Annotated in this window: 60 protein-coding genes and 1 pseudogene (1 of these 61 running past the window's edge); 21 read left to right on the plus strand and 40 right to left on the minus strand. The window is 70.9% G+C overall.

Going from position 1 to position 54,874, the window contains the following annotated elements; translation table 11 throughout:
- The 24 genes and pseudogenes from rplQ to rplV form a co-directional block, all read right to left on the minus strand.
- Positions 1-245, minus strand: the start of a protein-coding gene (gene rplQ / locus WMF34_RS40295; RefSeq protein ID WP_012240544.1) for a 50S ribosomal protein L17. Its footprint begins 274 nt before the window's first position; the window shows 245 of its 519 coding nt (coding positions 1-245); it begins with the start codon at positions 243-245; its stop codon lies beyond the left edge, outside the window.
- 20 nt (positions 246-265) lie between these two features.
- Positions 266-1,306: a DNA-directed RNA polymerase subunit alpha gene (locus WMF34_RS40300; protein ID WP_012240545.1), complete on the minus strand. Its 1,041-nt coding sequence runs from the start codon at positions 1,304-1,306 to the stop codon at positions 266-268.
- 208 nt (positions 1,307-1,514) lie between these two features.
- On the minus strand, positions 1,515-2,144 hold the full coding sequence (gene rpsD / locus WMF34_RS40305) for a 30S ribosomal protein S4 (protein WP_012240546.1): 630 nt from the start codon (positions 2,142-2,144) through the stop codon (positions 1,515-1,517).
- An 11-nt stretch (positions 2,145-2,155) separates the two neighbouring features.
- Positions 2,156-2,566, minus strand: coding sequence for a 30S ribosomal protein S11 (gene rpsK, locus WMF34_RS40310; protein ID WP_012240547.1), 411 nt, complete (start codon positions 2,564-2,566; stop codon positions 2,156-2,158).
- A gap of 20 nt (positions 2,567-2,586) precedes the next feature.
- Positions 2,587-2,967, minus strand: coding sequence for a 30S ribosomal protein S13 (rpsM, locus tag WMF34_RS40315; protein WP_012240548.1), 381 nt, complete (start codon positions 2,965-2,967; stop codon positions 2,587-2,589).
- 43 nt (positions 2,968-3,010) lie between these two features.
- Positions 3,011-3,127 carry a 50S ribosomal protein L36 gene (gene rpmJ, locus WMF34_RS40320; RefSeq protein WP_012240549.1) on the minus strand — a complete coding sequence of 39 codons (117 nt, stop codon included), beginning with the start codon at positions 3,125-3,127 and terminating at the stop codon, positions 3,011-3,013.
- A 31-nt stretch (positions 3,128-3,158) separates the two neighbouring features.
- Positions 3,159-3,410 carry a translation initiation factor IF-1 gene (infA, locus tag WMF34_RS40325; RefSeq protein ID WP_012240550.1) on the minus strand — a complete coding sequence of 84 codons (252 nt, stop codon included), beginning with the start codon at positions 3,408-3,410 and terminating at the stop codon, positions 3,159-3,161.
- Positions 3,407-4,054: an adenylate kinase gene (locus WMF34_RS40330; protein ID WP_012240551.1), complete on the minus strand. Its 648-nt coding sequence runs from the start codon at positions 4,052-4,054 to the stop codon at positions 3,407-3,409. The genes infA and WMF34_RS40330 overlap by 4 nt, the downstream gene beginning before the upstream one ends.
- 10 nt (positions 4,055-4,064) lie before the next feature.
- Complete coding sequence (gene secY, locus WMF34_RS40335; RefSeq protein ID WP_012240552.1) at positions 4,065-5,393, minus strand: preprotein translocase subunit SecY; 1,329 nt, start codon at positions 5,391-5,393, stop codon at positions 4,065-4,067.
- Between the two features lie 44 nt (positions 5,394-5,437).
- On the minus strand, positions 5,438-5,929 hold the full coding sequence (gene rplO / locus WMF34_RS40340; protein ID WP_012240553.1) for a 50S ribosomal protein L15: 492 nt from the start codon (positions 5,927-5,929) through the stop codon (positions 5,438-5,440).
- Between the two features lie 50 nt (positions 5,930-5,979).
- Positions 5,980-6,183, minus strand: a complete 204-nt coding sequence (gene rpmD / locus WMF34_RS40345; RefSeq protein WP_012240554.1) for a 50S ribosomal protein L30 — start codon at positions 6,181-6,183, stop codon at positions 5,980-5,982.
- A gap of 131 nt (positions 6,184-6,314) precedes the next feature.
- Positions 6,315-6,794 (minus strand): annotated as a pseudogene (gene rpsE / locus WMF34_RS40350) (30S ribosomal protein S5); the annotation flags it as partial.
- A 79-nt stretch (positions 6,795-6,873) separates the two neighbouring features.
- Entirely contained in the window at positions 6,874-7,233 is a 360-nt protein-coding gene (rplR, locus tag WMF34_RS40355) for a 50S ribosomal protein L18 (protein ID WP_012240556.1), read from the minus strand.
- Between the two features lie 47 nt (positions 7,234-7,280).
- Positions 7,281-7,898 carry a 50S ribosomal protein L6 gene (rplF, locus tag WMF34_RS40360; protein ID WP_012240557.1) on the minus strand — a complete coding sequence of 206 codons (618 nt, stop codon included), beginning with the start codon at positions 7,896-7,898 and terminating at the stop codon, positions 7,281-7,283.
- Positions 7,898-8,293, minus strand: coding sequence for a 30S ribosomal protein S8 (gene rpsH, locus WMF34_RS40365; RefSeq protein ID WP_012240558.1), 396 nt, complete (start codon positions 8,291-8,293; stop codon positions 7,898-7,900). The genes rplF and rpsH overlap by 1 nt, the downstream gene beginning before the upstream one ends.
- A 4-nt stretch (positions 8,294-8,297) precedes the next feature.
- Positions 8,298-8,483 carry a type Z 30S ribosomal protein S14 gene (locus WMF34_RS40370; RefSeq protein ID WP_012240559.1) on the minus strand — a complete coding sequence of 62 codons (186 nt, stop codon included), beginning with the start codon at positions 8,481-8,483 and terminating at the stop codon, positions 8,298-8,300.
- Positions 8,484-8,493: 10 nt separating this feature from the next.
- A complete protein-coding gene (gene rplE / locus WMF34_RS40375) occupies positions 8,494-9,225 on the minus strand; it encodes a 50S ribosomal protein L5 (protein ID WP_012240560.1) in 732 nt (243 codons plus the stop codon).
- Between the two features lie 2 nt (positions 9,226-9,227).
- The gene (rplX, locus tag WMF34_RS40380) at positions 9,228-9,545 is read right to left on the minus strand and encodes a 50S ribosomal protein L24 (protein ID WP_012240561.1); all 318 of its coding nucleotides are present in this window, start codon (positions 9,543-9,545) and stop codon (positions 9,228-9,230) included.
- The gene (gene rplN / locus WMF34_RS40385; RefSeq protein WP_012240562.1) at positions 9,545-9,913 is read right to left on the minus strand and encodes a 50S ribosomal protein L14; all 369 of its coding nucleotides are present in this window, start codon (positions 9,911-9,913) and stop codon (positions 9,545-9,547) included. Before rplN ends, rplX begins: the two co-directional genes overlap by 1 nt.
- Positions 9,914-9,917: 4 nt before the next feature.
- A complete protein-coding gene (rpsQ, locus tag WMF34_RS40390; RefSeq protein WP_044970145.1) occupies positions 9,918-10,217 on the minus strand; it encodes a 30S ribosomal protein S17 in 300 nt (99 codons plus the stop codon).
- A gap of 53 nt (positions 10,218-10,270) precedes the next feature.
- Positions 10,271-10,474, minus strand: coding sequence for a 50S ribosomal protein L29 (gene rpmC, locus WMF34_RS40395; protein ID WP_012240564.1), 204 nt, complete (start codon positions 10,472-10,474; stop codon positions 10,271-10,273).
- An 8-nt stretch (positions 10,475-10,482) separates the two neighbouring features.
- Positions 10,483-10,896 carry a 50S ribosomal protein L16 gene (gene rplP / locus WMF34_RS40400; RefSeq protein WP_012240565.1) on the minus strand — a complete coding sequence of 138 codons (414 nt, stop codon included), beginning with the start codon at positions 10,894-10,896 and terminating at the stop codon, positions 10,483-10,485.
- Positions 10,897-10,908: 12 nt separating this feature from the next.
- Positions 10,909-11,601 carry a 30S ribosomal protein S3 gene (gene rpsC / locus WMF34_RS40405; protein WP_012240566.1) on the minus strand — a complete coding sequence of 231 codons (693 nt, stop codon included), beginning with the start codon at positions 11,599-11,601 and terminating at the stop codon, positions 10,909-10,911.
- Positions 11,602-11,618: 17 nt separating this feature from the next.
- The gene (gene rplV, locus WMF34_RS40410) at positions 11,619-11,957 is read right to left on the minus strand and encodes a 50S ribosomal protein L22 (protein WP_012240567.1); all 339 of its coding nucleotides are present in this window, start codon (positions 11,955-11,957) and stop codon (positions 11,619-11,621) included.
- A gap of 630 nt (positions 11,958-12,587) precedes the next feature.
- Between rplV and WMF34_RS40415 the strand changes: the two genes are divergently transcribed.
- The 3 genes from WMF34_RS40415 (at position 12,588) to WMF34_RS40425 (ending at position 16,186) form a co-directional block, all read left to right on the plus strand.
- Positions 12,588-13,316, plus strand: a complete 729-nt coding sequence (locus tag WMF34_RS40415; RefSeq protein ID WP_012240568.1) for a hypothetical protein — start codon at positions 12,588-12,590, stop codon at positions 13,314-13,316.
- A 322-nt stretch (positions 13,317-13,638) separates the two neighbouring features.
- Positions 13,639-14,532, plus strand: coding sequence for an SUMF1/EgtB/PvdO family nonheme iron enzyme (locus WMF34_RS40420; RefSeq protein WP_437991131.1), 894 nt, complete (start codon positions 13,639-13,641; stop codon positions 14,530-14,532).
- Positions 14,533-14,758: 226 nt separating this feature from the next.
- Positions 14,759-16,186 carry a hypothetical protein gene (locus tag WMF34_RS40425; protein ID WP_012240570.1) on the plus strand — a complete coding sequence of 476 codons (1,428 nt, stop codon included), beginning with the start codon at positions 14,759-14,761 and terminating at the stop codon, positions 16,184-16,186.
- Positions 16,187-16,278: 92 nt separating this feature from the next.
- Here WMF34_RS40425 and WMF34_RS40430 read toward each other — a convergent pair whose 3' ends face one another.
- Positions 16,279-16,854 (minus strand): hypothetical protein, encoded by a 576-nt coding sequence (locus WMF34_RS40430; protein ID WP_012240571.1) that lies wholly within the window; start codon positions 16,852-16,854, stop codon positions 16,279-16,281.
- A gap of 1,259 nt (positions 16,855-18,113) precedes the next feature.
- On the opposite strand from WMF34_RS40430, the gene WMF34_RS40435 reads away from it, so the two are divergent.
- Positions 18,114-18,779, plus strand: coding sequence for a class I SAM-dependent methyltransferase (locus tag WMF34_RS40435; protein ID WP_012240572.1), 666 nt, complete (start codon positions 18,114-18,116; stop codon positions 18,777-18,779).
- An 89-nt stretch (positions 18,780-18,868) separates the two neighbouring features.
- Positions 18,869-19,492 carry a hypothetical protein gene (locus tag WMF34_RS40440; protein ID WP_437991132.1) on the plus strand — a complete coding sequence of 208 codons (624 nt, stop codon included), beginning with the start codon at positions 18,869-18,871 and terminating at the stop codon, positions 19,490-19,492.
- 55 nt (positions 19,493-19,547) lie between these two features.
- Here the strand turns inward: WMF34_RS40440 and WMF34_RS40445 are convergent, their stop codons facing one another.
- The gene (locus WMF34_RS40445; RefSeq protein WP_437991133.1) at positions 19,548-20,660 is read right to left on the minus strand and encodes a PhoH family protein; all 1,113 of its coding nucleotides are present in this window, start codon (positions 20,658-20,660) and stop codon (positions 19,548-19,550) included.
- 491 nt (positions 20,661-21,151) lie between these two features.
- On the opposite strand from WMF34_RS40445, the gene WMF34_RS40450 reads away from it, so the two are divergent.
- The 4 genes from WMF34_RS40450 (at position 21,152) to WMF34_RS40465 (ending at position 25,325) form a co-directional block, all read left to right on the plus strand.
- Positions 21,152-22,633, plus strand: coding sequence for a porin (locus tag WMF34_RS40450; RefSeq protein ID WP_437991134.1), 1,482 nt, complete (start codon positions 21,152-21,154; stop codon positions 22,631-22,633).
- Positions 22,634-22,817: 184 nt separating this feature from the next.
- Positions 22,818-24,101: a penicillin-binding transpeptidase domain-containing protein gene (locus WMF34_RS40455; protein WP_437991135.1), complete on the plus strand. Its 1,284-nt coding sequence runs from the start codon at positions 22,818-22,820 to the stop codon at positions 24,099-24,101.
- Positions 24,102-24,579: 478 nt separating this feature from the next.
- Positions 24,580-24,831 (plus strand): hypothetical protein, encoded by a 252-nt coding sequence (locus tag WMF34_RS40460; protein WP_129354294.1) that lies wholly within the window; start codon positions 24,580-24,582, stop codon positions 24,829-24,831.
- Between the two features lie 314 nt (positions 24,832-25,145).
- Complete coding sequence (locus WMF34_RS40465) at positions 25,146-25,325, plus strand: hypothetical protein (protein ID WP_044967002.1); 180 nt, start codon at positions 25,146-25,148, stop codon at positions 25,323-25,325.
- 160 nt (positions 25,326-25,485) lie between these two features.
- Here WMF34_RS40465 and WMF34_RS40470 read toward each other — a convergent pair whose 3' ends face one another.
- The 4 genes from WMF34_RS40470 to WMF34_RS40485 all read right to left on the minus strand — a co-directional run bounded on the left by WMF34_RS40470 (position 25,486) and on the right by WMF34_RS40485 (position 31,136).
- Entirely contained in the window at positions 25,486-26,007 is a 522-nt protein-coding gene (locus tag WMF34_RS40470; protein WP_012240577.1) for a hypothetical protein, read from the minus strand.
- 59 nt (positions 26,008-26,066) lie between these two features.
- Positions 26,067-29,117, minus strand: coding sequence for a BamA/TamA family outer membrane protein (locus WMF34_RS40475; protein ID WP_437991136.1), 3,051 nt, complete (start codon positions 29,115-29,117; stop codon positions 26,067-26,069).
- A gap of 24 nt (positions 29,118-29,141) precedes the next feature.
- A complete protein-coding gene (locus WMF34_RS40480; RefSeq protein WP_162144042.1) occupies positions 29,142-30,083 on the minus strand; it encodes a hypothetical protein in 942 nt (313 codons plus the stop codon).
- A 204-nt stretch (positions 30,084-30,287) separates the two neighbouring features.
- Positions 30,288-31,136: a methionyl-tRNA formyltransferase gene (locus WMF34_RS40485; RefSeq protein ID WP_231864507.1), complete on the minus strand. Its 849-nt coding sequence runs from the start codon at positions 31,134-31,136 to the stop codon at positions 30,288-30,290.
- A 104-nt stretch (positions 31,137-31,240) separates the two neighbouring features.
- Between WMF34_RS40485 and WMF34_RS40490 the strand changes: the two genes are divergently transcribed.
- From WMF34_RS40490 to WMF34_RS40530, 9 genes are all read left to right on the plus strand, one after another.
- Positions 31,241-32,059, plus strand: a complete 819-nt coding sequence (locus WMF34_RS40490) for a cell division ATP-binding protein FtsE (RefSeq protein WP_012240581.1) — start codon at positions 31,241-31,243, stop codon at positions 32,057-32,059.
- 41 nt (positions 32,060-32,100) lie between these two features.
- The gene (locus tag WMF34_RS40495) at positions 32,101-32,994 is read left to right on the plus strand and encodes a cell division protein FtsX (protein WP_012240582.1); all 894 of its coding nucleotides are present in this window, start codon (positions 32,101-32,103) and stop codon (positions 32,992-32,994) included.
- Positions 32,991-34,007 (plus strand): murein hydrolase activator EnvC family protein, encoded by a 1,017-nt coding sequence (locus WMF34_RS40500; RefSeq protein ID WP_437991137.1) that lies wholly within the window; start codon positions 32,991-32,993, stop codon positions 34,005-34,007. Before WMF34_RS40495 ends, WMF34_RS40500 begins: the two co-directional genes overlap by 4 nt.
- A 70-nt stretch (positions 34,008-34,077) precedes the next feature.
- Entirely contained in the window at positions 34,078-34,851 is a 774-nt protein-coding gene (gene rph / locus WMF34_RS40505; RefSeq protein ID WP_437991138.1) for a ribonuclease PH, read from the plus strand.
- Entirely contained in the window at positions 34,848-35,471 is a 624-nt protein-coding gene (gene rdgB, locus WMF34_RS40510) for an RdgB/HAM1 family non-canonical purine NTP pyrophosphatase (RefSeq protein WP_012240585.1), read from the plus strand. Before rph ends, rdgB begins: the two co-directional genes overlap by 4 nt.
- Positions 35,472-35,613: 142 nt before the next feature.
- Positions 35,614-35,982 carry an AtpZ/AtpI family protein gene (locus WMF34_RS40515; protein WP_012240586.1) on the plus strand — a complete coding sequence of 123 codons (369 nt, stop codon included), beginning with the start codon at positions 35,614-35,616 and terminating at the stop codon, positions 35,980-35,982.
- A complete protein-coding gene (locus WMF34_RS40520; protein WP_012240587.1) occupies positions 35,972-36,436 on the plus strand; it encodes an ATP synthase subunit I in 465 nt (154 codons plus the stop codon). Before WMF34_RS40515 ends, WMF34_RS40520 begins: the two co-directional genes overlap by 11 nt.
- 201 nt (positions 36,437-36,637) lie before the next feature.
- Positions 36,638-37,405 carry a F0F1 ATP synthase subunit A gene (gene atpB / locus WMF34_RS40525; protein WP_012240588.1) on the plus strand — a complete coding sequence of 256 codons (768 nt, stop codon included), beginning with the start codon at positions 36,638-36,640 and terminating at the stop codon, positions 37,403-37,405.
- 290 nt (positions 37,406-37,695) lie between these two features.
- On the plus strand, positions 37,696-38,034 hold the full coding sequence (locus WMF34_RS40530) for an ATP synthase F0 subunit C (protein WP_012240589.1): 339 nt from the start codon (positions 37,696-37,698) through the stop codon (positions 38,032-38,034).
- 90 nt (positions 38,035-38,124) lie between these two features.
- Here WMF34_RS40530 and WMF34_RS40535 read toward each other — a convergent pair whose 3' ends face one another.
- From WMF34_RS40535 to WMF34_RS40545, 3 genes are all read right to left on the minus strand, one after another.
- The gene (locus WMF34_RS40535; RefSeq protein ID WP_437991139.1) at positions 38,125-39,483 is read right to left on the minus strand and encodes a L,D-transpeptidase; all 1,359 of its coding nucleotides are present in this window, start codon (positions 39,481-39,483) and stop codon (positions 38,125-38,127) included.
- 72 nt (positions 39,484-39,555) lie between these two features.
- Entirely contained in the window at positions 39,556-40,701 is a 1,146-nt protein-coding gene (locus WMF34_RS40540) for an FHA domain-containing protein (protein ID WP_437991140.1), read from the minus strand.
- A gap of 118 nt (positions 40,702-40,819) precedes the next feature.
- On the minus strand, positions 40,820-42,433 hold the full coding sequence (locus tag WMF34_RS40545; protein ID WP_012240592.1) for a hypothetical protein: 1,614 nt from the start codon (positions 42,431-42,433) through the stop codon (positions 40,820-40,822).
- 360 nt (positions 42,434-42,793) lie between these two features.
- On the opposite strand from WMF34_RS40545, the gene WMF34_RS40550 reads away from it, so the two are divergent.
- Together WMF34_RS40550 and WMF34_RS40555 are read left to right on the plus strand one after the other, a co-directional pair.
- Positions 42,794-46,216 (plus strand): DNA translocase FtsK 4TM domain-containing protein, encoded by a 3,423-nt coding sequence (locus tag WMF34_RS40550; RefSeq protein ID WP_437991141.1) that lies wholly within the window; start codon positions 42,794-42,796, stop codon positions 46,214-46,216.
- Between the two features lie 181 nt (positions 46,217-46,397).
- Positions 46,398-46,625 (plus strand): hypothetical protein, encoded by a 228-nt coding sequence (locus WMF34_RS40555; protein WP_162144043.1) that lies wholly within the window; start codon positions 46,398-46,400, stop codon positions 46,623-46,625.
- Between the two features lie 301 nt (positions 46,626-46,926).
- On the opposite strand, the gene WMF34_RS40560 is transcribed toward WMF34_RS40555, so the two are convergent.
- From WMF34_RS40560 to WMF34_RS40570, 3 genes are all read right to left on the minus strand, one after another.
- Positions 46,927-47,286 (minus strand): hypothetical protein, encoded by a 360-nt coding sequence (locus WMF34_RS40560; RefSeq protein ID WP_044967007.1) that lies wholly within the window; start codon positions 47,284-47,286, stop codon positions 46,927-46,929.
- A 249-nt stretch (positions 47,287-47,535) separates the two neighbouring features.
- Complete coding sequence (locus WMF34_RS40565) at positions 47,536-47,757, minus strand: hypothetical protein (protein WP_437991142.1); 222 nt, start codon at positions 47,755-47,757, stop codon at positions 47,536-47,538.
- Positions 47,758-48,552: 795 nt separating this feature from the next.
- Positions 48,553-49,176, minus strand: coding sequence for a hypothetical protein (locus WMF34_RS40570; RefSeq protein WP_437991143.1), 624 nt, complete (start codon positions 49,174-49,176; stop codon positions 48,553-48,555).
- A gap of 199 nt (positions 49,177-49,375) precedes the next feature.
- Between WMF34_RS40570 and WMF34_RS40575 the strand changes: the two genes are divergently transcribed.
- A complete protein-coding gene (locus WMF34_RS40575; RefSeq protein WP_437991144.1) occupies positions 49,376-51,016 on the plus strand; it encodes a hypothetical protein in 1,641 nt (546 codons plus the stop codon).
- Positions 51,017-51,099: 83 nt separating this feature from the next.
- On the opposite strand, the gene WMF34_RS40580 is transcribed toward WMF34_RS40575, so the two are convergent.
- The 4 genes from WMF34_RS40580 to WMF34_RS40595 all read right to left on the minus strand — a co-directional run bounded on the left by WMF34_RS40580 (position 51,100) and on the right by WMF34_RS40595 (position 54,818).
- Entirely contained in the window at positions 51,100-51,819 is a 720-nt protein-coding gene (locus WMF34_RS40580) for a hypothetical protein (protein ID WP_157907258.1), read from the minus strand.
- Positions 51,820-51,936: 117 nt separating this feature from the next.
- Positions 51,937-52,941 carry a hypothetical protein gene (locus WMF34_RS40585; RefSeq protein WP_231864508.1) on the minus strand — a complete coding sequence of 335 codons (1,005 nt, stop codon included), beginning with the start codon at positions 52,939-52,941 and terminating at the stop codon, positions 51,937-51,939.
- Positions 52,942-52,951: 10 nt separating this feature from the next.
- On the minus strand, positions 52,952-54,055 hold the full coding sequence (locus tag WMF34_RS40590) for a M50 family metallopeptidase (protein ID WP_012240598.1): 1,104 nt from the start codon (positions 54,053-54,055) through the stop codon (positions 52,952-52,954).
- 196 nt (positions 54,056-54,251) lie between these two features.
- Positions 54,252-54,818 carry a hypothetical protein gene (locus WMF34_RS40595; RefSeq protein ID WP_157907259.1) on the minus strand — a complete coding sequence of 189 codons (567 nt, stop codon included), beginning with the start codon at positions 54,816-54,818 and terminating at the stop codon, positions 54,252-54,254.
- Between the last annotated feature and the right edge of the window lie 56 nt (positions 54,819-54,874).

The raw sequence follows: 54,874 nt of genomic DNA on the forward strand, positions 1-54,874 counted from the left end.
CGCTCGGCGTGGAGCCGGCGCGCTCTGTCGCCGGGGCTGAGCTCCCCGTGCGCGGTGTACGCGACCTTACCGAGCCGCGTCGCCTTGGTGATGAGCCGCTCGGCCACGCGCCGCAGCTCCTTCGCCTTGGCGTCGGTCGTCTCGATCCGCTCGTGGGTGATCAGGTTCGCCGTCAGGTTGCGAAGCATCGCCCTGCGGCTGGAGGTATCCCGACCAAACTGCCTGCCCGCTTTCTTGTGACGCATGACGTTCCCTCAGTACCGACTCACGCCTGCGCCTGCTGCGCCTTCCAGCGCTCGAGGAGCTGCGGCCAGTTGTCGATCTTCATCCCGAGCGAGAGCCCCATGTTCGCGAGGATCTCTTTGATTTCCTTCAGCGACTTGCGACCGAAGTTCTTGGTCTTGAGCATGTCCTGCTCGGTCCGCTGCACGAGCTCGCCGATGAGCGTGATGTTCGCGTTCTGCAAGCAGTTCGCGGAGCGGACGCTCAGCTCGAGCTCCTCGACGGAGCGGAACAGGTTCTCGTTGAGCGGCTCGTCGTCGCTCATCACCGCCTGGTAGCTCGTCTCCTCGCTCTCCTCGAAGTTGACCCAGATGGAGAGCTGCTCCTTGAGGATCTTCGCGGCGAAGGCGACCGCGTCCGCCGGCGAGACGGACCCGTTGGTCCAGACCTCGAGCGTGAGCTTGTCGTAATCGGTCACCTGCCCGACGCGGGCGTTCTGCACGGTGTAGTTCACCTTGCGGATCGGCGAGAACAGCGCGTCGATCGGGATCGTCCCGATCGGCATGGTCGGCGTCTTGTTGCGCTCGGCGGGCACGTAGCCGCGGCCCACGTTGACCGTGAGCTCCATCGAGAGCGGGCCCTTCTTGTCGAGCACGGCGATGAGGTGGTCGGGGTTGAGCACCGACAGCCCCTCGACCAGCTGGATGTCGCGCGCGTACACGGGCCCGGGCCCCTCGCGATCGATGCGCACCGAGTACGTCTTCGGGGTGGCCGCCTTGAAGACGACCTCCTTCACGTTGAGGATGATGTCGCTGACGTCCTCGACCACGTCCGGCACGGTGGTGAACTCGTGCAGCGCGCCCTCGATGCGGATGGCCGTCGCGGCCGCCCCCTGGAGGGAGGAGAGCAGCACGCGGCGCAGCGAGTTGCCGATCGTGATCCCGAAGCCGCGCTCCAGGGGCTCACACGTGAACTTGGCGTAGAACTGGGTCCCGCTCTCCGCGTCGATCGAGATGCCCTTGGGCCGGATCAGATCGCGCCAGTTACGGGCGATCATCGTGAGGTTCGGGTTGTTCATCGTCATGGCGATCTCCTTCCTTCATGAGGTTTGCGCGGAGGTCTCACGCCGCGGCCGCACTCGACCGATCGGCGCCGCCTCCTGCCCGCATCCTAGGCTCCATGCCCCCGCGCGCGAGCGCGGGACGGCGGCGCCGAGGGGAGCCCGCGGCGAGCGAGCGCACCCTGCAAGGTGCGCTCGCGACGCCGCCCTCCTCCGCGCCGCCCTCGCGCGATCAGCGCGAGTAGTACTCGACGACGAGCTGCTCGCGGATCTCCGGCTCGTTGAGATCCTCGCGGATCGGCGCGCCCTTGATCGCGCCGGTGAACGCCGCGCGGTCCACGTCGATCCAGCTCGCGACCGGGCGCTTGTCCGCGCCGCCGATGGAGGCGAGGACGCTCTTGAACTTGCGCGCCCCCTCGGTGAGCTCGACCCGATCACCCGCCCGAACGACGTAGCTCGGGATGTCCAGCCGCTTGCCGTTCACGTGCACGTGCCCGTGCCGGACGAGCTGGCGCGCCTCGGCGCGGGACGAGCCGAAGCCCATCCGGTGCACCACGTTGTCGAGCCGCCGCTCCAGCAGCCCGAGCATCTCCTCGCCCGTCCGGCCCTTGCGCCGGTTGGCCTCCTGGAAATACCCGCTGAACTGCCGCTCGAGCACGCCGTAGATGCGACGCACCTTTTGCTTCTCGCGCAGGCGCACCGCGTACTCGCTCAGCTTGATGCGCCCCTGGCCGTGCTGGCCGGGGGGATACGGGCGCCGCGTGTACGCGCACTTCTCGGAGTAGCACCGCTCGCCCTTGAGGTAGAGCTTCATCCCCTCGCGGCGGCAGAGCTTGCAGACCGGACCAATGTAGCGAGCCATCGTGAATTACCTCAAACCCTGCGCCGCTTGGGCGGCCGGCAACCGTTGTGGGGGATCGGCGTGACGTCGCGGATCAGCGTCACCTTGAAGCCAGCGGTCTGGAGCGCGCGGAGCGCGCTCTCGCGCCCGGCCCCCGGCCCCTTCACGAACACGGCGACCGAACGCATCCCGTGCTCCTGCGCCCGGCGCGCCGCCTCTTCCGCCGCGAGCTGCGCGGCGAACGGCGTCGACTTGCGCGATCCCTTGAAGCCGCGAGCGCCAGCGGACGACCACGCAATCGCGTTGCCGTTGATGTCCGTGATCGTCACGACCGTGTTGTTGAAGGTCGACTGAATGTGCGCGATGCCCGCGGAGACATTCTTCTTGACCTTCTTCTTCTGCTTGGCCTTCGTGGTAGTGGCAGCCGTCTTCGCTTGCGCCATGGCGTCCTAATCCCCGCTCGTCACTTGGTCGCGGCAGGACGCCGCTGCAACATGCCCTTGCGCGGTCCCTTCCGGGTGCGCGCGTTCGTATGCGTCCTCTGCCCGTTCGCCGGGAGCCCGCGCCGGTGGCGGAGCCCCCGGTAGCAGCCGAGGTCCATGAGCCGCTTGATGTTGAGCTGCACCTCGCGCCGGAGGTCGCCCTCGACCTTGTACTCGGCGTCCAGGAGGTCGCGGATCGCCTTCACCTCAGCATCGCTGAGCTCCTCGACCCGCTTGTTCTGCGGAATGTTGGTCTTCTCGCAGATTTGCAAGGCGAGAGTCCGCCCGATGCCGAACAGGTACGGCAGGGCGTAGGCGACATGCTTCCGACGCGGGAGATCGACACCAGCGATACGAGCCATGGTTACTCCAAACCGAAACGGGGGCGGGCTTCCGCCGAAAGAGCTAGTTCCCCTGGCGCTGCTTGTGGCGGGGGTTCTCGCAGATGATCCGAACGACACCACGCCGCCGGACCACCTTGCACTTGTCGCAAATCTTCTTGACGCTCGGGCGCACCTTCACGGGGAGCCTCCAGATTCCTCAAAAAACTACGTTACTTATGCCGGTACGTGATCCGGCCTCGGCTCGGGTCGTACGGCGAGACCTCGACGGTCACGCGGTCGCCCGGCAGGATCTTGATGTAGTACTGCCGCATCCGGCCGCTGATGGTCGCGAGGACGCCGAGGCCGTTGTCCGCCTTCACGCGAAACATGGCGTTCGGCAGGGCCTCCTGAACCACGCCGTCGAACTCGAGCTTGTCGCCCTTCGGTTCCTTCGGCGGTCTGGTCTGATTCTTACGCCTCATTCTCCACCCGAGCCCGGCCGGCCAATGGCCGACAGCACCCTGTGCGTCACTTCTTCAGGCTTCCCGACGCCATCGACGCGATGCAGCAGCTTCTTCTGCTCGTAGAACGGAAGAAGGGCGGCCGTCATCGCCTCGTAGGCGTCGAGACGCTTTGCAACAGCCTCGGGCCGATCATCGGCCCGATGCTCTAGCTCCGCACCGGGGGGCGGCGGATTATAGACGAGATGATATATCTGTCCACTGCGTTTGTCGGTTCGGCGATGGATCAGCCGTTCCTCGAGCAGGGGACGCGCCACGTCCAGCTGGATCACCGCATCAATCCGCTTGCCGCCCTGGTTGGCGCTGGCCAGCAGCTCGTCGAGCGCGTCCGCCTGGGGCACAGTCCTGGGAAATCCGTCCAGCAGGAAGCCGTTGCTGCAGTCGGGCTCGACCGTCCTGCGCGCGATGAGGCCGATGACGGCCTCATCCGGCAGGAGTCCGCCAGAGTCCATGATGTCCAGATAGCGCTTCTCCAGGGTCCCCGACCGCTTTGCCTCGCGCAGCATGTCGCCGGTCGAGATTTGCGGGATGCCGAAGCGCGCGCACAGCAGCTTCGCCTGCGTACCCTTCCCAGCTCCAGGAGGCCCCACCAGAACCAAGATCATTTGCCCTCCATCACGCTTCCGGGAGCCTGCGGCCCCGGATGCGGGTGGCACCGGGGCCCGTCAGCCCCTCGTAGCTCCGCGTGATCAGGTGCGCCTCCAGCTGGTTCACGGTGTCGAGCGCGACGCCGACGACGATCATGAGCGACGTGCCTCCGAAGCCGAAGGGGACGCGCAGCAGGTTGCCGACGATCGAGGGCACCACGCACACCGCGGCGACATAGAGCGCGCCGCCCACGGTGATCCGCTGGATCACGCGGTGAATGTAGTCCGCCGTCTGCTTGCCTGGCCTGATCCCGGGGATGTTTGCCTGTTGCTTCTTCAGGTTCTCCGCGACGTCCACCGGCTGGAACGTGACGTTCGTGTAGAAGAAGCAGAAGAAGATGATGAGCAGCGCGTAGCCGGTGTTGAAGACCCAGTCCCCCCGGTTGATGATCGCCTGAATCTGCTCGGCCCCGGGGACGTTCATGTTCGCGAGCGTCTGCGGGAACATCAGCAGCGACGACGCGAAGATGGGGGGAATGGTCCCGGACGTGTTCACCTTCAGCGGCAGGTGCGCCGTCTGCCCGCCGTAGACGCGGCGACCGACCTGGCGCCGCGAGTACACGATCGGGATCTGACGCCTGCCGTTCTCGAAGAACGCGATGACGGCGATGACGAACACGATGAACGCGACGATCGCGGCCATCGTCAGGGGCTGGAGATCGCCCGCGTTCTGGGCGAAGTAGTTGCCGATCTCCTCCGGGATGCGCGTGACGATGCTCGCGAAGATCAGGAGCGAGACGCCGTTCGAGACGCCGCGCTCCGTGATCTGCTCGCCGATCCACATCAGGAACGCGGTCCCGGTCGTCAGCGTGATGACCGTCATCAGCTGAAAGCCGATGCCGGGGTGGTTCACGATCCCGGCCCCGGTCTCGCTGCTCGACAGGCCCTCGAGCATCTTCGCGATCGAGAAGGCCTGGAACAGCGAGAGCGCGACCGTGCCGTACCGCGTGTACTGATCGATCCGCCGGCGACCCTGCTCGCCCTCTTTCCGCAGCTCGTCGATGGGCTTGTAGACCATGCCCATGAGCTGCATGATGATCGAGGCCGAGATGTACGGCATGATCCCGAGCGCGAAGATCGACAGGTTCTCGAGCGCGCCGCCCGAGAACATGTTGAAGAAGCTCAGGAGCCCGCCGGACTGCTTCGCGACGTACTGCCGCATCGCGTTCCGGTCGACGCCGGGCGTCGTCACGAAGACGCCGACCCGGTAGACCGCGAGCATCACCAGGGTGAAGATCACGCGTCGCCTGAGCTCGGGGATCTTGTGGAAGTTGGTGATTCCCGCGAGGCTGGCCATAGGCGATCCTGGACTCCGGCTTGGTGGGTGCGCGTGCGCGCTGACTACGAGGACGAGGAGTCCGTCGAGTTGCCCTGGGGTGCAGGCGCCGCGAGCACGACCGCCTTGCCCCCCGCCTTCTCGATCTTCTCGACCGCTCCCTTGGAGAAGCGGTGCGCCGTCACCGTGAGCTTCTTCGTGAGCTCACCATCGCCGAGGATCTTCAGCACGTCGAACCGCCCCTGCACGAGGCGGCGCTCGTGGAGCGCGATCAGATCGACCTGGGCGCCATCGTCGAACGCCTCGAGGTCGCCGACGTTGACGTTGACGACGATGTCCGCGAGCGGGTTGCGGAAGCCACGCTTCGGGAGGCGACGCTGGATCGGCGTCTGCCCGCCCTGAAAGTGCTTCTTGTTGATGTTGCCGCCGGCCCGCGCCTTCTGCCCTTTTTGTCCGCGGCCAGACGTCTTGCCGACGCCCGACCCCACGCCACGGCCAACGCGGAGCCTCTTGGTTACGGCGCCCTCAGGGGCTTGGAGCTTAGAAAGAATGTCCATGTTTCACACTTCCGTACGCGGCGACTCCGCTGGAATGACGATCTCGCTTCTCAGGCCTTCGACGAGGTCGCTCCGTCGGCGACCTCCTCGACCTCGACGAGGTGGAGGACCTTCTTCACCATGCCACGGAACGAGGGCGTGTTCGCGACGACCACCTCGGACCCCGGCCCACGCAGGCCGAGCCCCTTGATGATCTTGCGGGTGTGCTCGACCTGGCCGATGTTGCTGGCCTTCTGACGTACCCGGAGCTTCACTGCGAGCCTCCTTCACCGCCGCCGCTCGGTGCACCACCGCCGCCCGGCTTCCCGGGGGGCGGCGCCACGCTCGCGCGCCGTCGACCCGCGGTGTTCGTGCTGCCGCGGCGCTGGTAGTCGAGCGAGTCGAGCTGCATCGACCGCTTGCCGGCGACGCTCTCCGGGCTCTTGAGCCCACGGAGCGCCGCGACGGTCGCGTGCACGACGTTGTGCGGGTTGCTCGTGCCGAGCGACTTCGACAGCACGTCGTGGATCCCCGCCGACTCGACGACGGCGCGCACCGCGCCGCCGGCGATGACGCCCGTCCCAGGGCTGGCCGGCTTCAGCAGGACCTTGCCCGCCCCGACGTGGCCGAACGAGTCGTGCGGGATGGTCACGCCGTCCAGGGGAATGCGGAACAGGTTCTTGCGAGCCTGATCGTTCCCCTTGCGGATGGCCTCCGGCACCTCGTTGGCCTTGCCCAGGCCGATGCCCACGTGCCCCGCTTCGTCGCCCACCACGACCAGCGCCGAGAAGCTGAAGCGCCGGCCGCCCTTGACGACCTTGGCGACGCGGTTGATGTGGATGACTCGCTCTTTCAGCTTCTCTTCGTCGACATGATCGAACGCCATAACCGTCCTCTATCACGTTCTCCGCCGCGGCAGTTGACCGCGCCCGCCGCCCTCACCATCAGGGCAGCGGCTATGGGAGTCAGAAATCGAGACCTGCCTCGCGCGCCGCCTGGGCGAGGGCGCTGACGCGCCCATGATACAGATAGCCGTTGCGGTCGAAGACGACCTTGTCGATCTGCCTCTCCTTGCAGATCCTCGCGATCAGAGCCCCGACCTTCTTCGCCGCCTCGACCTTGTTGTCCTCGTCGAGGGAGCCCTTGAGGTCCTTCGACAGCGTCGAAGCGTGGGCGAGGGTCTTGCCGCTCACGTCGTCGATGACCTGCGCGTAAATGTGCTTCGAGCTGCGGAAGACGCTGAGGCGCGGGCGCTCCGGCGTCCCCTCGACCTTCTTGCGGATGCGGAGCTTCCGGCGCTCCCGACCGACGATTTTCATGCCCATGACCGTCTCGTCCCTCGGTGCAGCGGCGAACACGCCGCCGCTCGCCTTTACTTCTTGCCGCCCTTGCCGGCCTTGCCAGCCTTCTCCCGCACGCGCTCGCCGCGGTAACGGACGCCCTTGCCGCCGTACGGCTCCGGCGGCCTGAAGCCACGGATCGTCGCGGCCGTCTGCCCGATGAGCTCCTTGTCCGCGCCCGTCAGGACCAGGACGGTGCCCTTCGAGTCCGCCGGGATCGTCGCCGTGAGCCCCGTGGGCACCGGGAAGGTCACCGGGTGGGAGAAGCCGAGGGCGAAGTTCAGCGTCGTGCCCTTGAGCTCGACGCGATAGCCGGTCCCCTTGAGCTCGAGCGTCCGCTCGTAGCCCTCGGCGACGCCCTTCACCATCGCGGCCACGAGCGCCCGCGTGAGGCCCTGGAGGCGCGACGCGTCGCGCCCCGGCGCCACCGAGCTCACGTGCAGCTTGCTGCCCTCGAGCTTGATGTCCACCTTGTCGGTGATCGCGCGCGAGAGCTGGCCCTTCGGGCCCTTGACGTCGATCTTCCGGCCGTTGACGGTCGCGGTGACCCCCTTCGGCAGGTCGATCGGGCGCTTGCCAACGCGCGACGTCTTCGGAGCGAGCCGGCTGTCACCGTTCGCGGGCTGGGCTGCGTTCGCCTGAGCTTCCATCACCACACCTCGCAGATCAGCTCGCCACCCATCTTGAGGCGGCGCGCATCCCTGTCGCTCATGAGCCCGCGGGACGTGCTCAGGATCGAGATCCCGAGCCCGCTGAACACGCGCGGGATCCTGTCGTGACGCACGTACACGCGGCGCCCGGGGCGGGAGACGCGGCGCACGCCGTCGATCGCGCTCTGTCGATCGCGCCCGTACTTGAGCACGATCGTGAGCTTCTTGGGACCCTCGCCCTCGGTCTCGCGCACGTCGGCGATGAAGCCCTCGGACTTGAGGATCTCCGCGACCGCGGCCTTGATGCGGCTCGCGGGGACCTCGGTCCTGTCGTGCCGCGCGAGCGCCGCGTTGCGAATGCGGGTCAGCATGTCGGCGATGGGATCGGTCATCATAGAATCACCAGCTGGCCTTGATCACACCAGGGAGCTCACCACGGAGCGCGAACAACCGAAGGCAGACGCGGCAGAGCTCGAAGTCGCGGTAGTAAGCGCGCGCGCGCCCGCACACCTTGCAACGGTTCTTGTGCCGCGTAGAAAACTTCGGCGGACGGTTCAGCTTCGCAAACTCTTTTGCACGGGCCATCGAAAATCCCTCAATGCCGGAACGGGATGCCAAGCTCGGTCAGGAGCGCGCGTCCTTCTTCGTCCGTCTTCGCCGTCGTCACGAACGAGATGTTGAGCCCCTTCACGACATCGATCTTGTCGTAGTCGATCTCGGGGAAGATGATCTGCTCGCGCAGGCCCATCGTGAAGTTGCCCTTGCCGTCGAACCCCTTCGGGCTCACGCCCTTGAAGTCGCGAACGCGCGGGAGGGAGAACGCGATCAGGCGATCCACGAACTCCCACATCCGCTCGGCACGCAGGGTCACCATCACACCGATGGGCAGGTTCTCGCGCAGCTTGAACGTCGCGATCGACTTCCGGGCCCGGGTCACCACCGGCTTCTGGCCGGAGATCGCCCGCATGTCCTCGACGGCGGAGTCGATGATCTTCGGGTTCTGCACCGCGGCGCCGAGCCCCATGTTGATGACCACCTTCTGCAGGCGGGGCACCATCATCGGGTTCTTGTAGCCGAACTTCTTCGCGAGCGCGGCCGTCACGCTCTTCCTGTAGTGCGTGCGGAGCCGCGGCGCGTAGTTCGGGTCGCGCGGGCGCTCCTCGACCGGCCCGGACGCCTCGGCCTCGGCGCCCTTGGCCTTCGCGCCCTTGGCTTCCTTGCTCTTGGCGGGCGCCTGCGGCTTGGCCTGCTGCGGCTTGGGCTTGTCCTTGTCCTTGCCCTTGCCGGCGTCCTTGGCCGCCTTGTCCTTGTCCTTCTTGTCCGCCATGGCTAGCCCACACCGATCGCGCTGCCGCTCTTGCCGACGCGCGTCTTCTTGCCGTCCTCACCGACGCGGACCTTCACGCGCGTCGGCTTGCCCGTCGCCGGATCGACCGGCATGACCTTCGAGGCGTGAATCGGCGCCTCCTTGGTGATCTTCCCGCCCTCCTGATTGCGCGGCGTGGGCCGCTGGTGGCGGGTCACCGTGTTCAGGCCTTCCACGACCACGCGATCCTCGTCAGCGAGGATCTTGGTGATCCGGCCCTGCTTCCCCTCCTCCTTGCCGCTGATGACCTGCACGAGGTCACCGACCCTGAGGCGCTTCATCAGAGGACCTCCGGAGCGAGAGAGATGATCTTCATGAACTTCTTCGCGCGGAGCTCACGAGCGACCGGCCCGAAGATACGGGTACCGATCGGCTCCTTCTCCTTGTTGATGAGGACCGCGCTGTTCCCGTCGAACTTGATGTAGCTGCCGTCCGAGCGCTGGTACTCCCGGGCGGTGCGGACGACGACGGCGCGCGCCGTCTCGCCCTTCTTCACCTTGGTGCCCGGCAACGCCTCCTTGATCGAGACGACGATGACGTCGCCGAGGGCGGCGTACTTGCGGCGCGAGCCGCCGAGCACCTTGATGCACTTCACGATTCGGGCGCCGGAGTTGTCCGCGACCTCGAGATGCGTCGACACCTGGATCATGGCGCTACTCCTCCACCGGGCGGGCAACGAGCTTGGTCACGAGCCACCGCTTGTCGCGGGAGATCGGCCTGTGCTCCGTGATCTCGACGCGATCGCCGACCTTGTACTGGTTCGTCTCGTCGTGCGCCTTGTAGCGCTCCCGCTGACGGACGTACTTCTTGTACACAGGGTCGAGCGCGTTCCGGATGACCTCGACGGTGACCGTCTTGTTCATCTTGTTGCTGGTCACCTTGCCGACCAGCTTGCGCCGGAAGCCGTGCGCCTTCGCCTCGGTCTCGGCCTGCGCAGGCGCCGCGGCTGCCAGCTCGGGCGCCGCAGCGGCCGGCTGCTGGATCTCTGCCTTCTTCTTCGCCATGGCTACGCCTTCTCCTCGGCACGCGCGCGCTGCGTGAGGATCGTCTTCACCCGCGCGAGATCCCGCTTCGCCTTGCGGATCGTCGCCGTGTCGTTCAGCCGGTTCGTGAAATTCTTGAACCGCGCCTCGAACAGGCCCGCCGCCAGAGACTTCTCGAGCTCGCGCAGGTGCTCGGTGGTGCGTTCACGCAAATCCTTCGCCTTCATCGCCTACCTCACGTCAGCCCGCGGGCGAGGAACTTGCACTGCATCGGGAGCTTGTGCGACGCGAGGCGGAACGCCTCCTTCGCAGTCTCCTCGCTCACGCCGCTGATCTCGTACATCACGCGGCCCGGCTGCACGAGCGCGCACCACTCCTCGGGCGCGCCCTTGCCCCCACCCATGCGGACCTCGAGCGGCTTCTTCGTCACCGGGCGGTCCGGGAAGATGCGGATCCAGAGCTTGCCCGCGCGCTTCACGTGCCGCTGGATCGCCATACGAGCCGCCTCGATCTGCCGCGAGGTCACGCGGGCAGGCTCGACGCACTGGAGCGCAAAGTCGCCGAAGGAGACGTCGCTGCCCGTCATGGCGAGGCCGCGGTTGTTCCCCTTCTGCATCTTGCGGAACTTGGTTCGCTTCGGAGACAGCATTCTGCAATCCCTCTACTGGATCCGGCGCGCCTTACGCTGCAGGACCTCGCCCTTGAACATCCAGACCTTCACGCCGATGATGCCGACCTTCGTCCGCGCCTCGGCCAGGCCGAACTCGATGTCGGCGCGGAGCGTGTGCAGCGGCACCCGGCCCTCGCGGTAGGTCTCGACGCGGCTCATCTCGCTGCCACCGAGCCTGCCGGCGCAGCGCACGCGGATGCCCTTCGCGCCGAACTTCATCGCGGTGGAGACCGCCTTCTTCATCGCCCGGCGGAACGCGATCCGGCGCTCGAGCTGCGTCGCGATGTTCTCGGCGACGAGCTGCGCGTTGGTCTCGGCCTTCCGGACCTCCTGCACGTCGATGAACACCTCGTTGTCGGTGAACGACGACACGCCGGGGAAGAGCGTCTCACCCTTGGACGCGGTGCCGACGTTCCCGCTCTTCAGCGTCTCGATGCCCTTGCCGCCCTTGCCGATCACCATGCCGGGGCGGGCGGTGAAGACGATCACCTTCGCGCGGTTGGCGGCGCGCTCGATCTCCACGCCGGCGATGTTGGCGTTGTAGAGGTACTGCTTGATCGCGCGCTTGATGCGGATGTCCTGGTGGAGCCACTTCTGATACGCAGCGCCGTCCTCGTACCACTTGCTGCTCCACGTCTTGATGACACCGACGCGGAAGCCATACGGATGGGTCTTCTGTCCCATATCGGCAGGTCCTCTACTTACTTTCTCTCGTCGACTTCGATGACGATGTGCGACACGCCCTTGGTGATCCGGGTCGCACGGCCCATCGCGCGCGGCCGCCAGCGGCGGTTGAACTTGTTCGGCCCCTTGTCGACGGTGGCCTTGCTGATGAAGAGCGCGTCGATGTCGGCGCCCGCCTGCTGGGCGTTCGCGACCGCGCTCTCGATGATCTTCCGCAGGACGGGGGCTCCGCTCTTCTGCGTGAACGAGAGCAGCTGGATCGCCTCGTCCGCGTCGCGACCTCGAACGAGATCGGCGATCATGCGAGCCTTGCGCGGGGCGATCCGCGAAAACATCGCACTGGCTTTGCTTACCATTCGAGACACCTCGCGACACCGGCGGGCGGAGTTACTCCGTACCGGGTTTCGGTTCGCTGCGAACCGGTTGCACCGTCGTACGCTTCCGGTCCCAGCCCGACGTCCATCGACGTGGGCCCCCTTCGCGTCACCGGGGGGGTTCCCACGGCGGCCGAAGGGGCGGAGCTGGGATCGAAGCGCCGTTACGGCTCTTCTACTGGGAGACCGGGAGGACACCCGATCGCCCGGGAAAACGGAGCGCGGTGATTACCAGCGGGAGGGGCGGTACGCAAGGGCGATCCTTCCGCTCCCTTTCAGTTTGTTTCACGCGTCCCCGCGGGCTGAGCAGCTTTTCAGATCCTCCTGAACGGACGTCGGGAGGCTCCAGGCACGCCGAGCCTGGTGCCCGGGCAGGCGGACGGACGAACGTGAGGTTGAAATCTGTTCTTGACACGGACGAAATGCAACTGAAACAAGCTGTCGACGGCGGCCTGAGCCGGCGACGGCGGAGGTGCACCCCCGGGGCGCCGGCGTCGGACGGCTGGACCAGGCCGAAGAGCAGGATTGCGAGGGGAATAGGGGAGCCCCAGGTTCAGTCGAACGCACCAGGCCGTGGAACTCTTCCCTGACATTGTAGGAGGCAACGTGACCATGCTTGCTCGCCATCGCCATTCTTTCCTCGCGCTTACCTTCATCTTGCCCGCCATCTACACGGGCTGCGTCGTGACCACGGCGGACACCGACAACGACGTGGACCAGACGGTCGGCCCCGGCGTCACCCACGGGTCCACGACCAGCGGCGGCCAGGGCGGCGACGGCGGCCAGGGCGGCGACGGTGGCGCCGGCGGCGACGGCGGCCAGGGCGGCGCCGGCGGCGATGGCGGCCAGGGCGGCGACGGAGGCAGCGACGCCTGCATCGAGGCGTCGGACGGCGACCTCACGGTCGCGGCCTGTGACGAGCTCAACATCTCGCCTGCGCAGGGGGCGACGAGCCAGTGCGGCGCGACCCGCGACGAGGACCCGATCGGCTACGGGCTCTGCAAGCACGGCTTCGCCATCTTCTCCCCGGGTCACGCCGCGGACCTCGTGGACTGCCTGAGCGACATCGGCGTGGAGCGGGCGTGCGACGTGGATCCCGTTCAAGCGTGCATGAACCGCACGTACGCCAACGCGTGCCCGCACCAGGCCGACGAGATCTGCGACACCATCTCCGACTTCTGCGACGCCGGCACGTTCGACCCCGCCAAGTGCGCGGCTCAGATGAACCCCCTCAACCGAGATGCAGCGGACGATCTCGTCGCGTGCATGAACGACAACCCGAATGTCTCCTGCCAGGAGGCATACGACACGTGCTACGCGGAGATCATGGCCTTCGAGTGACCAGGCCGCCGCCACGGGGGCACGGCCTGCGCGCCCACCGTGCGCGCTCTGCTCTCGCCGTTCTTTTCCCCTGGCATTCGACGCACACCAGATGACCTCTGGGCCTCTCACCAGCTCACACCCACCTTAGCGCCCCGGCGCGCGCACCCTCTCATGTAGGCCCGTTCGGGGAGCCCCCGAGCGCGGTATTCGGTTGCAAAAAAGATCGCGGGAAGGGATCCTCGGCTCCTCCGTGGCCAAGGACTCCTCCCGCCCGCGCCTGGCAGCCCCCGTTCCGCGATCGCCGGGGGCGCGTCCATTCCGCGGTGGAGCGCTGCTCGGCGTGCTCGTCGCGTCGGCCTGTGCTCCCGGGTCGACGACAGCGGAGCAGATCACGCCGCGCCTGATGGTGCGCGCCTCGCTCGATGGGACCGCCGCCGTCCCGACGGAACGGCGCATCAAGGCCAAGGAGAGCGCGCTCGCAGCCGTCAAGGACAGCGCAACGCTCGCGTCGGGGATGGAGTCCGAGATCGGCGCCGTCCCGATGTCCTCCCCGACGGCCAGCGCGCGCTGCCCCGCGGAGATGGCCCTCGTCGACGATCGCGTGTGCGTCGACCGCTGGGAGGGCGCGCTGGTCGAGGTGACGCCCAGCGGTGAGCGCCCCTGGTCGCCCTACGATCCGATTGACGGGAACGAGCGCCGCGTCCGCGCCGTGTCCTGGCAGGGGGTCATGCCCCAAGGCTACATCAGCGGGCGGCAGGCCAAGCTGGCGTGCGCGGCATCGGGCAAGCGCCTGTGCACCTCGGAGGAGTGGGTGAGCGCCTGCCGAGGGCCGGACGACACGACGTTCCCCTACGGCGCGCTCCGCCAGCAGGGCGTGTGCAACGATGACGAGCGGCGGGTTCACCCCGTCGCCGAGATCGCGGCGCTGCTCGACATCAAGCCCGAGGAGCGCTGGACGACGGCGATGAACAACCCGCTCATCAACCAGCTGTCCCAGGCGCTGCTCCCGACGGGCGAGCGCGCGGGATGCACCAACGCCTACGGCGTGTTCGACATGGTGGGCAACCTCCACGAGTGGGTCGATGATCCGAGCGGCACCTTCCGTGGCGGCTATTTCATGGACACGGCGCGCAACGGCGAGGGCTGCAAATATGCCACGACCGCCCACTCCTTCGGCTACCACGACTACTCGACGGGCTTCCGGTGCTGCATGGATCCGGAGCAGGCCGACTAGTGCTGGCCGCGCGGCGTGCGGCCGGCGGTAGCGCAGACGCGAATCGAACGCGAAGCTCGGGGCGATTCAGCGGGGAGACAGGGCGATCGCCGCGCGCGCATCTTTCCGTGACACGACGGGCGCTCCCACACGACGGCTCGGGCGCTGCGCGAGCGAGCGTGCGAGTCGTGGAGGAACCAGGGCCGCCGCGCAGCAAGCCAGGGCGACACCAACGAAGAGATTGCCGATGCTCGACTCCATAGTGAGCGCGCCCACGCGGCGCCGCGCCGCTGCGACCGCCCTTGCCGCCCTGACGGCCCTCCTGGCGCTCGGTTGCGGGAAGAAGGAAAAGGCAGCGCCCATCACCGTCCCGCCGCCCCCGGGCGCGGCGTCCTCGGATGAGCTCACCACCGCCATTGGCCAGGCGCGTGGCATCGATTCGGCGCTCGCGCCGTCGTCGACCCGATGGCGACGGGCGTTCGTGCTCGATGAGAGGCGAGCCGTGGTGACAGGAGAGATCGAGAACGAGGCGATCGCGCTGGTGACCGAGAACGCAGGCCGGACCTGGCGATCTCTGCGGCGCGTCCGCGAGGGGTGGTCGACCTGGTCGGTCGGCGGAGACGGCGCCACGGTGCTCACCACCGGTCCGCGTGGCCCGGCTCTCCCGACGGAGACACGCGGGAATCGAGGGACGCCGTCCGCGCTGGACCCGCCGAGCCTCTTCTTCGCTCCGTTCGAGGCGACCGACCTCTCGGCGCCTTCACCGGTCACGCTACCCGCGCTGAGCCGCGGAGCGCGGCCGCTGGTGAACGCTGTGCCCGCGGTGCTGTCCGCCGAGAGCGCCGCGCTGCTCGTGGAGCCCAAGCCTCGGCACGCGACCCTCGTCTATGCGGGGCCGGCGGGCGCCGAGCCGGTGCCTCCCGTCCCGCTCCCCACGCAGGAACAAGCGCTGCCCGTGCCTTATGGCCGCCCACCGATGCTCCTGTCGGTGCGCGGGCGCAACCTCCTCGTGCGGCCCGTCCCCGCGCCGGGGAAGCCGCTCGACGCACCGAAGAGCGTCGAGGGACTCACGATCAGCCCAGCGGCCATCGCCGCGCTCTCCACGACACCAGCATGCGACTTCGCCGGCTGGTCGATCCAGCTCGTTCCTCAGCCGCCCGACAAGACCGCCGTGATCGCCGTCTCCGCTGCCCAGACAACCGTGCTGAAGCTCCCGGCGAAAGCCCCGCCTGGAGCGTCGGTCGGCTGCGCAGCCGACCGGATCATGGTCGAAGTCATGACGCCCACAACCGGAGAGCCGACGCTCGCGACGTGCACCCTCCAAGGCACCTGCGTCATCGCGGAGAAACCGCCCTTTCGACCCTGGCTGGAGCCGCATGAACGGTCTGTCGCCCTGGCGCCCACACGCGAAGGCGTCACCGCAGTGCTGACCTCCCGCGCTGCAGCGCGATGGGGGCTCTATATCGCGCTATCGCCGGAAGTGGGTAAGATCTACGACGTCCCCAGGGTAATCGGAGAAGCCGCGGGCGAGCGCGGCCGTATCGAGCTCGGAACCCTCCTCTCGTTCGGAAATCGACTCTTGATGCTCCTCCAAGCGGACGTCACCGGGACATCGCGCCGCGGCTGGTACGTCGCGGCCTCCGATGATGGCGGGCTCACCTGGAGCCCGCCCTGAGCTCCGTCTCGAACGGGACAGTCATTCCAAACGCGGCGCGTCAGCACAGCTTGCATTCCATCTGATGCTGACGTGCGCGGTGGTCCCCAGACCTACTTCGGAGGAGCGGCAGCCGGAGCGACGCGCTTGCGGCCCTTGGCGCTCGGCTTCTTCACGACAGGCGCAGGCCCAGCCGCGGTCTTGCGCGCGTTCGCGCTCGCCTGCTCGGCGGTCTTCGCGTCGCCTGCATAACGGGCGAAGCGACGGTCGCCACCCTGGAAAATCCGCTTCTCCAGCTTCAGCTCCTTCAGCGCGGCGGCGGCGCGGGTCTGCGGGATACCCGCCTGCTTCGCCACCTCGCTCGCGCTCACGCCAGAGCTCGCTTTGACGACGCGCTCGACGGCATCCAGCGTCTCCTGACGCTCCGCCGAGGCGGCCGGCGACTTGCGCGGGCGGCCAGGCCGGCGCTTCGGCGCGGCGCCGCGCTTGGCCGCGACGGAAGACGTTTTGGACTGGACCGCTCCAGCAGCGCGGGCGCGCGCGCGGCTGCGGCGCGGCGCCGCAGGAGGAACCAACGGCGCTTCCCCTGTCACGGCGCCCAGCTGATTCTTGACGAGCGCGAGGATCGCCTCGTCCGGCATTTTCCGCACGAGGTTTACAATCTGCTGTGAAAAGGCGTCCGTTGCCATGTGCTCTCCCTCGTCGCCGAATCCAGCTCGGCGGTTGGATACGACTATGCCGTTGCCACTTGCCTGGTCAAGCGAATTGAGGATAGAGGGCCGTCTTTTCTTTCAATAGGCGCTGCGGGCGGGCTCAATCGGAGAGCTCATTGGACGGGACGGCCCCGAACGGCTGGGCTGCTTTGCTCGACTGGCGCCGAGCGATGAAACCACCGCCAGCGTCGATTGATGGCCGAGACCCCTCCCCCGCGCAGGACGGCCTCGAGGCCGCGCCAATCCTCTCTCGGCCCCCTTGACGATGCACCGCGGCATTGCCTGTCTCGGGTGCTCGGGTCCGGTCAGGTAAGCACCGTCCGAGAACCGAGCAACCCGCGCCTCGGGGGCGCGCCCGTCACGGGCGGCAATGCGGGCGCGCGCACATCCGCGAGGTGCAGCGGCCCGGCGCGAGCCTCCCCACCCCCAATCATTGAAGCGCCTCACGCAGGGTGCGACCGCCTGGCGACCACACACAGGCGGCCGGCGCGTGGCTACATTGCACGCCCCGGGCACACGACTGACCTATGCGGAGGCGTGATAGGATGCCCTGCTCGGCGGGTGGGGCGCAGCACGGACGCTTCGCTATGAGCGCCGGCGGGGCGAGAGTCCGGGTCGAGCTCTCGACACGACATCCGCTCATCACGCCGGGGATTGCGCGGACCCACGCTGACCGCTCGATCGCGCGCCAACCCGCCGAGCTCTTCGAAATGACGACTCTGCGCCGGTCCCGCCGCCGGAGGCGCGCTCGGGCCGCGCAGTGCCGCTCTCAACATCACGCGCGGCCGCCGCCCGCGGCTCCCGCGGGGTAGGTGCCTGAAGGCCGTCGTGTCCGGCGGACCGGTGTGTACGCGCGGCGCAGGCTCATCCCGCAAGACACCTCGTTACATAGCGGAGCGCGGAGGCGCGCTCATCGTCGTCTTCGGCCTCTCCGATCGAGCCTTTCCGAGAGAGCTCAGCCTTCGGCCCCGGCGCTCGCGAGCGCGAGTCCGCGCGTCCGCGCGTCCACCCTGGGGGCACGTCCTCTACGACATTGGCGCCTGCTCCAATGGGCTGAGGACGAGGCGGGGAGCCGGCCGGCTCCGCCTCGACTTCTTCAAACGCCTTCCTGTCCATATCTACGACGCCCAGGATCCACCCCGCCCCCGCTCGAGCTCCGCCCGACCGGCGGCCGAGATTGACCAGCCGCCGACAATCGGTTGACACGCGCTTCGGCCGCGGAGAAGGATGCGCGCATGTCACTGGTGCGCGTGCTCGAGCCAGAGGTCATGGATACCGACGAGGACGCGCGGGCCTACGACAGCATGGACCACGCCGCCGTGAACGCGGCGTTCTGCGACGCGCTCCTCTCCCACAACCCCGGTCTCGCATACGCCCTCGACGTCGGCACAGGGACGTGCCTGTTGCCCATCGAGCTTTGCAGGCGCGCCCCCGCCGCGCGGATCAAGGCGATCGATCTCTCCGCGGCGATGCTCGATCTCGGGCGCCGCCATGTCGAGCAGGCCGGGCTCACCGAGGCCATCGCGCTCGCGCTCGTGGATGCCAAGGCGCTGCCCGAACCGGATGAGACATTTTCAGCCGTGCTCTCGAACAGCATCGTCCACCACGTCCCGGAGCCAGCGCAGGTGCTGCGCGAGATGCTCCGCGTCCTCCAGCCCGGCGGGCTCCTGTTCGTGCGGGACCTGGTCCGTCCGGAAGACGAGGCGTCGATCGCCGCCCTCGTCGACACGTACGCGGCGAACGACACCGCGTACCAGCGAGCCCTCTTCGACGCGTCGCTGCGCGCGGCGCTCTCGCTCGACGAGGTGCGTGAGCTGCTGCGCTCGCTCCGGATTCCCCCCGAATGCGCGCAGATGACGAGCGACCGGCACTGGACCCTCGCGTTCCGCAGGGCCTCCTGATCCGAGGGCGCCGCACGCTGGTCCGGGCCGCGGCGCGGGCACGTCAAATCGACGCGACGGCCAGCCCGGCTCGTAATACAAGCGTCCACGTGAACGCCACCGGAACACGAGCTCGCCGGGCGCGCGGCGTTGCCCCCGCGCTCTTCCTGTCCCTCGCCATCGTCCTCGCGGCATGCGAGGAGGGCCCGCCTCGCCCGAGCGAGCCGGAGCGGCCCGCGCCCCCGCCGCCTCAGCCGAGCGCGGGGCTCGCGCCGCCCGCGGCCAGCTCGGCCGCAGCAGAGCCCCCGAGCGCAGGCGCGCCGGGAGACGCGGGCGAGCCGAAGGGCACGCCCGCATGGCAAGGGACATGGGAGGGGCGCTACGACGCCAAGAAAGGCAGCGTCGTGATGCCCCCGAAGGTCAAGGACGCCGCGCGCCAGAAGGACGACGGAAAGCAGGTCACAGGCCCTGGGACGGTGACGCTGACCATCGAGCCGAGCGGTGAGCTGAAGGGCACCGCGAAGGGGGCGCTCGGCGACGCGACGCTCGTGGGAAGGGCCGAGGACGGCATGGTCCGCGCATCGGTCTTCCCCGACGATCCGCGGGCGCCGAACGCGATGACCGGCGTCCTGGTCGGCGAGCTGAAGGAGAACGTCATCCACGGCAGGATCCGGGTGACCGGGCCCGATGCCCTCCTGGTGCGCGAGTCCCCCATCGAGCTGAAGAAGAAATGATCAGCGCAGCCGGGCGAGACGTCGACGCCGGCGTCTCGCACGGCTGGGTCGCGCGTCAGCTCGCCGCGCCGGCTCCTCCCGGCTCGCCTGCTGGCGCGCGGCCCTGCGGCTCCTGCGGCGCAGCCCCGGCCTCTGCCGCTGCGCCGCCGCGCGCGCCGCCGCGACCCGCCTCCGCCCGCCGCTCCTCGCGCTGGCGCGCCACCTCGGCGTCCCGTTGCTCGTACGCCACGATGATCCGCTGCACGAGCGGGTGGCGCACGACGTCGACCTCGGTGAACGAGCAGATCGCAATCCCCTCGATCCCCGCGAGCAGCTCGCGCGCCTCCGCAAGGCCGCTGCGCGCGCCGTGCGGGAGATCGACCTGCGTGACGTCGCCCGTCACCACGGCGCGGGAGGCGTAGCCGAGGCGGGTGAGGAACATGCGCATCTGGTCGCTCGTCGCGTTCTGCGCCTCGTCGAGGATGACGAAGCAATCGTTGAGCGTGCGGCCGCGCATGAAGGCCAGCGGCGCGACCTCGATCTGACCGCGCGTCACGAGGCCTTGCGCCTTGTCCGCATCCATCATGTCATGGAGCGCGTCGTAGAGCGGGCGCAGGTAAGGATTCACCTTCTCGGCGAGATCGCCGGGGAGGAAGCCGAGCCGCTCTCCCGCCTCGACGGCAGGACGGGTCAGGATGATCCGCTTCACGCGGCGCTCGAGCAGCGCGTGCACCGCCATGGCCATCGCGAGGTAGGTCTTGCCCGTCCCCGCCGGCCCGATGCCGAACGTCATGTCGTGCGATCGGATCGCCTGGATGTAGCGCTTCTGCGCCAGCCCCTTCGCCGAGATAGGCCGGCGGCGCGCCGAGATGAGGACGACGTCCTCGAACAGCTCCCGCAAGGTCATCCCCGGGTCGTCCCGGAGCGCCTGCACTCCGCGCACGTAGTCCTGGGGATCGAGGACCACGCCGCTCCTCAACATCTGCGCGGCCTCTGCCAGGCACCGCTCGGCGAGCGCGACCTTGTCGGCGTCCCCGGCGAGCCGGATCGTGTTGCCTCGAACGCCCGACTCGATGCCAAGAGTGCGCGCGATGAGCTTGAGATGCTCGTTCCCCGGCCCGGCGAGGGCCACCAAGGTGCTGTTGTCGAGCACCTCGACATCCGCCGTGATCCGCACGCTGGTCGTCATCCCGTGATCCTTCCCTGCCTCTGCCCCGGCGCTCCGTCGCCGGCACGTGCCGCCACTCCATGAGCAGGACCTTGACGCGGCTCACCTCTCGCTCGAATGTCGCGCTCGCTCGCCGTATGGCTTACACAGAATCGTAACGTCCTGGTCATAATTTCGCGTCGCAGTGCATGCGAGATCCGGCGAGCGGGCGAGCCGCACACAGGGAGAACTGCATGAGGTTAGCTACATCGGCGCTGCTGGGCATGACTGTTACGCTGTCGGGCCTTTCGGCGCTAGCACAGCCTGGACCCCAGGGCCCAGCGCAACCTGCCCCGCCGCCGCCTCCAGCCGCTGCCCCGGCGGCTCCTGCCGGCGCGGTTCCGCCCGCTGCCGCTGCCGCTCCGACGCCCGCACCGCCGCCCGACGCAGCGCCGCCCGCAGAGGAGCTGCCGCCGCCCCCGCCCCCTGGAGCGGCGCCGACCGCCGCGCCGCCGCCTCCTCCGCCTGCGCAGGTGTTCGCGCCGACCGCCGGTGTCGCCATCGTGAAAGAAGAGCGGCAGCCGCTCGCCGGCTGGCACGGCGGCTTCTTCCTCCGGGACGCGAACGACACCTTTCGGCTCTACCCGAAGGGCAGGCTGAACTTCGACTTCGCCAGCAGCTTCGGCGCCGGCGTGTCGGATGTGTCGGCGGCGGGCGGCGGGAGCGCGCTCAAGCCGCGCCTCTTCATCCGCCGCGCGCGGCTCGAGGTGGCCGGCGAGTTCCTGAAGAGGTTTTCCTTCGATCTCGACGTCGACTTCGGCGGCCAGGGGCTCGCGAACGCCAACGGCCGGACCGAGAACGCCGCCGCCGCGGCCGGGCAAACGCCGACGGCCGAGAGCGCGCGCTTCGCGCCCGTCGAGAGCACCACCGCGAACGCCGTGCTCGCCGACGCCTGGATCAACTACTCGGTCATGCCCGCGCTCAACTTCCTGTTCGGGCAACACCAGGCGTTCTTCTCGATGGATAACCAGACGAGCGACAACAGCACGACGTTCATGGAGCGCAACATCGCGACCCGGAGCTTCGCCTACCCCGAGGGCAAGGACATCGGCCTGACGATCTGGGGCGACGTCGCCGACAGGATGGTCGTCTACGGCGTCAGCGTGGTCGGCGGCGACGGGCAGAACCGGCCGGGCGTCGACAGCCAGTTCGATTTCATCGGCCGCGTGGTCGCGCGCCCGTTCGCCAGCGACAAGAAGGGGCTGCTCGCGAAGGCGCAGATCGGCGTCAGCGCGCGCTACGGCGACCGCGATCAGGAGTACGTGGGCTACGACCATGCGCCCATCAGGACGGCGCAGGGCTACACGCTCTGGGGCGCCGGCTACACGGACTCGCTGAAGCGCCCGATCCACGTCATCCCGTCGGCCTCGCAGGCCGCGATCGGCGGCGAGCTCCGGCTGCCCATCAAGATGGTCGAGCTCCGGGCCGAGGCGTACTACGTCGCGAACGAGACGCGCGAGGCGGTGGAGGGCTTTCAGCTCACCAACACCGAACGGCTCGGGCAGGTGAAGGGTCTCGGCTGGTACGTGCAGCTCTCGGCGTGGCCGGTCGGCGACGCCTTCGTCAGCGGCGATCCAGGGTTCAGCCCGCGCCCCACGAAGATCGATCTGTCGAAGGAGATCGAGAAGCCGAAGTCGGGGCTCGAGGTGGCGGCGCTCGTCGCGGGGATCAACGCGACGTACGACGGCGCGTCCCGCGGGGGTGCGTACGACGAGAATACGCCGGGCGCCGAGGGAGGGCCGGGCACCGACCTCGACGTCATGCAGATCGGCCTCGCCGCGAACTACTGGTACACGAAAAACATACGGCTCGGCGTGAATTACAGCGCCTACCTGACGCCCGGCAGCGGCTCCAGCGAGAACCTCCTCCGGGTGCCCGGCAATACGGTGACGCCCGCCGATCCGGACGCGCACGCGCTGCACGAGCTCGGCGCCAGGCTCAGCATGTCGTTCTGACGCGCCCCGTCCCGCCGCGGCCGGCGTCCCGGCCGCGCCCCTCATCCGCCCCTCATCCTTTTGCCCTCCAACGATCCGCGCCGCGGGCGCTCCGCGCGGCGCGCCGGCAGCGCGGGAGCCCCGCCGGCGAGGTCGCGCGCCTCAATTTTGGCCCAGGACAGCGCGGCGGGGTACCCGTCGGGCCATGCGCGACATGCGTCAGTGGATCGCCGTCGGTGCAGCCGTGGGGCTCGTGGCCGTGACCCTCCCCATGCTGCGCGAGCACGACGTCCAGCTCGGGGGGCTGCTCGCCAAGAAGACGACCGCCGGGGGCCCGACGATCACGCGGACGGTGACGCCGCCGCCGCTCACGGACCTCGATCTGACGCGCATCGACGACCGGAGGACCCCGCCCACGGCGCCGGCGCACGGCGACCGCGTCGCGGAGCTGACCATCGACCCGATGTACCAGCGGGCGGCGATCGGCTTCCTGCGGGCAGGCCAGGTCCCGGAGGGCGCGGTCGTCATGACCGATATCCGCACCGGGAAGGTGCTGGTCTGGGCGAGCTACGTGAACGAGGGGGCGATGCACGACGTCGCTGCAGAGGCCACCGCGCCGTCGGCGAGCGTCTTCAAGGTCGTGACCGGCACCGCCCTCGTCGAGGCGGGCCTGAGCCCGAACACCAAGCAGTGTTATTCGGGCGGCGAGCACTCGATCCGGCCGGCGGACATGGTCGACAACAAGCGCCGCGACAAGTACTGCGCGACGCTCGCGCAGGCGATGGGCCGGAGCATCAACACGGTGTTCGCGCGGCTCGCCGCGAAGAACCTCGACCACGAGAAGCTCGGCGCCGTGGCCGAGAAGCTCGGCTGGGGTCAGGACACGCCGTTCGACGTGAAGGTCGCGACGAGCACGATCTCGCTCCCGGAAGACGATCTCGGCTTCGCGCGGACCGCGGCGGGCTTCTGGAACACGACGCTGTCGCCGTTCCAGGGGGCGAACCTGGCGACCACGCTCGCCAATGGCGGCGAGATGATCCGGCTCCACGTCGTGTCGAGCGTCAAGGACGAGATCGGCGACATCTACAAGGGCCCGAGCGAGCGCCAGGTGCTCAAGCGGGTGATGGACGAGAGCACGGCCAACGCGGTGACCGCGATGATGGAGGCGACGGTGGATAACGGCACGAGCTACCGTTCGTTCCATGATCGCAACGGCCGCCCCTACCTCCCGGATATCCGCGTCGCGGGCAAGACGGGGACGCTCACGAAGCCGACGCCCGAGGGGCCCTTCTACACCTGGTTCGTCGGGTTCGCGCCGAGCCGCAAGCCCGAGGTCGCCATCTCCGTGATGGTCGCCAACGGCGCCAAATGGCGGGTGAAGGCGACGAACGTCGCCTGCGACATGCTCCGCACCTACTTCGCCGACAAGGGCGCGCCCGGCGTGAGCGATCCGAACAACCGGACAGGCACGACAGCCCACCGCCGCTGACGCGGGGCCGACGAGCCGCCGAGCCGCGGCGCGCCAGGCCGATCGCGGCGCCGCGCTGCGCAGATGCACCTGAACGCGGCACCGTGCCCCCGGCGAGGTCCCCTGGGGCCCGACGACGCCAGCGCATTGTCGGCCCGTCAGGAAGACCACCGCGCAACCTTCACGAGGCCCCCATAAGGCCGAAATCGTTCGATTCCGCCCTCACCAGGATCCGGCGATGACGGTGCGTCACGGACCGGTGTGCCTGCCTGGTGGCCGACAGGTGTGCAGGCTCATCGTAAACGCCGCGGCGGCGATCGATTCATGGAAACTTTCCGCCCGGGGGGGCGACCCCTCCCGCCGGCTCGCCGTCCGCGGCGCGAAGGTCCGGACCGCTCCGATGCAGCCGGACACCCTGGGCCAGGGTGGGACCTAGTTGCGAGAGGTGCTGCTTGTGCAGCTTGTGCTCGGCCGAGATCCGCGTGCTAGCATCTCTGTTGTGCAGGTTGTGCTCCGCAAGCTCGGCCGGGGATCACGCGCAGTCGTTGGCCGGCTCGTCCGTGCACCACGGAAAGGCTCGGTCATCGTCATCGAGTTCTCCGACGGAATGCATGAATATGTCACGACGCCGGTCAAGCGCGTGTTGCGCCTCGCCGGGCGCGAAGTCTTCTACATAGAGACCGTGAACTCCCGGTACCGCCTCGAGGTGCGCGGCCGCGAAGTCGCGCTGGACGGCGCGGTCGGCGGCTGAGCCCTGCCAGGTGCGGCCCAGGCGGCGCGGATCCTCCGGCTCCTTCACGCCTCTGATGTGACCACGCGCCTCTGACGTGACCGCGCGGCGAGGCGGAGGTCAACGCCTCACGGCGGCGCGATGCACTGCACACTCGTCTAGCACGAGAACTGCATCTCCGCGCGCATTGCCCCTTGCGCTTCCATTCGCTCTTGGGCACAGTCCCGCTCCCTTTGAGGGGCCCCGCGGTAGGCCATCCACCGGTGCAGGATGGGGCTCGCCTGGCGAGCTGTCGTCATGATGCCGCGCCCCCGACCGTGAGGAGATTGAAGCAGATGGGCAAGCGCGATCGCCGCCAGTCGATGAAGATGAGGCGCCGCAAGGCGCAGGCTGCCAAGAAGGAGCGCGCCAAGCGCAGCAAGCTGGCGAAGGCCCCGGCGGAGGTCGCTGGCAAGGCCAAGAAGCCCCGCGCTCCCAAGAGCGCCGCTCCTGCGAGCCCTTCGCCGGCTGCTTGATGGGGTGCGAGGCGCGGTCGGTCGGCCGCGCACCACGCGCCACCCGTCGCATCGCCGCGCTGTTGCGATCCCGTCGCTCACCCAGGCCTCGCACGCCGGCGTTGTGCTCGGCCCGGCGCGCCCCCCGGCGCGCGGCCGCACACCTCGCCAGCGGCGGCGCTCACTCGTCGCGAATCACACGCGTGTGGAGGCTCAGGCCGGGCTGCCGACCCATGTCGGCCGCGCTCGCCGAATCGCCAGCCCCATTCTGCGTGGGCTCGGGCTCCTTGGGCGGGGGCTCGCCGAGGAGCCCCGTGTCGCCCTCCCTTCGCTCCTCGCCGATGAGCTCCCAATGGCCCCGCTCGTCGCGCCAGCGCTGCGCGATCCGGGTGCTGCGGACCGTGGCCTCGTCGTTCCGCAGCCAGAGGACGTCGAGGTAGACCTCGGCTTCCTCGCGCTGGGTCATCTCGAAGCCGCCGAACTCGACGTCGACGACCCGGAGGCGGGTGCCCCACCCGGCGTGACGATTCATGAAATCCTGGCGCGCGTTCGAGCCGACGCGCTCGAGCGCGACATCCATGCGGCCGAACCGGGCAGCCGTGTTCATCTCGAGCGCCGCTTCGGTGAGGCGCTGGGACGTGCTCGGGGCGATGCCGCAGCCGGCGAGGGGCAAGAGGCTCAGGGCGAGGAGGATGCGGCGCATGCCGAGCACCCTGGGCGAAGGGGTCGGCGCGGGCAAAATTTCCAGCAGGCGCGCGGCGCTCAGAACGAGTTCGTCGCGACGAAGTAGAGCTGACCGCCGGGGATCGCGAGATCGCTCAGGCCATAGGCGTACCCGAAGCGCAGCTGCGAGGAGAGGACGTACCCGAGGCTCAAGCTCAGCCACAGCTCGCCGCCGACCGAGGCGTGCAGCTGGGGCGAGTAGAGCAGGCTCTTCCGCGTGAAGAGGGCGAGGTCGTCCATCTCGAAGCGGTTGAATGCGCCGCCGTGGTCGAGGAAGAGGCTCGCGTCGACGCGGCGCAGGTAGATCGGCAGCGTCACGAGGCCGCGGTCGGGTTGCAGGACGGGCACGCGGTACTCGAACGTCTGCGAGAAATAGGAGCGGCCGAACATCGCGCCCGGCGCGTAGCCGCGGAGCGTGAACGAGCTATTCGTGACCCCGGTGAGCAAGGTGTCGACGAGGGTGAGGTTCTCGAGATCGTACCCGCCCACGCCATAGCTGGCGCCCCGGGGGAAGTTGCCGCCAGACACCGCCCCGGCGACGCGATACGCGAGGGTGTGATCGCCTGGCCAGGGCATGGCGACGTAGGCGGTGAGGCCCGTCGAGAACGCGTAGGTCGTATAGCTGCTGCCCGTCTCCGGGCCGGCGTAATCGAGGCCAGCGCTCAGCGACACCCCGCGCGGCGCGCCGGCGGCGTCGAGCGAGCCCTCGGCGTTCGAGAATGCGTAGCCGAGGTGCGCGAGGTTCAGCGTGCCCCGCGGCGGGAGGATGGTCCGGGGCGCGTACGGGTCGAGCTTGTCGCCGATGGGGAGCTGCCCCTTGAACGCGGCGCTGCCGAACGACGCGCTCAGGGTGTGCCGCGAGAACTCGCCGCGGATCGGATAGCTGATGCCGGAGGAGATCCCGATCGTTCGCTCGTCGTAGACGACGTTTCGGCCGTTGAGGCGGTAGCCGCCGCGCGGCGAGATGTTGTGGTACACGCGGACGCCGAGATCGACAGGCAGCCGGCCGTAGTTGTACCCGAGCAGGACGTTCGGGGCCGGCGCGTCCGGCTGCACGGTGAGCTCGCCGAAGATCGTGTGGCGACCGACGATGTCGGTGCCGGTCACGCTCACCGTGAGCGCGTTCGAGCCATAGCTCCCGGGCGCGTAGTCGAGCGTGATCGCGCGCGGCGCGAGCGTGGGAAGCGGGTTGTAAGGGACGCGCTCGAGCCGCGCCGCCGAAGGCTCGGCGGCGGGATCGGGGCGATCGCCCGGGGGCGGCGGCGCCGGGAGGAAGCGCGCCGGATCGAGCGGCATGGCGAAGAGGTCGTGGCCCCGGGAGGTATATCCAACATAGACAAGCGTCTTGCCATCGGGGCTGATCGCCGGGTGCAAGGCGCCGAGTCTCACGTTCGTGACCTGGCGCAGCGCGCCGGACGAGACGTCGTAGGCGTAGACGTTGTGGATGCCGGTGCGATCGGAGGTGAAATAGAGCGTCTCGCCGTCGGGCGACCAGACGGGGTTCATGTCGGTCGCGCGATCGCGGGTCACCTGTCGGAAGCCGCCGGTGGCGACGTCCACCACGCGGATGTCGCGATAGCCGCCCGCGGTCCAGACGCTGTACGCGAGGCGCTTGCCGTCGGGCGAGAACGACGGGGAGTAGGCCTGCTCGAAGCGGGCGCTCGGGACGAGATCGCGCCGCTCGGACAGGGCGCCATCCCTGGAGAGCCGCGCGATCTCCAGGTAGCGGGTGCCCTTGCTGTTGAGGGAGAAGGCGACGAGATCTCCGGTCGGGCTCACGTCCGGGGCCGCGGATCGGAGGCCGTGCGTCAACCGGCGCCGCCATGGCTCGTCGCCGTCGGGCGCCGCCTCGCCGCGCGGGAGCATGACCAGATCGTTTCGGTAGTAGTGGTTGCGCCACGGCAGGAGCGCCGTGAAGACGAGGTCACCCGCCGGCGTGAACGCCGGTCGCGAGGGCGCGTTGGTGCGCGCGACCAGCGCTTCGTGGCGCTCGCTCCCGGGCGCGGGCGCGGCGAGGGAGACGCGGTAGATGCCGGGGCGCTCCCTGCCGTCGTCGCGGAAGTAGACGATCTCGTCTGCAGCGGTCCGGCGCGCGGCCGGCGGGACGAACCGCGGGTAGAGCACGTTGCGCCCGTGGTAGGTGAGGCGCGCGCCCTCGCGGAGCCCGCGCGCCTCGACGGCCGCCATCTGCTCTCGGTAGAGCCGGCGGAGGTGGTCCTTCCAGCCCTCGTACAGCTCGACGTAGGTCCTGCCGGTCACGCGGCGGATGGCGCGGTTGATCCCCCACGGGAGGAGCGACGCCCCGTAGTCGGCGGAGACGGCGCGCATCGTGTTGGGCCCGTAGACGTCGATGATCCAGCCCAGGAACCTCGATCCGTAGAGATACCAGAGGTTGCCCTGCGGCCAGCGGTACGCGGAGCTCGAGATCTGATCGAGCCGCGCGATGTTGTCCTCGAGCACGTCGGCGCGCAGGTACATGTCGAACATGCTCGAGCGCATCCGGCCACCACTCGAGTGGTGGCTCTCGCTCACCACGGCGAGCCCCTCGATGATCCACCGCGGCTGCACCTGGTTCGGCGAGAACGTCTTGCCCACGATCGCGTTCAGGATCGCCGGGATCCCCGAGGTGTTATCGATGTGCGCGATGTGCGTGAACTCGTGCGTGAGGAGATCGAGGTACCAGTCGTCGTAGTCGCCGAGCGTCGACAGGTCGTCCGGACCGGATGCGAGGAGGTGGATCGAGTTGTAGGGGAGCGTGCCGGCCGACCCGTTCGCTATCTCGGAGTCGTCGGTGATCAGGATCTCCGTGCGGCCCTGCGGGGCGTAGCCGAGCGCATCCTCGACGCGCCCGTAGATCGTCTCGGCGAGCGAGGCGATGCGCGCCGCGATGGGCCCGAGGCCCTGCGGATGGTGCACGCGGAAGTGGGCGGTCTCGAACGTCCAGAAGGCGAGATCGGGATCGCCCGTCGCCCGGGCCGGCCGCGGCGCGAGGAGAAGCAGCGCCGCGAGGGCGACGGCAGAGAGGACGGACGCTGCGCGGTGGAGCGGCCGGCTCGCTCGCGAGCCGGCGCGCGCGGAAGAAGAGTTCACCACGATCGAGGCGGCGTGGCGACCTCAGAGGTCGTCGTAGAAGAGCGGCTCCCTGTTGCGCGTGAACCGGGACACGAGCTGCCGGCCTTCCGCCGAGATCTGCGTGATCCGGGCGCCGAAGCCTGGCTCGGCCGAATCCCTCGAGCCGCCGGCCTCGCGCGTCCACCGGACCGCGGCCTGCGCGGTGAACTCGTAGTTGCCCGGCAGGCGGACACGCAGGGTCACGACGGAGCCCGTCGGCGGGATCTTGTAGGTCGCGACGAAGATGCCCCCGTGCTCGATGACGTCGTTGCCTGCCAGTCCCTTGTAAAAATTCGACGGCGTCAGAGCGCCGAGCTCGACATCGACGACCGCCGCGTGCGCGCGGTGGTCGACGGGCTGCGGCACGGCCTGGGGCGGCGGAGCGCCGCGTGGGTCCGCGGCCGGGTGCGACGCGGCGGGGTAAGCGGGCGCTGGCGCACGCCGCGGCTGCTGCGGCGAGGGGAGCGTGTGCTGGACGGGCGCAGACACGGCCACCGCGGGCACAGGCGCGACCGGCGCGGGCGCGGCCACCGCTGCAGGTGCATGCGCTACCTGCGCGGGCGCGGCCACCGCTACAGGCGCAGGCGCGATCGGCGCTGGCGCGGCCACCGCTACAGGCGCTGGCGCGACCACCGCTACAGGCGCTGGCGCTACCTGCGCAGGCGCGGCCGCCGCCACGGGCGCACGCGCCTGCGCGGAGGCGCCGGCGGCCTGCGCCCTGCTCAGCGCGTTGACCTTGCTCAGCGAGGAGGCGACGTGCTCCATCAGCACGTCCACCACCGGATCGGCCGCGGTGATCCTCTGCAGGCGGTTCAGGACGTCGCGCACATGGCCGAGCGCGATCTCGCTGCCGTCGAGGGCCTGACCCCCGGAGCGCTCGATGCGGTGCATGACGCCCATCGCCTGCGCTATCGGCTCGGCGAGCGCCTCGATCTCAGGCGACACCCCCCCGTTCGACTGGAGCGCATTGAGCGCCGCGGCGAGCAGTTCGCGGGCGCTTTTCGCAAGCTGCGCGGGTTCCGACATGAATCCTCCGAAGGGCGCATCCTACGCGGTCGCGCGCGCATAGGTTCAGGATTCGATGGCCGCGAGCCGGCCAGGCGACCCCGCCGGCGACGCGGCCGGCCGCCAAGCGCCCCCTGCCGGCGGTCACCCGCGCGACGCCCCCGACGCCACGAGGGCCGCGAGCTCATCCACCGACGCCGGCTCTCCGTCGATCTCCCCCTCCAGCAGCGCGACGGCCGTGTCGCCGGTCCGCACCAGGACCACCCCGCCCTCGACCACCGCCTCGCCGGGCGCGAGCGCTTCGGGGAAGCTCGCCGCCGGCGCGGCCCGCAGGACGATGACGCAGGCGCCCTCGATCTCGGTCCACGCGCCCGGCGCCGGCGCGAGGGCGCGGACGTGCCGGAGGACGCGCTCCGTCGGCCAGGACCAGCAGATGGCGCACGCCTCGTCGTCCGGCGCAGGCGCCTGCGTCGCGAGCGCCGGATCCTGCGCGACGCCCGCCACCTCCTCGCCGCGCGCGAACCGGCCGACCGTGCGCCGCAGGACCCGTAGGCTCGGCCGGTCGAGCGCCCGGGCGAGCTGCCACGCGGTCCACCCCGGATCGATGGGGAGCCTCTCCTGCTCCAGGATCTCGCCGGTGTCGTACTCCGCCGCGATCCGGTGCGCCGTGACGCCGCTCTCGGCGTCCCCCGAGGCGATCGCCCAGTACGTTGGGTCCGGCCCGCGATGACGGGGGAGCAGCGAGGGGTGCACGCCGATCCCGCCGAGCCGCGCCGCCCTCACGAGCGACATCGGCAGGCGCGTGGTCCAGAACCAGCTCACCAGGAGATCGGGCGCGAGCGCCTCGACGCGCGACGCGAGCTCCGGGCGATCGACGTCGGGGCGCAGCAGGAGGCGCGAGCCGAAGAGCCGGCGGGCCCGGCGGAGCCCCACCGCGTCGGCGCGGCTGATCGCGGCGAGGGCGATCTCGTGACCGTCGCCGTGGAGCAGCAACGCCGCCAGCGGGAGGCCAAAAAAGGCGACCCGCAGAGGGCGCTCGCCCGAGCGTCGGCCGAAAAGTTTTCCGTGTGCGAGCAGGCTGATAGGTGAAGGCTCCGATGGCGGCGCCCCCTCTGCAAGGCTCATTTCGTCCGGCGCTCCGGCCCGGCCACCGCTACGACGCGTCCGCCGCGCGCCGGCCGATCCTCGTCTTCGAGGACGTCTACAAGTCGTACCGCGCCGATCAGCCGGTGCTGCGCGGGATGTCGCTCTCGATCGAGCGCGGCGAGTTCGTGTTCATCACGGGCCCGAGCGGCTCGGGCAAGAGCACGCTCCTCCGCCTCGTGCACCGCACCGAGCGCGTCGACGATGGCCGGATCCTCTTCCTCGGCCGGGACATCGCGCGCCTGACCGACGCGTCGATCCCCGCGCTCCGGCGCAACATCGGCTTCGTCTTCCAGGATTTCAAGCTGGTCCCGAGCTGGACCGTGTTCGACAACGTGGCCATCACGCTGGAGGTGCTCGGCCTCCCGTCGCGCCTGCTCCGGACCCGGGTCGGCGAGGCGCTCGAGCGCGTCGGCCTGGCGGGGCGCGGCGGCGACCGAGCGCAGGTGCTGAGCGGCGGCGAGCAGCAGCGCGTCTCGATCGCGCGGGCGATCGTCGGGGAGCCGACGCTGATCCTCGCGGACGAGCCGACGGGCAACCTCGACCCGCAGCTCGCGATCGATCTGCTCGGGCTGTTCGAGGACATCCACGAGACCGGCACGACCGTGCTGTTCGCGACGCACGATCGGACGCTGCTCGACGTGCGCCCCCGGCGCGTGGTCGTGCTCGACGACGGGAAGGCGACCGACGTACCGCACGGCCTCGGGTCCGGCGGCGAGCTCGCGGACGGCGACGAGGACGAGATGGACAGCGGCGTGCGCGGCGCGGCGTAGCGCCGAGGGCTCCGCCTCACCAGACGGATAGAGGGAACCGGATGCAGACCAGCGAGCGTGACGATCGGCGGAGATGGCTTCGCACCTGGCGGGCAGGGAGGAGCGATTGGCGGCTGCAGGCGCTGTCGATCTTCTCGCTCGCGGTCGCGTTCGTCTGCCTTGCGTCGGCCCTCCTCGTGGTCACGAACCTCATGGCGGTGCGCGATCGCTGGTCGCGCGCCGGCCGCGCCACGGTCTACCTGCGCGACAGCGCGACCGAGGCGCAGACCGCGGAGCTCACCCGCGCGCTGGAGGGCACCGAGGGCGTCAAGAAGGTGCGGCTCGTGACGAGCGCCGAGGCGCGCCGCGAGGTGGTGCACGACGACGGCGACAAGGCCCTCGCCGCGCTCCCGCCGAGCGCGTTCCCCGCGTCGCTCGAGGTCGGCTTCACCGAGGAGGTCTCCGACGAGGCGCTCGCCTCGATGACGGTGAAGCTGCGCGCCCTGCCGGCCGTGGACACGGTGGAGACGTACCAGCGCTGGACGGAGCGGCTGTCGTCCCTCCTCAGCGGCGGCGTCGCCGCGAGCGCGTGCCTCGCCGCGATCGTCCTCTGCGCCGTCGTGAGCGTCATCGGCTCGACGATGCGCTTGCTCCTGCATCGCCGGAAGATCGAGGTCGAGGTGCTGAAGCTGGTCGGCGCGACCGACGGCTTCGTGCGCCGGCCGTTCATCGTCGAGGGCGCCACGCAGGGCGCCGCGGGCGCGGCCGGCGCGCTGCTCGTGCTGGGCGCCCTGTTCATGATGGTGCGCGGCCGCTTCGATCACGAGCTCGCCAACCTGCTCGGCGTCTCGCCGTCGTTCCTCCCCTGGGAGGTCGCGTTCGGGATGGTCACCCTCGGGGCCGCGCTCGGCGCCACGACCGCGCTGCTCACGCTGCGCAAGATGGTGGCCGTGTGAGGCGCCGCATCCGGCTCGCGCCGCTCGCGCTGGCGCTCCTGACCGGCGCCGCGACGAGCGGCGCCGAGGTGCCGGCGCCGGGCGCCCCGGCGCCCACGTCCGCCTGGGCGGCCAGGGCCCCGGCCCCGGCGGCGCGCCCGGGCTCCGCGCTGGCCGAGAACGATCTCGATCGCCTGCTCGCCAAGCTCGACGCCGAGGAGAAGGCGCTGCGCGCGGAGCTCGACGCGATCGGCCCCGCGCTGGAGCTCACCCGCCGGCGGATGATCGCGCGCGGGCGGGCGTACTACCGCCACGTCCGCGCCGGCTTCCTCCCGGTGGGCGGCGGGTTCGACGCGCTGGTGGACCACGCGGCCCGCGTGGAGCGCACCCGGCTCGCCCTCGAGCGCGATCTCGCCCGCGAGGCGGAGCTGACCCGGCGCAGCGCCGAGCTCGCGGACCGGCTCACGCACCTCGGAGCGGAGCGCGCGCCCCTCGAGGTGCACCGCGAGGCGATGAACCGCGCCCGGGTCGCGCTGGCCCAGGAGGAGGAGCGCCGCGCCGCGTTCTCGCGCGCGTTCGAGACGAGCGTGCGCCCCGACTACCTCGCGATCTACGGCGCGGACACCGGGCCCGCCGAGCTCGATCGCCGCGCCGGCTTCCGCTCGCTCATGGGGCGGCTCCCCTTCCCGATCGCCGGTCGCGCGGAGGTGCGCAAGGTGTCGCGCCGCGGCGTCGGCGGCCCCGGCGTCGAGCTCACCGCGCTGGACGGCGCGCCGGTCCGCAGCGTGGCCGCGGGGCGGGTGGCCTTCGCCGACACGTACGCGGACTACGGGCTCACCGTGATCGTCGATCACGGCGAGCGCCTCTACTCGGTGTACGCGAACCTCGGCGCCGCGGACGTGCGCGCCGGCGATCAGCTCCAGGGCGGGGCGCGGGTGGGCACGGTCGCGAGCGGATCGAACGGCGCGAAGCTCTACTTCGAGCTGAGGCGCGGCGCCGAGGTGATCGACCCGGGTCCCTGGTTCGGGATGTAGCGGCGCGAGCCCGCGGCGCGCCGCCGCGAGGCGCGCCCGCGCGACGCGCGAAGTGTGCTAAGGCGGCCCCGTGAATCGCCCTGACGGCCGCGCCCTCGATGTTCACCGCCCCGTGGAGATGATCCTCGGGTTCCACCGCAACGCAGAGGGATCCGTCCTCTACCGCGCCGGGAGGACGGTCGTGCTCTGCACGGCCTCGGTCGAGCCCACCGTGCCCACCTGGATGATGGGCAAGGGCGCGGGCTGGCTCACGGCCGAGTACCAGATGCACCCGCGATCGAGCCCGGCCCGCAGGGAGCCGCGCGACGGGCGGGGCAAGGCCCCGAGCGGGCGCACGCAGGAGATCCAGCGGCTCATCGGCCGCGCGCTCCGGGCGGCGATCGATCTCAAGCATCTCGGCGAGCAGACGATCGCGATCGACTGCGACGTCCTCGAGGCGGACGGGGGCACGAGGACCGCGTCGATCACCGCGGGCTTCGTGGCGCTCGCGCTGGCGCTCGACCGGATGCGCGCGGCCGGATCGCTCGAGGCGCCGGTGCTCCGCGATCAGGTGGCGGCGATCAGCGTGGGCCACCTCCCGGGCGGGCTCGCGCTCGACCTCGTCTACACCGAGGACAGCTCGGCGCGCGTCGACATGAACGTCGTGGCGACGGCGGTCGGCTCGATCGTCGAGGTCCAGGCGACGGCCGAGGACGAGGCCATCCCCCGGGCGGAGCTCGATCGCATGACCGACCTCGCGCTCGCGGGCGTGGCGTCGCTCGCGAGCGCGCAGCACCGGGCGCTGTCGAGCGCCGGCGTCGACCTCTCCGCGCTCTTCCAGACGGATCGCTGGAGGGTCGCGTGAGCCGAGAGCCGCTGCGCCTGCTCGCCGCGACCTCCAACCGAGGAAAGCTCGTGGAGCTGCGCTCGCTGCTCTCCGATCTCCCGATCGAGGTGCTCTCGCTGGCGGAGGTGCTGCCGGGCGCGCCGCCGGTGGTCGAGGACGGCGCGACGTTCCTGGACAACGCGCTCCTCAAGGTGCGCGCCGGGGCGCTCCGATCGGCGATGGTGACGCTCGCCGAGGACTCGGGGCTCGAGGTGGACGCGCTCGACGGACGACCGGGCGTCCGGTCCGCCCGCTTCGCGAGGGAGGGCGCGACCGACGCGGAGAACAACGAGGCCCTGCTCGCGGCGCTCGCGGACGTCGCGGACGACCGGCGCCGAGCGCGCTTCCGCTGCGTGATGGTGCTGCTCGATCCGCGATCCGAGGCGCAGCCCATCGTGACCGAAGGGCGCTGCGAGGGGTGGATCGGCAGGCAGCCCAGGGGCGCGGGCGGCTTCGGATATGATCCGCTGTTCGTCGTGGAGGGCTACGGACGGACGATGGCCGAGCTCGGCGAGGCCGAGAAGAACCTCGTGAGCCACCGCGGCAAGGCCGCGCGGGAGATGCGTGCCTCGCTCGAGGCGCTGGTCGCGCGACGGTAAGCGACGGTAAACGGCAAGACGACAGGCGGCGCGCGGTGGGTGCCGATCGAGCGGCGACGCCGGACGGCGGTTGACCCCGTCCGGGACCGCTTGTAATCGCGACCGGAGGCACCCACGTACTGCCCGGTGATCGGATCCCCTGATGAAGCAGGACTGGAAGGCCGTCGGAAGCTACGGGACCGTCGGTCTCGAGGTGGTGCTGTGCATGCTGGTCGGCCTGTTCATCGGCCGCTGGCTCGACGGGAAGCTCGGGACCGATCCGTACCTCTCGGTGCTCTGGTTCTTCTTCGGGCTCGGCGCCGCCGGCAAGGCGGTCTTCCGGGCGTGGAAGGAAATGCAGGCCGTGGCCGAGCGCGAGGAGCGCGAGCAGGGGAACCCTGCGCCGAGGTTCGACGACCGGAAGGCACGGCAGGACGAGCGCGCGCCGGACGACGACCGCCGGACAGGCTCGAGCGGCGAGGTCCGCGATCCCGGCGGCCTGCAGGACGCGAAGGGGAACGATGAGCGCTGAGCGAAGGCCGGGGGCGCCCGGCAGCGACCCGCCGCACGAGGAGCCCGACGCGGAGGAGCGGCCCGGCGTCGGGGACGCCACCATGCGGTCCGTGCTCCGCTGGGTCGCCGGCACGGCCGCGGTCCTGTCCGTGGCCGCGCTGCTCGCGTACGGCGCGCGCGCGGCGCTCGGCGTGTGCATCGGAGGCGCCATCGCGACGGTGAACCTGTACGTCTTCGCGCGCATCGTCGACGCGTTCCTCTCGCGCCGGGGCCACACGGTGTCGTGGACGCTGATCGCGATGATCAAGCTGCTCGGCCTGATGGGCGGCGTGTGGCTCCTCCTGAAGAGCGAGGTGGTCTCGGGCATCGCCTTGATGGTCGGCTATGCCTCGCTCGTCGTCGGCATCACCCTGGGGACGCTGTTCGGACCGAAGCCCCCGGCGGACGGGAGCCCGCCGGGCGCTCACGGCTGAGCTCCCGCCGGAACCGGCCTCCGGGAGCGACCCGCGCGGCGCGAGGCGACTTGGAGCGCTCCAGGGTGCCCACCGTAAACGAGTTGTGGTAGAGGCGAGGCCCCCTCGATCGAGGGCGAACTCCCACAAGGCGCGCCAGCGCTCGCGGCCGTGCCGGCACAGCCGCGCGGCTGCCGGCGCGGCGCATCGACGACGAAAGCCATGCCTGAGCACACAGGGTTCCTCACGTACCTCCTGGCGCAGCTCCCCGGACTCCGGGAGAACGCTCGCAACATCGGCAAGACGTTCATCGGTCACCACACCGTGGACTACCGCGGGACCGAGCCGATCTTCATGAGCCTTCTGATCATGGTGCTGTTCGTGCTCCTCGCCAGCGAGGTCCGCGGCCAGTACCGGCGCCTGAACGAGTCCGTGATCCCGGAGGACAAGCTCACGCTGCGCACGTTCTTCGAGGCGTTCTTCGGCTACTTCTACGGGATGGCCCGGGACGTGATGGGGCCCGCGAACGCGAAGCGGTACTTCCCGCTCATCGGGGGCTCGGCCGCGTTCATCTTCTTCTCGAACGCGTCGGCGCTCATCCCGGGGGTGAACCCGCCGACCTCGAACCTGAACATCACGATCGGGTGCGCGGTCGTGGTGTTCGTCCTGTTCAATTACTACGGGCTGAAGGAGAACGGCTGGAGCTACGTCGCTCACCTCGCCGGGCCGAAGTGGTACCTGGCGCCGCTCATCTTCCCCATCGAGGTCATCTCCACCTGCGTCCGCCCGGTCACGCTCTCGATCCGGCTCATGCTCAACATCGGCGTCGATCACCTCGTGGCGAGCATCTTCCTGGGGCTCGTCGCGCTGTTCGTCCCGGTGCCCCTGATGTTCCTGGCGATCATCGTCATCGTCGTGCAGACGCTGGTGTTCTGCCTGCTGAGCTGCATCTACATCGGGCTCGCGACCGAGAAGGCAGACCACCACTGACCGCTTCGCCTGACCGCCTGGTCAGCCGCCCACCGGCGCCGCGGAGAATGGCGCTGGAGGTGAAGAGAAGGCTAGCCAGCCCTCGAAAATCGGATTAGAGGGGCCCCGCTGTCGATGGGTTGCCCCGCAGCGGTGGTGGATCGCGGAAGCGCGGCCCCTGCCGAGCAGTAGCAGAGGTCCCTGGAGCGATCCCCGGATCTCGATGGGGGACCGCCCCGCGGCCCCCCGACCCAAGCAGATGTTTCGCATGCAGCCCCGCGGGCTGTGTGGCTTGAAAGGAGCAGATTCGGATGTCGCTGAAGAGCAAGCTGTCGCTGTCCGCCGTTGTCGGCACTGCGCTGGTACTGGTTCCCGCTATGGCGCTGGCGCAGGATGGCGCGGCGTCGAACAAGTACGACGCGAACTCGTGGCTCGCCGTCGCTGCCGGATTCGCGATCGGCATCGCTGCCCTCGGCGGCACCATGGGCCAGGGGCGCGCGGCGGCCGCCGCCCTGGAGGGCATCTCGCGGAACCCGGGCGCCGCTGCCCGGATCCAGACCCCGATGATCCTCGGCCTGGCGCTCATCGAGTCGCTCGTGCTCCTCTCCTGGGTCATCGCGTTCTTCCTCCAGGGCAAGATCGCCCCCTGAGCGAGCGCTCGCCGCGCCTCTACCGGGCCCGGCTCCGCTGCTCCTCCCCGCCCCCCCTCCCTGCTACCCCGACGGGCCTCGCGCCTGCCGCTACCTCACGCGCACGACGGTGCCCGGCTCGTGCGCCGTGGGGAGCACGGCCGTCCAGCCGGCGGGGAGCCGGGGCGACGTCCACCAGAACAGCCGCTGCGCATCGAGCGGAGCCAGGTTCACGCAGCCGTGGCTCCGCACCTGGCCGAACGAGCGGTGCCAGAACGCGCCGTGCAGCCCGACGCCCTTCGAGAAGTACTGGACGTAGGGGACGTCCTCCATCCGGTAGTACCGCTCGGCGGCCTCGTCCTCGAGGTTGTCCATGTCCGAGGTGAGCAGCTTGGCCCAGATCCGGAAGGTGCCGGCGGGCGTGGCGCGCTGCGACCCGGGCGCGCCCTTGCCGGTCGAGACGAGCGTCGCGAACACGGGGCGAGGCCCTTCGTAGGCCACCAGCGTCTGCGTCGAGCGCTCGACGTCGATCCAGCGCTCACCCGCCTCGACGTCGACCTCGGGCGGCGGCGCCACCGAGGGGCGCCGGAGATCGCGGGTCGAGATCCACGCCGCGACGTCGCCCTCCGCGATGCGCGCGAGCTTCCCCGAGGCGCCCTGCGCCTCCTCCAGGTAGGGGACCACGTCGAACCGCACCTTGCTCTCCTCGGTCCGCGTGAAGCCCGCCCCCGTCCGCGTGTAGAGCGGAGCCCGCTCCGACACGACCCACGCGGTCGCGATCTGCGCGGCGCCCGGCGCGACCTCCACCCCGTGGAACGCGATCGCGCGCACTGGACCGAGATCTCGCATCGGCAACCAGAAGCCGCTGTTCGTGCGGCCGTACCGGGCGCCTCCCTCGATCCGCTCCTCGACGATCGCCACCGCGAAGCCGGGCTCGAGCTGCGCGTCCGGCGCGTCGATGTCGGCCGCCTCGGCCCGCCGGTAGCCGAAGGTCCCGTCGGGGCCGACGAAGTAGTAGCGGTAAGGCAGCCCATCGGGCATCTCGCGCCACGTCCGCACCAGCGGGCTGATCGGACCCGCGGCGGACAGCTCGACGGCGTCGTCGCAGACCCAGGCCGCGGCGCCCACCTCGAGCCAGCGCCCGAGGCATCCGCCGGCGCGCCTGGCCGCGAAGACGGGCAGCTGCACGTTGCGATCGACGGAGCCGCGCCGGCGCGCGCCCTCGCCGGGGGCGTCGAACAGCGGCTGGTCGCGCTTGAGCACGCGCGCGCTCCTGACCCACGCCGGCAGCGGCGTGTCGCCCGCGGAGACCCACGGCGGCAGCTGCGAAGCGAGGACCGCTCCGCCCCAGATCGCCACGCCCAGGCCGGCCGCCGCGGCGGCGCCGCGCAGCGCGCCCCGGCGCGCTCGTTGCGGCGCGCCGCGCCGCCGTTCCTGCGAGCCGGCCCCGGCGCCTCCACGCTTCGTCATCCTGCGGCGAGATCCTAAGCCTTCGCCTGCGCTCCAGCCAAACTCCCGCCTGCGCGCCCGCGGTCGGCGGGTTCAGCGGTAGGAGAAGCGCACTTCGTGATCGCAGATCCGGAAGAGATCACCCTCGACGATGGCCTTCCGGGCGATGCGCTGGCCGTTGTACTCGACGCCGTTCGTCGAGCCCATGTCGACCATGTAGTACTGGCCGTTCAGGAACTCGACCATGGCGTGCTGGCGCGACACGTTCGGGTCCTTGATCGTCAGGTCGCTCGACTGCTTACCGCGCCCGATGATGAACCGATCCTTGTTCACCACGAACCGTTGCCCCGCGTAGAACGCGGCGAGCGTCGGGCCGACGGGGACCTGATTCGGCATCCCCATGGCCATCGGCGGCGGACCCGGCACGCTGCTGGAGGCCTGCGGCGGAGCGACATACGGCGGCGGCGACAGCGGGGGCGCGAGGGGCGGCGCCACCGGCGGCCCCATGGGCGAGGCGTAACCGGCGGCGTTGCTCAGCGGCGGCGGCGGCCCCGAGCGGCTCACCGAGGCGCCCGGGAGGCTCTGGCGCCCGCCGGGGTTCGTCACCTGCGACGGGAGCGGCGGCGGCGCGCCGAGGCGCGTCACGCTGGTCGGCGGAGGCGGCGGGCCGCCGACGCGACCCGGAATGGGCGGCGGCACGGGCAGGCTGGGCCGCTTGCCGCCCGCGTTGCTGCTGCCGGGGGGAGGCGGGGGCGGCGGCGGCGCGCCCGGACGGACCTGCCCCGGAGGCGGAGGAGGCGGCGTGATCGCCGGGACCGGCGTCGGCCCTGGCCCGACGGGCGCCACGCCGTACTGCGGGGACGGCGCGCCATACGCAGGCGCCGAGGCGCCGTAGGGCATCCCGGCTGCCGGCTGCTGCTGCAAGCCTCCCAGGGGCGGCGCCGAGCCGGACGTCGCCAGCCCGGGCGGCTGGGGCGTCGCGAGGGGAGGAGGCGCGCTGGCCTGATGAGCGTGCGGGACCGCCATGTGCCCGGAGGGGGGCACCGCGTCGCCCCTGGCGGGCGGCGGGAACGGCGTGCGCGGGCTGTAGCTTCGCTGCCGCGCGTACTGCTTCATCGACTCGTTGATGAGGTAGTCGATGGAGCACTCGAGCTCGCGCGCCATCTGCTCGAACGTCTCCCAAAGGACATCGCGACACTGGAACGTCCGTGCGCTTTTCTTGTTCGGATCCGCGCTCATCTCTACCCAACGATAATGGAGGATGAATTGCGCTGGGAAGCCTCCTCCCGGCCTCTTCCCTGCAAGCAACTGACGGCTCTGGGCCGCGCGTGACGCGCGCGGCGGACGAAGAAGCGCGTCACTTCTTCTCGCCCTTCTCGAGCTCCGGCTTCCTGTCCTGCATGGCCGGCTCGATGCAGTACTGAACGAACTCGCCGACGGTCTTCACGTCCCTGAGCTCGCGCTCGGTCGATCCCTCTTTCTGCACCTCGCACGCCCACTTGCAGTCCGGGTCGGCCTCGCAGACCGGCACGCGCGTGGTGTCGCCCTCGAGCGGCTTGACCGCCGGGAGATCGGCCGCCGTGCCGAACGTGAAGTAGTAGGCGATCGCGCTCGTCCGCGCCGCCGCCGGACCCGCGGTGAAGTGCTTCTTCAGCGCCTCGACGGGCGAGCCCTCCTTCAGGTCGCCGAGCGCGGCGCCGTACGTGAGCGCCTCCGGCATGGCGAACCCCTTGCTGTCCTTGCCGTCGGGGAGCCTGCTCATGAACTCGTCGACGTGCTTCGCCGTCGACATCTTCAGGATGGTCGCGGCGGCGGCGCGGCGGATCTTCCACTTGTCGGTCTTGAAGAGGCCGTAGAGCTTCTCGACGACGAGCTCGCGCGGCATCTCGCCGACGCGGCGGAAGGCCTGGTCGAGCACCGCGTCGGGCGCGTCCGCGGTCGCGATCTCGAGGATGCGCTGGATGTCGCTCGGGTTGTTGCGATCGAGCCGGCCTTCGAGCGCGGCGAGGGCGGCCTGGCGGCGCTTCTCCGGCTGCTCCTTGTTCGCCGCGAAACCGAGGAGGAAGTCCACCGACGGCCGGCCGCCGAGCTTCTTCATCGACCCGAAGACCCGGAACAGCTCCTCCTCCTGGTACTGCGCGAGCTGCGCCTCGAACTGCTTCTCGGTCGGCGCGAGCTTGGACGCGGCGTTCGCCGCCTGGAGCTCGGGCTTCTTGACGGCGGTCCACTCGCCGGAGGTGACGAACTTGGCGATGGCGACCAGGTTCGCCGAGGCGGCCTCCTTCGTCGGCGGGTCGCCGTACTCGGCCACGAGCGACGCCAGCTGGTCGAGCCGCTTCGCCTCGCGGGTCATCAGCTTCGGCAGGCCGGCCACCGCGGCGGGGCCGATGAAGCGCAGGAGCTGCTCCATCCCGTAGGCCTGGGAGCGGTCCTCGATCCGGTGCTCGAAGTCCGCCATCGCCCAGTCGATGAGGGCGGCCTTGAGCCCCTCCTTCAGCCCCTCGTCCGCGATGATCACGGTCCGATCCGACGTGAGCATCGCGTACGCCGCGTCCTTGTAAGGGAACGACGTGTCCTGCGGGAGCGGCTGCCCTGGCTGCGCGACGGGCGGCGGCTTCCTCAGCTCGGCGATGATCGACGGCACGAGCGCCGCCACGATGGCTTGCCGGGCCTCCGGCGCCATGGTCGCGAGGGTCTCGACCATGATGCCGATGCCCACGCGCCGGCCCTGCCGCGGCTTCATGCGGATGAGCGAGGTGGCCGCCTCGACGCGGAGCGAGCTGTCGTACTTATCGTGAAACAGCACCGCCCTGAGCTTGTCCGGGCCGTGCGCCGTGGTCTCCCACCGGTGGATGTCGTTCTCGTTGACGCGGCACCCGCTCGTCGCGAGCCCTGCGCCCGCGGTCGCGAGGCACAGCAAAAGAAGGCCCGCAGCGCCGACGCGCCGCCCTGCTCGTTCGACAGTTTCCATGCACGTCCCAGGAGGGTCGGGATGGTACCGCCCGCAGCGCTCTGTTTGAAAGAATTTCAAGGCCGGGATAGAGAGGATCCTTTCCAAAGTCTGCGCGAAATCTGGCCAGAACTCCAGCGCGCCGGCGGCCGGCGATCCTCTCCCTCCCGGCTCCCTCCCCCTGGCCTACGCTGCCCGGAAGCGGCGGCGTTTCGCCCTTCCCGGCGAGCTCGGGCGCACGCGCATGGCAGCGCTCGCGCCGCCTCGCCCCTTCCTTGTCCGTCCCGCCTCTTCCGGTCTCTTCCACATCTTGCAGCCCTCCCATACTTCTTGCCCCCGGAGCGAAGTGCGCATATGTGAGCAAAGTAGGTACAGGTAGGTATGCACGTCCCCTTGTTCGCTCCTCGCCGTGCCCAGCCCGCCGCCGGCCTTGGCGAGCCCTTGCGGTCCGGGGCGCGCGGCGCCGCGCGGACCAGCCCAGCAGGGATCGCGGGTCCTGCTGCGCCGCCGGGCCATGGCTACACCCGGGATGCGGCGGCGCTGGTTCTGCTGGTCTCCGCCCTGTACAGCGCGCTGGCGCTCGCGTCCTTTCGCGGGGATCCGCTGCGGCCGGAGGTCTCCGGCGACGACTGGGTAGGCCCCGTGGGGGCTGCGCTCGCGGGGACGTCGATCGAGGCGATCGGCGTCATCGCGTGGTTCGTCCCGCTCGAGCTCGCGCTGCTCGCGATGCCGCTCCTGGGGGCGAAGCGCTCGATCGCCAGCCTGTTCCGGCTGAGCGGCGACGTCGTGGTGGTCATCGTGCTCGCGGCGCTCGCGCACGTCGCGTTCCCGAGCGCGGTCGCGTTCGGCGCGATGCCGCTCGGCGGGGCCGTGGGCGAGCTGTTCGGGGAGGTGCTGCGCGCGCTCTTCTCGAACATCGGGTCGTACATCATCGGGCTCACCATCGTCGCGCTCATCCTGATGGGCCGCGCGACGTTCTCGTTCATCGAGCTCGCGCACCGGGTCGAGCAGCTCGCGATCGCCATCGCCGTACGCGTCGCCGGCTGGGCGCGCGCGCTCTTCGGGGCGTGGGCCGCGGCGCGCGACCTGGAGCGGCAGACCGAGGCCAAGACGCAGAACGCGCCGCCGATCATCGCGCGCAACTCGAGTCCGGACGCGATCATCGCCGCGCTGGCCGACGACACCGACGAGCGGCCCTCCGATCCCGCCGCCAGGGCGACGCCCGTCGAGCCGGCCCCCGTCGGCGCGCCGGCGCTCGATCTCTGGAAGAGCGCGCCGTTCGACGCGTCCCCCGAGGAGCCGGCCGCCCCGGCCAAGCCCCGGCGCGGGCGGAAGGCGCAGGCCAAGGAGCCGCGCGAAGCGGCGCAGCAGGGCGCAGAGCCGCACGACGCCGAGCCGCGCGAGGTGGAGATCCACGGAGGTGAGGCGCACGAGGTGGTGACCCACGGCGCCGAGCCGCACGAGCTGGTGATCCACGGCGGTGAGACGCACGAGGTGGTGACCCGCGGCGCCGAGCCCAGCGAGGCAGCGCAGCGGGACGACGAGCCGCGCGAGGCCGTGTCGCACGGCGCCGAGCCGCGCGGCCGGGCGCAGCGCGCTGCCGAGCCGCGCGAGGGAACGCAGCGCCGAGCAGCACGGCGTCGCGCCGCGTCTCCCGCGGCGCCGCGCGGCGCCGCCGCCCAGGAGGACAGCGAAGAGCCGCCGTTCGGAGGCGAGGCGCACATCGACGAGGAGCAGGGCGACCTCGACGAGGAGCGGGACGACCTCGACGAGGAGCGGGGCGACCTCGACGAGGACGAGCCGGTGGCGGTCGCGGCGCCCGACCCGGGCGACGACGACATGGTGACCGCTCTCGGAGAACCGGACGAGGTCGACGTGCCGACACCGTCGCCCATCCTGCCCGTGCACCAGCGGCGCGAGCCGCCGGTGCGCGAGCTGCCGGTGCGCGAGCCGCACGCCGCGGTGGCTCATCGCGAGCTGCCGGTGCGCGAGCCGCACGCCGCGGACGCTCATCGCGAGCTGCCGGTGCGCGAGCCGCACGCCGCGGACGCTCATCGCGAGCCGCCGGTGCGCGAGCCGCACGCCGCGGCGGCTCATCGCGAGCTGCCCGCGCGCGCGCCGGAGCCGCCCGCGCGCGCGCCGGACGCCGCGGTGGCCCACCGCGAGCCCTCGCCCACCATCGGCCCGGAGCGGGCTCGCGGGGTCGCGCCGCGCGACCCGACCATCGTCGATACGAGCCGCGAGCTCGTCAGCGAGAAGCCGGCCGTGGTGAAGGTCGTCCCGGCGGCCGGAGCGGGCTTCCGCCTGCCGCTGACGGACATGCTCGAGGCGGCCGCGGGCGGGCGCCTGCAGCTCGACGCGGATCAGCTGAAGGCGACCGCGCAGCTCCTCGAGAAGACGCTCGCCGACTACGGCGTCAGCGGGAAGGTCGAGGAGATCCACCCGGGGCCGACCGTCACGACGTTCGAGGTCTCGCCCGCCGCCGGCACCAAGGTGTCGAAGGTCGCAGGCCTCGCGGACGACCTCGCGCTCGGCCTCTCGCGCAAGGTCCGCATCGTCGCCCCCATCCCCGGCAAGAACCGGATCGGCTTCGAGATCCCGAACGAGCACCGCCTGCCCGTCAACCTGCGCGAGCTCGTCGAGGATCGCCGCTTCGTCGAGATGAAGGCGCCGCTGCCGTGCGTGCTCGGCCGCGACATCATCGGGACGCCGTACTTCGCCGACCTCGCGTCGATGCCGCACGTCATCGTCGCGGGCGCGACCGGCGCCGGCAAGAGCGTCGGCCTCAACGTGATGCTGGTGAGCCTGCTCTTCCGCAAGACGCCGGAGGAGCTCAGGCTGCTGATGATCGATCCCAAGGTCGTCGAGCTCGCGCCCTTCGACCGCATCCCGCACCTGCTCCTGCCGGTCGTGACGGACATGAAGCAGGCGGCGAACGCGCTCAAGTGGGCCGTCGACGAGATGGAGCGCCGGTACCAGCTGTTCGCGAACGCGGGGACGAAGAACATCACGACCTACAACGCCTGGGTCGAGCGCGTGCAGCGCGGCGAGGCGCGCCCGCCGAAGCCCCCGGCCAAGGTGAGCGCCGTCGGCGCCGACGGGCTCGAGGTGGAGATCGACGCGGCGAAGGACGGATCGGACGCGGCGCTGCCGGAGAAGATCCCGTTCATCGTGATCGTGGTCGACGAGTTCGCCGACCTCATGATGCAGCAGGGCAAGGACGTGGAGGCGAGCGTGGCCCGCCTCGCGCAGAAGGCGCGCGCCGCCGGCATGCACGTGATCCTCGCGACGCAGCGGCCGAGCGTCGACGTGATCACCGGCATGATCAAGGCGAACTTCCCGACGCGCATCGCCTTCCGTGTCGCGCAGAAGGTGGATAGCCGGACGATCCTCGACGAGCAGGGCGCCGAGCACCTGCTCGGCCGCGGCGACATGCTGATCAAGATGAACGGCTCGAACGATACGCGCCGCGTCCAGTGCCCGTTCTGCTCGGAGGAGGAGGTCCAGAGGATCACCGACTTCCTCCGGCTCCAGGGCGAGCCCGTCTACGACGAGGCGATCCTCCGGCCCCGAGACGAGGAGGGCGAGGAGCCCGACACGTCGGACGCGGAGGCCGATCCGATGTACGACGCCGCGGTTCGCATCGTGGCCGACACCCGGCGCTGCTCGACCTCGTGGCTGCAGCGCAAGCTCGGCGTCGGCTACAACCGCGCGGCCAAGCTGGTCGAGGCGATGGAGAAGCGCGGGCTCGTCGGGCCCGCGAACGGCGCCAAGGATCGCGAGGTGCTGATCGCGCCGATTTGACCCTATGTGATTTATCTTGACGCCACTGCACAGAGGGTGTTGGCACGCCGCCGACCCAGGCAAGCGGGACAGACGGGATGTCGAGGAGCACACAGCGTCGAGGTGCCCGCCGACGGGGCTGCGCGCCGGCATGGCGGTTCTTTTGACTTTCCCGTTCGAATGCTTCATGGAGCAACCCAGGATGGCGCCCGAGGAAACGCGCACGCGTCTGATCGCCCAGATCGCGAGCCTCCTGAACGACGGGACGATGCCCGCAGACGCCCGCGCAGCGGGGCTGACGCTCATCGGATGGCTCGCGAGACGCATGCCCGGAGAGGCCGCATCGCGGGATGGTGTCGAGGAGATGTGCCGTCGCGCGGCGGTCCTGGGCTGCCGGCCGCGGCGCATCGGTGGACGGCGCTCCACCTGACCCGGCGGCATTGCACAGGCCGCGGACGCACCCGCTTGTGTGCCAGCACCGGGTTCTGACCGGCACCTGATGGGCAACGACGGCGAGGCGAGCGCTAAAAGCGACATCCGTACCGTAATTTGTACGTGCCGTAGCGAGCGCGGCTAAGCTCCTGGGTGGCGCGGCTTTCCGCGCCGCGGGGCTCGCGCGACGCCCGACCCGGGACGTCGGCTCGCTCGGTACCATGGGGTAAACGGCCGCAGTGGGGCCTGTGATAGGTGGTGTTGCTCATGGCGAACCGCGTGGTCGCCCTCCCCGAACCTCACCCGAATGACGATGAAGATGTCGTGTGGGGGATCTCCACGGCAAGCGCGCTGTGGGCGCGCGGCGAGCGGCGCGACGCCATCGTGTGGCTGCGACGCGCGGCCGACGCCGCCGGGGCGGCCGGGCAGCCGTTCCGCGCCTCGGAGCTCGGGCTGTGCGTGACGGCGCTCGAGGAGGTCATGGCCTCGGAGGTCGGGCAGCCGAGCGATCCCGATCTCCTGGAGACCATCGACAGCGAAGGTGACGCGCCGCCCCCGTCCTCTGACGAGGCGCCGCCGTCGGACGAGCAGACCTGGCGCCGCCGCATGTCGCTCACCCAGGAGCTGCGCGCCTCGATGCCCTCGATCGAGATCGACATGTTCGAACCGCTCTCGCAGCCGGAGCTGGCGGCCGAAGCAGAGCGACTGGCGGGATCGTCCCCGCCGTCGCCGCCGCTCAGCCCGGGTGCAGAGGGCGGGCAGGGCGCCGGAGCACGACCGATCGCGCCGTTCTCCCCCGCGCCGCCCGGCCATGCGCAAGGCAGCATGTCGCCCACCGCGCCGCCGATGGCGCAGCGGCCGACGCAGCAGCCTCCCGGCGGTGCCTTGCGGCAGGCTGCGCCTCCCGTTCAGCCGCCGCCGCCGTTCGCGCCGGCGGCCCCGCCTGGCGTGTCGCGCTCGCAGCCGCCGCCCATGTCGCGCTCGCAGCCGCCGCCCTTCGCGCCGGCGGCTCCGCCCGTGTCGCGCTCGCAGCCGCCGCCCGCCGCGTCCCCGCAGCGGCTCGACCCACCGCACGCGCAACCGCCGGCGCCGTCGGCCGCGCCCTCCGCACCGCCGACGGCTGGGCCCAACGTCCAGGCCGGCGCGATGTACCGGAGTCAGCCACCGCCCGCGGCTCCGCTGCCCGCCCCCACGGCGAACGCCATTCCGCCGCTGCCTCCCGCGCCGGGGGTTCCGTCGTTCCGGCAGCAGCTCACCACGGACCCGCTCCTGGTGACAGCGCAGGCGAAGACACCGAGCGCGCGGCCGCCCGCCCCGATACCGCCGCCGGCCGTACCGCGGGGAGCGTCGCGGCGGCCGTCATCGATCCCCCCTCGCCCTGCCTCCCTGCCCACGCCGCAGGAGCTGCAGTCTGCCCTACCGCCATCGCCGGAGCGCGGCCGGTCCGACCCCGCGATGAGCCCCCTGCAGCCCCCGCGCCCCGCCGGGACACGCTCCACGAGCGAGCCGCCGCCCGCGGCACCGCGACCTCCGTCGGCGCTTCCGGCGGTACCTGTACCCGCTCCACCGCTGCCGAGCCTCATCGCGGAGCCGCAGCCGCCGGCGACGGGAGGCGCCGCGCCCGCGTCGCGCCCGCCGTCGTTCAGACCTCCGCCAGCGCCGCATCCGGCGTCCCTCGGACTTCCGCCCGCGTCGCGCCCGCCGTCGTTCAGACCTCCGCCAGCGCCGCATCCGGCGCCCCTCGGACTTCCGCCAGCGCCGCACCCGCCGTCGTTCGGACCTCCGCCAGCGCCGCACCCGCCGTCCTTCGGGCCTCCACCAGCGCCGCCTCCGCCCACGTTCGGGTCTCCACCCGCGTCGCACCCGCCGCCGCCTTTTGCGCCCCCGCGCCCGCAGGCTGCGCCAGTACCGCATCCGCCGTCTTTTCAACCTCCGCGCCCGCAACCTCCGCCTCCGCCCGCCGTGCCGACACCCGCTGCGCCGTCAGCTGGCGTGCTTGCACCTCCGCAGGTGCTCCCGCCGCCGGTGTCGCCGCCGTCTTTCGCGCCGCCGCAGCCGCCGAGCACGCCGCCACACCCGCAGGCTCTGCCTCCCCCGACGCCGCCGCCGCCCACGCTGACCTCCGCGACACCGCCGCCCGGCGCGCTTCCGCCGCCCGCGGCGCCGCCGCTGGCCTCGTCGATGCCGATCGCGCCGCCTGCTGCGCCTCCCGATGCGCCCTCTGGGGCCGCCGCGCCACCGCCGTCACCTGCCGCGCCGCCGCTCGCCGCGCCACCGCCGTCACCTGCCGCGCCGCCGCTCGCCGCGCCGCCGCTATCGCCTGCCGCGCCACCGCTGTCCGTCTCGGCGTCCGCCACGCCGTCACCCGCCGGCCCGCCGCCCGCCGCGCCATCGCCGGCGTCCGTGCCGCCGCCTGCGCAGCCCGCCGCGCCGTCGTTGCCGGTATCCGCCGCACCTCTGGCCGCAGCGGCTTCGCTCCAGACATCGGCGTCGCACCAGGCCCCGAGCCCTCCTGCCCCCGCCGACGAGCAGGCGCCCGGCGACGACATCGGCGAGATCGTCGTCGAGGCTGAGGCCCCTACGCCCACCCCGGCCCGCACAGGCGCGGCCGCGCCCGCACAGGGAGCGATCAGCTCCAAACGCAGGCCGCGCGAGCCCATCCTCGACCCCTGGTCCGAGGACGCGGAGCCAGCCGCGCCGCCGCGGCCTCCCCAGGAGATCATCACGTCGAACGGCGACACGTACCTCGTGGCCCGCAGGCATCCCTCGACGCCACAGCCGGGCGACGAAGAGGAAGACGAGGTCGTCACCTCGGCAGCGCCGCTCGATCTGACGCTCAAGCGGAAGCCGATCTCCGCGCGACCTCCCGCGCCCCCGGCGCCTGCGGCGGCGCGCACCCGCCCGGCGACGCCCACCGGGAACGAACCCCCAGGACACCTCGGGGCCTCGGCCGACAGCGTTCCCGCGAAGGGCGCCGCGAATTCCGCGAGCGACAGCGCGAAGATCGACCCCCCTGCGAGCGCAGACGCGTCGCCCGCGGAGTCGACGATCGAGGGGACGATCGTCATCGAGCTCTCCGACAGCGACCTCGAAGCGCCGATGTCGAGCCGGCTCGCCGCCCCTCCGCCTTCGCCGCAGGCAGCGGAGCAGGACGACGACCTGCAGACGAAGGCCACCCCGTCCCGCGGCGAGCCCGCGCCCCACGGCGACGAGGTCCAGGCGCCGCGCCCGCGCGCGCTCGATGAAGCCTCGGGCGAGCCCGCGCCGGAACCCGTGGAAGAGCTGCTCGACGACGCGGACCTCGCGCTCGTCGAGGAGCCCCCGGCCCAGGCGCCCGCCGCCGCGCCGCGGCCCGCGTCCGCCACCGACGCCCGCGCGCCGGCCTCGGTCGAGGCCCTCCCCGATCTCGCCGCGGCGCCGCGCGTGGGTGCGCCCGCTGTCGAGGGGCGGCGGTCGGCCGCAGGCGAGAGCGCCGACCTCGCCGCGATGGCGCTCGACGCACCGCCCAGCGCGCCACCGGAGACGGAGGCGCTCGCGGCCCTCGACCGCGCGCCGGAGATCGCGCCGGATCTGCCGCGGCCCGGCGCGGCCAGCGCCGCGCCAGCCGCCGACGCCGCGGCACTCACCGGCCGCGACCTGGAGCAGATCGAGGCGTTCGCTGACCTGCCCGAGGAGATGCACGACGAGCTCGCGCTCGCAGCGCGCGTGGAAGACCTCTCGTCCGACGAGGAGCTCGCCGTCGATGGGGCGGCGCTGGTCCTGCGCGGGGACGCCGCCGTGTGCGCGAACATCGTCGATATCCCCGCCGAGCGCGCCGCGACGCGGACGCTCGTGCCGTCCCGAGGGACGCTCGAGGAAGGGATCCCGCTGCGCGTCGTCGCCGGCGCGGAGGGCGCGCGGGTGGCGATCTGGGGCCAGGCGACCATCGATCACGCGCTCCGCAGCTGCCCCTGGGTGCTCGACGAGCTGCGCACCGTCGCGGACCGGATCCAGTCGCTCGCAGGCGCCACGATGGGGCCGCTGGGCGAGCTCGAAGACACGCTGCTGCGCCGCGTCCTCGGCCGGCTCCGGCTGCGCGGCCTGGCGCCCGGCGAGCACTTCATCCACGCCGGCAACCCCATCCCCGGGCTCGTGATCATCGGCGCCGGCGCGCTGGAGCTGGTCGCGGAGCGATCGCAGGCGATCGCAGGCACCGCGAGGCCCGGCGACCTCCTGTTCGCCTCGGAGCTGCTCGGAGGCCAGCCGGCGCCGTCGATCGCTCGCGCCGCCGGGGGCGGCGCGCTCGTGCTCCTCGCCGACCACCCCACGCTGCGCGAGCTGTTCGAGAGCACGCCCGAGCTGCTCTCCATCCTGGCGCAGTCGGTCTCGATGAACGCTCAGCGCGGCTGAGGCTGCGCGCGGAGCCAGAGCCGCGCGGGGCTCGGCTGGCTCCGCGCGTCAGCGAGCGCTGGCGGGATGCCCGGCGCGCAGAGCTAGAGCTGGCCGCTGTTCGGCCGCAGCGGCCGCGCGGCCCCCTGCTCCAGCTCGGCGGGATCGACGGGCTCCGCTTCCTCGTTGACCTGCCAGACGAGCTCGCTGTTGCCCTGCGCCCCGGCGAAGCGGAGCCCGAACCACCTCGCGCTCGGCGAGATCGTCGGCTTCCCGTCCGCGGTCGCGCGCGGGAAGCGGATGCGGAACGCCTGGCGCCACACCGTGTTGTACGGGAAGTACGTCCGCTCGAGCGCGTTCGGCTTGGCGATCGCGACGATCTCCTCGGGCGCCGTCTCGTTCCCGGTGTCGTCGATCAGCCGCACGATCCACGCGCTGTCCGGCGTCGAGAGGTCGTTGTACTTGCGCTCGCCCCCGAAGATCGCGACGAAGAACTGATGGCGCTGGCGCGTCTCCTCGAGCGTCTTCTCGAGCAGCTTCTGCCGCTGCTCGATCGTGAGCCGGTAGTCCTGCGCGTAGCGGACCACGTAGGCCCAGCGGAAGTCCCACGACTCGAAGGTCGCGGTGGCGGTGAGGAAGTTGTCGAGCTCGGAGAGCGCGAACAGGTGCTCCGTGCGCGTCCAGCTGCGCAGCACGTTCTCGTAGTCCGTCGCGACGTACTCGCGAGGCCCCTCGTTCAGGCTCACGAGCTGGGTCGAGCAGCCGGCCGGGCCGAGTAGCGCCGCGAGAACCAGACCGCGCCGGAGCCATCCTGCGTTGACCACGCGGCCAGGGTACCGAGCGCCCGCGCTGGATGCACGCACACTCGAAGCCGATCCCGCCCCTTCGGCGCCTTCGGCCAGAAGCGCGCCCGGCGAGCGCGCCCGGCGCGCCCGCCGCGCTCACCGGCGCGCCCGCCGAGCGCCTGTCGGGAAGGTGAACCCGACGCTGAACCGCGCGGCGTAATACGAGGCGACGTCGCCGCGCAGCGGGGTCGTGACCGGCAAGAGCACGCTCAGCGCCGGCTGCACGTTCGACAGGATGAAGCGGACGCTCGGCGAGATTGCGAACGTCGCGCGCCGGTCGTCCGGCAGGTCCTGGGTCAGCTGGTAGACCTCCCACAGCTCCAGACCCACCCCGACCGGCCTCGCGAGCCGGTAGCCGAAGTAGAACGCCGTGTGCGCCGTGATGTCGGTGCGGCGCTCCCCGGACCGCGTGCGGCGCACGACCAGCGACCAGTCGAGGCCCTGCCTGAGCTGGAAGATGAACGGCCCGGTGATGTGCCGCATGTCGAACCAGGGGCGGAACGTGAGCGTGAGCTCCCGGAAGCGCGTCTCGTCCCACGGCCGCACCACGCGCGCCGTCCGGAGCACCTCGGCCTGGTCGCGCGAGACGTCGCGCGGGACCGGGAGGACGAGGCCGAAGCCTCCGCCGGAGGCGAGCCCGCGCACGCTCGACCAGACGCCGCGCCCGTACAGCTCGGGGCTCCCGAGCAGGATCGACCGCTCGACCCCCGGGACGCTCGCCGCGGCGCTGTCATGCACGGCGCCGACGAACCACTTGCGCGGGACGAGCGGCACCTCCATCTCGCCGTGCGAGTACCAGGCGAAGGCGAGCTTGCCGCCCGCCCGGCTCGCCGCGTCGGGCTCGATCACGGCCGCCGTGTACTCGAAGGTGAAGGTCGGATCGCGCAGCGTGAGCCCGGGGAGCGTCGGGGGCGCGGGGACGTCGAAGACGGCCTCGTCTTCCTCGTCGGACCACGCGCCCGGCGCCGCGGCCAGCGCGGACGCCGGCCGCGCGCACGGCCAGAGCAAGAGCAGCGGCAGGCAGCGCAGCAGGAGCCGCATCACCGCGCGGGCGAGGCGCCCGTCGGGCGCTGGAACCCGCGCGGGCGGCCTCGTCGTCACGCAGGGAGTGCTACTTCGACCCGAGGCCGAAGTCGTTCGCGGTGACGTAGAGCATCAGCCCGAGCAGCATGAACACGCCGACCAGGTGGATGTGCGCCTCGACGCGCGCGTTCGGCCGGCGCCGCGTGGCGGCCTCGTAAAACAGGAACATCAGGCGGCCGCCGTCCAGGGCGGGGAACGGGATCAGGTTGAACGCGCCGAGGTAGGCCGAGAGCACCCCGAGGAACTCGAGCCCGTGCGGCAAGCCGCGCTTGGCCGCGTGCGCGGTCTCCCCGATCATCCGCGCCGGGCCCCCGAGCTCGCCCTCGATCTTGCCCGTGAGGACCTGGCCGAGCCCGACGACCAGGTCCTGCACGACCTTCGGCGGCATCTTCAGCGCGAGCAGCGCGGCCTCACCCGCGGTCACCGGCACCCGCTGGACCGGCCCGACGGGGATCACGCCGATCTTGCCCGATCCGCCCTCGTTCGCGGGCGTGACCTTGGCCTCGACGCGCTCGCCCGCGCGCTCCACCACGAGGTCGAGCGGGCGGCCGGGGCTCTTGGAGATGATCTCCGCCATCTTCTCCCAGTCGTGGACCGGGGTCCCGTCGATCTCGACGATGCGATCGCCGTCCTTCAGGCTGGCCGCCGCCGGCATCCCGGCGACCACGCCGATGTCGGTCAGGCGGTGGGGCTTGCCGCCCACCATCAGGCTCGCGAAGAAGAGGACCGACGCGAACAGGTAATTGGCGAGCGGACCGGCGAAGATCGCGGCGATCCGGCCCATCAGGCTCGCGTTCGCGTAGCTGCCCTTGTCCTCGGGATCGACCTCCTCGAGGGGGTTCATCCCCGCGATCTGCACGTACGCCAGGAAGGGGATCATGGCGACCTGGAACACGGTGGGGCCGTGCTTCACCGGGTCGTGGCGAAAGAGCCGCACGCGGACCTTGTCCGCGGCGGTCGTGAACCAGTAGTACCCGTCCTTCGGGACAACCTTGAAGAAGGTGGGGCCGAAGCCGATCGAGAACTTCAAGACGCGCATGCCGTACGCGCGCGCGGCGAGATAGTGCCCTCCCTCGTGGACCACCATCAGCAGGGCGAGACCGAGGATGCCTACGAAATACCAGCCGACCATCTCCGGCTAGTCTAACCAGGGCGGGCCCTGTCCGCACGCGCCCGATGTCCGCGCCGTACGCCCGCCCCGGCGAGATGCCGCCCGCGGCGGAGGCCGTGCGCTCCCGCCGGCCCCCGATGCGCCGGGAGAGCGCGACAGCAGGGCGGCGCCCGGGGCGGCTCAGCCCGCCAGAGGGCCAGAGCCGGCGGGGAGCGGCTCAGCCGACGAAGAACGAGACGCCGACGCTGAAGAAGGGATACCCGATCCGCATCGTGAGCGACATGTTGTCGTTGAAGTGGTAGCGGCCGCCGACCATGGTGACGAAGTCGAGCCACACGTCGTTGTAGAACCCGTCGGTGCGGACGACAGCGCCGAGATCGGCGAACGCGCTCCACTGATCGGTGAAGAAGAAGTTCCACTGCATGGTGACCGGACTCCAGATGGTGAAGTCGCGGCGGCAGTACCTGCAGTTGGTGAGATCCAGCCCGAACGAGATGGCGACAGTGTTGTTGAGCTTCGGGATGAACGCCGGGTCGGCGAGCTCGATGCTCGCCCTGAAGCCGACGCCGAACTCGGGGTCGCCGAAGTCGTTGTAGCGCCTGGGCCCGTACCGCCCCAGGCCGTAGTCGCGGTGCAGGAAGACGAAGTTCCCGTGCGGCTCGAGCTCGGCGAAGTAGCGGGGGTGGTCGTTCGGATTCTTGATGTTCGCCTGCGCTTCGGGCGCGAGCGTGAGGAGGGTGGCGCCGGCAAGAGCGACGCTCACGAGCGAGGGCAGCGCTTTCATGAGCTCTTCGTACCAAAGGAAGGGCAGCGACGGAAGCAAACGGGCACGTGTCGGCT

This window comes from Sorangium sp. So ce145, from assembly GCF_051525985.1.
Lineage (GTDB): Bacteria > Myxococcota_A > Polyangia > Polyangiales > Polyangiaceae > Sorangium > Sorangium cellulosum_B.

Bases quoted from the DNA above. Each gene is read 5' to 3' on its own strand.
- WMF34_RS40470 (WP_012240577.1), bottom strand. From the start codon at position 26,007: ATGCGCCGCATCCTCCTCGCCCTGAGCCTCTTGCCCCTCGCCGGCTGC.
- WMF34_RS40550 (WP_437991141.1), top strand. From the start codon at position 42,794: ATGCACGTCCCCTTGTTCGCTCCTCGCCGTGCCCAGCCCGCCGCCGGC.
- WMF34_RS40555 (WP_162144043.1), top strand. From the start codon at position 46,398: ATGGCGCCCGAGGAAACGCGCACGCGTCTGATCGCCCAGATCGCGAGC.
- WMF34_RS40595 (WP_157907259.1), bottom strand. From the start codon at position 54,818: ATGAAAGCGCTGCCCTCGCTCGTGAGCGTCGCTCTTGCCGGCGCCACC.
- WMF34_RS40430 (WP_012240571.1), bottom strand. From the start codon at position 16,854: ATGGCAACGGACGCCTTTTCACAGCAGATTGTAAACCTCGTGCGGAAA.
- WMF34_RS40330 (WP_012240551.1), bottom strand. From the start codon at position 4,054: ATGATCTTGGTTCTGGTGGGGCCTCCTGGAGCTGGGAAGGGTACGCAG.
- secY (WP_012240552.1), bottom strand. From the start codon at position 5,393: ATGGCCAGCCTCGCGGGAATCACCAACTTCCACAAGATCCCCGAGCTC.
- WMF34_RS40415 (WP_012240568.1), top strand. From the start codon at position 12,588: ATGCTTGCTCGCCATCGCCATTCTTTCCTCGCGCTTACCTTCATCTTG.
- WMF34_RS40370 (WP_012240559.1), bottom strand. From the start codon at position 8,483: ATGGCCCGTGCAAAAGAGTTTGCGAAGCTGAACCGTCCGCCGAAGTTT.
- atpB (WP_012240588.1), top strand. From the start codon at position 36,638: ATGCCTGAGCACACAGGGTTCCTCACGTACCTCCTGGCGCAGCTCCCC.
- WMF34_RS40540 (WP_437991140.1), bottom strand. From the start codon at position 40,701: ATGAGCGCGGATCCGAACAAGAAAAGCGCACGGACGTTCCAGTGTCGC.
- rplO (WP_012240553.1), bottom strand. From the start codon at position 5,929: ATGGACATTCTTTCTAAGCTCCAAGCCCCTGAGGGCGCCGTAACCAAG.
- WMF34_RS40530 (WP_012240589.1), top strand. From the start codon at position 37,696: ATGTCGCTGAAGAGCAAGCTGTCGCTGTCCGCCGTTGTCGGCACTGCG.
- WMF34_RS40520 (WP_012240587.1), top strand. From the start codon at position 35,972: ATGAGCGCTGAGCGAAGGCCGGGGGCGCCCGGCAGCGACCCGCCGCAC.
- WMF34_RS40590 (WP_012240598.1), bottom strand. From the start codon at position 54,055: ATGGTCGGCTGGTATTTCGTAGGCATCCTCGGTCTCGCCCTGCTGATG.
- rpsC (WP_012240566.1), bottom strand. From the start codon at position 11,601: ATGGGACAGAAGACCCATCCGTATGGCTTCCGCGTCGGTGTCATCAAG.
- WMF34_RS40455 (WP_437991135.1), top strand. From the start codon at position 22,818: ATGCGCGACATGCGTCAGTGGATCGCCGTCGGTGCAGCCGTGGGGCTC.
- WMF34_RS40570 (WP_437991143.1), bottom strand. From the start codon at position 49,176: ATGTCGTCGCCGGGCGCCTGCTCGTCGGCGGGGGCAGGAGGGCTCGGG.
- rplF (WP_012240557.1), bottom strand. From the start codon at position 7,898: ATGGAAGCTCAGGCGAACGCAGCCCAGCCCGCGAACGGTGACAGCCGG.
- WMF34_RS40495 (WP_012240582.1), top strand. From the start codon at position 32,101: ATGCAGACCAGCGAGCGTGACGATCGGCGGAGATGGCTTCGCACCTGG.
- WMF34_RS40445 (WP_437991133.1), bottom strand. From the start codon at position 20,660: ATGACGACCAGCGTGCGGATCACGGCGGATGTCGAGGTGCTCGACAAC.
- rplX (WP_012240561.1), bottom strand. From the start codon at position 9,545: ATGAAGCGCCTCAGGGTCGGTGACCTCGTGCAGGTCATCAGCGGCAAG.
- rplR (WP_012240556.1), bottom strand. From the start codon at position 7,233: ATGGGCATGAAAATCGTCGGTCGGGAGCGCCGGAAGCTCCGCATCCGC.
- rplE (WP_012240560.1), bottom strand. From the start codon at position 9,225: ATGGCGGACAAGAAGGACAAGGACAAGGCGGCCAAGGACGCCGGCAAG.
- WMF34_RS40300 (WP_012240545.1), bottom strand. From the start codon at position 1,306: ATGACGATGAACAACCCGAACCTCACGATGATCGCCCGTAACTGGCGC.
- rplV (WP_012240567.1), bottom strand. From the start codon at position 11,957: ATGGTAAGCAAAGCCAGTGCGATGTTTTCGCGGATCGCCCCGCGCAAG.
- WMF34_RS40490 (WP_012240581.1), top strand. From the start codon at position 31,241: ATGGCGGCGCCCCCTCTGCAAGGCTCATTTCGTCCGGCGCTCCGGCCC.
- rpsK (WP_012240547.1), bottom strand. From the start codon at position 2,566: ATGGCGCAAGCGAAGACGGCTGCCACTACCACGAAGGCCAAGCAGAAG.
- WMF34_RS40535 (WP_437991139.1), bottom strand. From the start codon at position 39,483: ATGACGAAGCGTGGAGGCGCCGGGGCCGGCTCGCAGGAACGGCGGCGC.
- rpsM (WP_012240548.1), bottom strand. From the start codon at position 2,967: ATGGCTCGTATCGCTGGTGTCGATCTCCCGCGTCGGAAGCATGTCGCC.
- rpsH (WP_012240558.1), bottom strand. From the start codon at position 8,293: ATGATGACCGATCCCATCGCCGACATGCTGACCCGCATTCGCAACGCG.
- WMF34_RS40435 (WP_012240572.1), top strand. From the start codon at position 18,114: ATGTCACTGGTGCGCGTGCTCGAGCCAGAGGTCATGGATACCGACGAG.
- WMF34_RS40465 (WP_044967002.1), top strand. From the start codon at position 25,146: ATGGGCAAGCGCGATCGCCGCCAGTCGATGAAGATGAGGCGCCGCAAG.
- rplP (WP_012240565.1), bottom strand. From the start codon at position 10,896: ATGCTGTCTCCGAAGCGAACCAAGTTCCGCAAGATGCAGAAGGGGAAC.
- WMF34_RS40515 (WP_012240586.1), top strand. From the start codon at position 35,614: ATGAAGCAGGACTGGAAGGCCGTCGGAAGCTACGGGACCGTCGGTCTC.
- WMF34_RS40560 (WP_044967007.1), bottom strand. From the start codon at position 47,286: ATGTCGATCTCGATCGAGGGCATCGAGGCGCGCAGCTCCTGGGTGAGC.
- infA (WP_012240550.1), bottom strand. From the start codon at position 3,410: ATGAGGCGTAAGAATCAGACCAGACCGCCGAAGGAACCGAAGGGCGAC.
- rpsD (WP_012240546.1), bottom strand. From the start codon at position 2,144: ATGGCTCGCTACATTGGTCCGGTCTGCAAGCTCTGCCGCCGCGAGGGG.
- rpmC (WP_012240564.1), bottom strand. From the start codon at position 10,474: ATGAAGGCGAAGGATTTGCGTGAACGCACCACCGAGCACCTGCGCGAG.
- rplN (WP_012240562.1), bottom strand. From the start codon at position 9,913: ATGATCCAGGTGTCGACGCATCTCGAGGTCGCGGACAACTCCGGCGCC.
- WMF34_RS40425 (WP_012240570.1), top strand. From the start codon at position 14,759: ATGCTCGACTCCATAGTGAGCGCGCCCACGCGGCGCCGCGCCGCTGCG.
- WMF34_RS40545 (WP_012240592.1), bottom strand. From the start codon at position 42,433: ATGGAAACTGTCGAACGAGCAGGGCGGCGCGTCGGCGCTGCGGGCCTT.